The sequence below is a fragment of the Ruegeria sp. BHSA118 genome (genome assembly GCF_059613405.1).
Window position 1 is genome coordinate 57,672 of sequence record NZ_JBXWSM010000005.1, and the last position, 49,285, is coordinate 106,956.

Sequence of the window (49,285 nt, forward strand, 5' to 3'; positions counted from 1 at the left end):
AAGTCACGTCGAGAAATCATCTTTCGGCTTTCCTATTTCACATATAAATGTGTGAATGTTAAACTCATGGAAAAACCCGCGCCGGACACTTCCTACGCGGGCCTGTTGTTACTGGCGTACGGCCGGAGTTTCGACTGAAAGCCCGTTGCCACGCGAAGCAACATAAAGCTCCAGCGCACGGAATTCGTCCGAACCTTCGGCAAAGGTTTCCGCCCGCGTATCACGAATACAACCGCGGAAACGATTATGTCGCGAAATCAGCTTGGCCTGTTTCAAACGATAAGTCGGAAACCCGTTGATCATCCCCTGGCTCAGGTGATCTGCTCGGATCATGTTGCCCCAATTGTCTTCATGACAGTTGGCACAGCTCAGCTCCAACTGGCCATAGCGGGTATAGTACATTTCCTTGCCCTGCTCCCAATACGGGGCGGCGTCGCCATCAATCGCGACATTCATTGGCAACCCACGTGATTGCAGACCGATCAAAGCGACCATACCCTGCATATCGCCGCCGGACCATTTCCAAGCATCGGCTTCCATACGCTCTGTCCGGCACTCGTTGATCAGATCTTCCATGACCACCAGCTTGCCGGTTTCGGCATCAACCTTCGGCATGGAAGCTTGCAATCCCTCGAAGCTTTCCACCCCGTCGTGGCACGAGGCACAGCTTTTACCGGCAGCCCCATCTACCGTTTCAAAAAGGTCGGCGGCCTGATCGACGAAGATCATCGCCGGATTGTCGAAATCATCGATCTGAAGAGCCTGGGTTTCATCCGTACGGAAATGCCAACCGGAATAGATCGTGTCCAGGTTTTCCAGATGCGCCGGCGCTTCGGTGACCGAGGTCATGTCCAGCTCGTCATTGATCACAAGATTGTCTTCGTCAGGTCCGGCCATTGCTGCCACTGGGAAAACCAGAACTGCCGCGATCGCCGTTAATGCCTTGGTATTCATTACGTTCCTCCCTTGGTGGACCAGCGCCAAACGTCAGGTCCGGCGCTGATCTGCCTTATTGGTCGAGCCGTCAGGCGATCTCGATCGATTTCTTCTCGTCGTAGACAGAGCCGTCGTCATCGTACCAGGTGAACACGAACTCACCTGCCTCGGGCACGGTTGCCTCAAACTGGAAATACGGGTTGGTTGAAATTGCCGGCTCCATCGTCACATCGACCACCATTTCGCCGTTAAACTCACAGGTGAAACGGTTGATGATCGAACGTGGTATGACGTTGCCTTCTTTGTCCTTGCGCTGTCCGCTTTCCATCTTGTGGCTGATCAGTGTCTTGATCGTGACGGTTTCGCCGGCTGCGGCTTTCTTCGGAACCTTGACGCGGGGTTTCACACCGGATGCCATTGGTTAGTCTCCTGTTCTTCGAGGCGCGCGTGGCTATCAGCCGCCGCAGCCGCCGATTGTCACTTTTACGGTTGCGGATGCCTTGGCAAAGCTGCCATCTGCCATCTTCGCCACGGCAATGACATCCTGCGTTCCGGCAAGGCGGATACGAGTTGAAGCAGCCTGTTCAGCAGCCAGCGGGCCGAAGTTAAACGTTGCGACGCCCGGTTCGGGGTTGCCTGCTGCAACGATCAGGATCGACGCCGCACCCGGGGCGCTTACTTCGATCGGTACGGTGTTTCCGTTTTCGGCGATTTCAGGTGCCGTCAGTGTAACACCGCTGTCAGCCACATCCGCCCCACCGGTAAACGCGGCAATCGCATCCTCAGCGGCCGCATTTGCGCGAAGCGGCATCATTGTCAGGAACGCGGCGCCCAGCCCAAGGGCCAGAGTTTCGCGGCGAGAGAGTTCCATTTTCAATCTCCTTTGAATCTTTGAAAAATCACGCTGAACAAGCGCGACTATTCCTCTTTCAGGGTTCCAAGAAACGCGACCACGTCTTCGATTTCCTGCGCTGTCAGAATCGACGTCAGAGGCTCGGTCGGGGCTTTGCCGGTATAGGCATCGCCCGGACGGATATAGCCGTCATCCTTGTAGAATGCCGGCATGACCGTGCCTTCGAACGTCATTTTCGCGTTTGCAACCAATCCGCGAAGCTCGGCCTCGGACCAACGATCACCGGCACCATCCAGCGCCGGGCCAACCTCGCCATGGAACGGAATATCGGACAAAGTCGAGACCGCATGGCATGCCACGCAATTGCCTTTTGACTTGTCGCCAACGATCAGCGCGCCATTTGCCGCATCACCGGCCGCGCCGGTCAAAGACACCTCTACGGCACCATATTCACCATAGGTTACGTTTTTCGGGTCTGTATCCGCGGCAAACGCGGCACCCCCTGTCATTGCGCAGACCAATGTTAAGAGTCTCAGCTTCATGATCCCTCCCATTTGCTAACACGCCGACGGCGCTTTGCGACCCAAAGCATTTGTGTACCGTAGTCGACGAGGGCGGTCTGTCGCAACATTAAATTCATTACAATGAATTTTTTTATTTATATCCCTCGACCTCAGTCTTGTGAAACATTGTTTCGCTCTTGAATGCGCCGTGCGTGGTAACGCTGAAAATCTTCACCATTTTCAAGTTCGTATCGCTTTTCAAAGACCCAGGTGAACAGATCCAAAGTTGTTCCCTTCGAAAACGCCCCCGGCATGACCGCAACCGCTGCATCAATGGCGGTGGCGTCCTCGGGAACCTCTTCCGGCAGAAATACAAGGGTCGGCGTAAACAGAATCCCCCATTTGCGCATCAACGCTCTTTGCTCGCTCTCTTCCCCGTCAAAGTCGGTGGCCGTGGTGCTTCCGTGCAGATCCAATTGGACGACAAAGAAATTCTCTTCGATATACGCCGCCAGGTCAGGTTGGGGGAAAACCTCTTCGTGCATTTTCTTGCAATAGATGCAGCCCTGTTGCTCGATAAACAAAACCAGGCGCTTGCCTTCATCTGACGCTTCTTCAAGATCCTCGCGAAAGTCTTCGAACGTGTCGCGCATCCAAGGTGTTTTATGCAACCCGTCGTCGCCAAGCTCGGCGGCGGATACCGCCACGCCCACTATGCATGCCATCAAAACTGACAATGTTCGCTTCATGTATTCCTCCCGTATTATCCAATGGCCGCAAGCCAGGGCATATGGTCCAGCATCCATTGGGCCACGCGATTGATCGAGTTGGTTGCGATCAGAACGCCGAACAGAATCAACAGACACCCCATGGCCTTCTCGATCATGGGCAAATGCTTTCTGAACCGCGCCATCCACTGCATGAAGGGGCGCACCAAAAAGGCCGCCAGAACAAAGGGGGCAGTCATTCCCACCCCGTAAACGAATAAAAGCATCGCACCGCGCCAAGCCGTCTCGGTTCCGGCCGCTGTAAACAGGATTGCCGCAAGCACCGGCCCGACACAGGGCGTCCAGCCAAAAGCAAATGCCAGTCCCAGAACATATGCCCCAATCAGGCTCAGGTTTGATGTTTCACCGACGTCTGCACGAAACTGGCGATACAGAAACCCAATGCGAATCAGCCCCAGGAAATGCAAGCCCATCGCCATGATGATGGCCGCGGCAATCCATCGAAGGATATCGAAGTATTCGCGGATCATTTGACCGAATATCGAGGCCGTGGCGCCAAGCGCCATAAAAATCGTTATGATCCCTGCTGCAAAAGCGATTGCAGCAAGCGTTGCCCTGCGGCGAACGTTGCCGGAAATGACTGAACTCGCAGAAATCTGCTCCATCCCGACACCCGCCAGATAACTGAGGTAAAACGGTACAATCGGCAGGATGCACGGGGACAGAAATGACAACAGCCCTGCGACCAAAGCCCCTGCAAATGTGATGTCGAGCATGGTCAAACCCGTCCTAGCACGCTATCATTCATACATTCAAAGTAATAAAGATATGACGCTGCGGTCAATCGGAGCTTGAGATGCGCCACCTTTTCCTGCTTGTGCTTGCGGTCACGTTGCTTGTTTCGCCCCAGGCTTTACGGGCGGAAATGGCGCTTCTGATGGCCGAAGAAGATGGGTGCATGTGGTGTGCCCGATGGGATTCCGAAATCTCGGGGATCTACCCGAAAACACCGGAAGGAAATGCCGCCCCTCTTCAGCGCGTAGACATCCATGAAACCCTGCCGGATGGGATCTCTCTAAAACGACCTCTCTACTACACTCCGACCTTTGTTTTGTTGGACAACGGCCACGAAGTCGGCCGGATTGAAGGCTATCCCGGCGAAGACTTTTTCTGGGGTTTGTTGGGCGTGCTGCTTCGTGACGCAGGGGTGCAGGCTGAGACCTCTGGCTAATCGGCGGCAAATTACATAAACTGTTTTGAATGCGTGAAGCTGAGAAAGCGAGGCGATCCTTTTGGACAAACCATCGAAGCTGCCGGTGTTCACAAAGGACATGTGTGCAGAAGATCTGGACCGAATGATGGAGAATGCCCAAACGGCATCAAACTTCCTGAAGGCCATCAGCCACGAGGGGCGTCTGATGATCTTGTGCTATCTGTCATCGGGCGAAAAATCCGTCACCCAGATGGAAGAGATGCTGTCGGCGAGACAGGCCGCCGTATCCCAGCAATTATCCCGATTGCGTTTCGAAGGCTTGGTCAAAACACGGCGTGAGGGTAAGACTATCTATTACAGATTGGCTGATGATCGTTCGACGCAAATACTGGAAGTCGTTTACGATCTTTTCTGCCGAGACACGTAGAAGCCGGTCAAAACGCCGCCAGCTTTGGGAGGAGACTGGCAATGTTCGAAGCATTGGGAGACGCAAATGCCGTTGCTCTGATCGGTTTGATTGGGGGCATCGCATTGGGGCTGGCCGCACGCATCGGTCGCTTTTGCACGTTGGGTGCCATCGAAGACTTCCTTTACGCGGATGATGATCGACGGCTTCGCATGTGGGCGGTTGCGATTGGCGTCGCGATTGTTGGAAGCCATGCCGCCATGGCTTTCGGGTGGCTTGACCCTGTCGGAACACGCTACCTTGCCCAGACCTGGAACCCGATCGGTTCGATCGTGGGCGGCCTCATGTTCGGGTATGGAATGGCCATCAGCGGGAACTGCGGTTATGGCGCGCTGGCAAGGTTGGGAGGCGGCGACCTTCGATCCTTCGTCATCGTTCTGATTATGGGCCTTTCGGCGTATGTCGTAATGTCCGGCCCCCTGGCATATCTGCGGGTTTGGCTGTTTCCGGTGGAAATGGATCTCAGCGCGCCCCAAAGCGTCAGCTTTCTAGCTGAACGGTTGACCTCTGTTCCGGCGTGGCTCGTCGGTTCTGCCGTCGGTGTTGTTTTGGTGGTCTTCGCATTGGCGAACCAGCAGTTCCGGCGCACGCCAGCGCAGGTGTTCTGGGGATCTGTAGTTGGACTGGCGATCGTCTCGGGCTGGCTTGGCACGAACTGGGTAGCAACCCACGGTTTTGACGGTGAGCCGGTGCAAACCCATACCTTCGCTGCACCCTTGGGTGACACGATATTCTACTTGATGACCGCGTCCGGAAACACTTTGTCCTTTGCCGTCGGATCAGTCTCGGGCGTTCTGATCGGCGCGTTTTTGGGGTCCTGGTCAAAGGGTCATTTTCGCTGGGAAGCCTGCGAAGATCCACGTGAACTGAAACGGCAAATGCTGGGCGCGGCGATCATGGGCCCCGGAGCGATCATCGCAATCGGTTGCAGCGTCGGACAAGGCATATCCGCCTTTTCACTTCTGGCCTACAGCGCGCCTGTGACATTCGCCGCGATCTTTGCAGGCGCGGCGCTTGGACTGAGACAGCTCGTGTCCGGACTGTCTTTCATTACCGAGCGCTGAGTTCAAAACACGGCCATGCCCTATGCCAAAAAGGTGTCGGTCGCGCTGATCAGCCCCACTTGAGTGGTCTGGCTTTGCTGGTTGGTGCATGACCGGCCTTTGGTTGACCGATAGGGTGGTTTGCGGCGCTCTCACCCGCAATGCCGCAATGTCGATCGAGGATTCTGCACAGACCCGTCGCATGCGTCACACGGCAAAAGGCGGAACAGGAATCTTCAACGATCTTCAATGCCTAAAAATCCCGGCCTTTGAGCCGCATGCCTTCGGACATTCACGAGGCAGATCTTGCCTTGGACAAACTATTGAAAAAAGGCAACAAGGTCTTCGGCAACCGCAGCTTCGGCCCTCTGACGCATTGAAGATCAAGCTGTGAAAACGAGAATTCGTCGTCAGAAAAGACCCTGCAAACCCACAAGACCACTGACGCAAAAGTAATCACCGGACAGCCAGCCAGGTCTGCGATTTTTGAAATCTCCGCCCTGTCTGGCTGCACATCGTTGCATCCTTGGCAGGTGACACGCTTTTCTTCGTAAAGCTTTTGTCAACCTGCCTGAAATAGCGCTTTTGCCAAGCACCGGCCTTAGTTCATACCCAAGGCTTCTTTGTACATCTCGATGACAGCCTCTTGCTCGGCAATATCATCCTTATCTCTTTTTCTGAGAGAAATGATGCTGCGAAGAGCCTTCACATCGTAGCCGCGTGATTTACTCTCTGCGTACACTTCCTTTATTTGATCCGCGATGTCTTTCTTTTCCAACTCCAGGCGCTCGATACGCTCAACAAATTGGCGCAGCTCCCCAGAGGTGACCTTGTAACTTGCTTCTGCTTCTTCCGACATGCTCATCCAATTCTTCCCAATTCTGGATCATCACCGCTAAGAGAATACAGTTCATACTCCGAGTATTCGTCTCAAGCTGTGGTTGCTACACACAAAACAGTTTTCTAATGGCAGATGCAACGACGTGCCCGGGCCTCGGCCATGGCTTCTTTCCACTGTTCCACCAGGTTGTTTTCAACGCATCCGGACCCTCAAACCGTTCGATGAGCTGGCACGGCTCATCAGCAGTCACGCGACAATTAGGGGCAGTCTGATCTTTGATGATGCCTTCCATAAGCGTCCGTCCCACGGGCTGAAATCTGATGCAGGAAGCCGGATACAATGCCGCCGCCCGGGTCGCAAGCACCCAATCCCACCCAATCGCCAAGCGCACTTGTACGGCGTGATCCGATCCGGTAAGCGCGGGGGTAGTTCACGAAGAGATGTAGGGCACCATGTTCGAATTCATCACTTGGGGCGGCGCAGCCCTTTCTCTGGCCGGACTCGCCGGCCTGATCTGGTGTATTCTTCGCGTGATGAAAGCGCGCAAGGCCGGCCTGTCAGACGACGAACTGCGTGCGACCGTTCAGGGCGTTTTGCCTTGGAACCTGGCGTCTTTGTTCCTGTCTGTTCTTGGATTGATGCTGGTCATCCTCGGGATATCCTTTGGATGACCTTTTGTTTCAAACCGGCAGGTTATCGAACTGCGCTTCCATAGCGTCTTCGCACAGGGCTGCATCCAGACGCCGCAGGCGGGATGGCACCTGCATTCCCTGCTGTCGCATACGGTCGACAACCTTGCTCACACTCGGCTGAAGCGCCAAACGCGTATCAAGACTCGCATTTCTGAGCTCTTGCTCAAGCTGTTCTGCTTCGGAATAAAGACTTGTCGATGTCATAATACCCTCCCAAGTGTCGCCAGTATTCCAGATATAGGTAACGGGAATAAGACCTGCTGATATTAACCTTAAATTGTGCGGGATATTGCCTAACACATTCGCGGTTTCGGCAATCCGGCGCGGATGCGCTAAAGTTTAAGCTGATTTAATCGTGAATGCCTTGACCCGCATCAAACACAGGTTCGATGTTGCATCACATTCCATTTTACATATATGATGATGGCAACGATACGGAGGAAATCATGACACCCACAGTGAAAGCGTTTTTTGACGATCAAACCTTCACGGTGTCCTACGTTGTTCATGAACCGCAAGGGCGTGCCTGTGCCATCATCGACAGTGTCCTGGATTTCGATCATGCTTCGGGGCGCACAGAGACAAAATCGGCTGACGCAATCATCGACTTTGTGCGCGCGCACGATCTAAAGGTCGAATGGATTCTGGAAAGCCACGTTCACGCCGATCACCTGTCTGCGGCCCCCTACCTGCAACAGGAACTGGGTGGCAAAATCGGAATAGGCTCTCAGATCGTCACCGTGCAGGACACGTTCGGCAAAGTCTTCAATGAAGGAACCGAGTTCCAGCGCGATGGCAGCCAGTTCGACGCCTTGTTCTCGGAGGGGGACAGTTTCCACATTGGGCAGATGCGGGGCGATGTTCTCCATACCCCGGGCCATACCCCGGCCTGCCTGACCTATGTGATCGGCGACGCCGCCTTTGTGGGCGACACACTGTTCATGCCGGATTTCGGAACGGCCCGCTGCGATTTTCCCGGAGGCTCCTCAGCCACATTGTTTGAATCGATCCAGAAAATCCTGTCGCTGCCGGACGAAACGCGTATCTTTGTCGGACATGACTACAAAGCGCCGGGCCGTGATGAATACGCCTGGGAGACGACGGTAGGCGAACAGAAAGCGCTGAACGTCCATATCGGACAAGGACGCAGCATCGAAGAATTCGTGGAAATGCGTGACGCAAGGGACGCCACCCTTGCCATGCCGCGCCTGATCCTGCCCTCTTTGCAGGTCAACATGCGGGCGGGGCAAATGCCGCCTGCTGATGAGCAAGGCGATGTATTCCTGAAGCTGCCGGTGAACAAAATCTGACACAAGTCAAGTCAATCAAAAAAGGATAATCCCACATGAACATCGAGTGGATCTGGGGGCTGTGCGGTGGCCTGCTGATTGGCCTGGGCGGAGCCGTGTACCTGCTTGGAAATGGTTGGATCATGGGTGCAAGCGGCATTCTGGGTGGCCTTGTCGATGGTGAGGCCCGCGACACCAAAGCCGAACGCCTGGCCTTCATCGCCGGATTGATCGGAATGCCGCTTCTGCTGCGGCCACTGATCGCCCCCGAGGCCCAAACGCATCTGACCAGCAATCTGGGCCTTGTTGTTGTGGCCGGGCTTCTGGTCGGTGTTGGAACGCGTATCGCCAATGGCTGTACGTCGGGTCACGGGGTCTGTGGTATCTCGCGATTTTCACTGCGCGGCATCGTGGCCACCGTATTCTATATCCTTGCCGGCGGAATGACCCTCGTCCTGCTGCGCCATGTTTGGGGGTTGATCTGATGCGTATTTTGATAGCTTTGCTCGCAGGATCCCTGTTCGGTGCCGGATTGTTGATTTCGGGCATGACGGACACGACCAAGGTTCAGGGCTGGTTGGATGTTTTCGGAAACTGGGACCCGACCCTGGCCTTTGTGATGGGCGGCGCCATCCTGCCAATGCTTGTGGCCTGGAGGCTGACCACCGGGCGCAAGGCCTTGACCGGGGGCGATTTTCCACCTCCTGCAAAGTCCGAGGTTGATCGTAGGCTCATCATTGGTTCCGTCCTGTTCGGAATGGGCTGGGGCTTGGCCGGGCTTTGCCCGGGACCGGCGATGGCCTCGCTGACATATGGTGGTTTGGGTGGCCTGGTCTTTCTGATCGCGATGGTTGCAGGCATGTTCATGGCGCCTACGCTGGGGGCTCAACTGGACAGAGCGGCAAACGCGGCCTAAGGATTTGGCATGGAGATTCGACCGATCACGCCCCGCTATGCTGTCTCACCGCAGATCACGGTAGAAGACGTCCCGGCAATTGCCGAGGCAGGCTTCGTCAAGGTGATCTGCAACCGGCCCGATGTTGAGGTTCCCACGATCATGCAATCCGACGCGATCGGTGAAGCCGTCCGCTCGGCAGGCATGGAATACGAGGTGTTGGAGCTGACCCACCAGACCATGACGCCCGAGATTGCAAAGCGGCAGCGTGACCTGGCAGAAAGTTGCGATGGCCCGGTTCTGGCTTATTGCGCCTCGGGTACCCGGTGTTCGGTGGTCTGGGCCCTTGGTCAATGCGACCGCATGAGCACGGACGACATTCTGGCCGCCACGACAAATGCCGGATATCAACTGGAAAACCTGCGCCCTGCCCTGGAACAATTCCGCAGCAAGGCAGACTAGACCCTATTCCGCGCCGGGATTCGTATCGGCGGCGTCAAGGCCAGCCAGTTGCGAAATCTCTGCGACCATCCGTTCGGAATCGTTCAATGACAGATCGGTGTCCGTCAGGTCAAAACCCGCGTCCCCTATTGCCGGCGGCATGACATCCACCGCGCTGGAAACCGGTTCGACCAGGTCGTCGTGCGGCTGCATTCTCCCTCGGCTTTCGATGAACTCCTGCGCGTCGTCCCCCGACAAGGCGGCTAAGGCCGAATGTTCGTTCAACCGAACGGCGCGCAACCCACCACATTGACCAAGGCGGCCAATGCCCGTTGACTTTCGATCGATGGTCAGAATCTCAGTTCTGTCCAGACACGCCCCGCGCAATGGCAAAACACATCCAGGTTGAATTTCTGACAGATCGGACAGTGGCAGCGACATCCGGCACAAGACGGCGTTCAGTTCCGCGCGAACAACACCCGATGCCTGTTCAAGCCGGGGACCGGCCGGGTCCGTGGCCTCCTCTGCCTCTTCCGGTGTGGCAGGATTCTCTGGAAGAAAGATCGAGATCTGGCCCTGCTGCGCCCCGCCGGCCAGATCAACCGTCAGATCGAAGACGCGGTATTCATCTTCAGTCATGGCCAACGACAAGCCGCGCGAATCTTTCGTACGAGCCGCGAACTCGTATCCCGTCAGGTAGACCTGCTCGGCCGCGGCGTCTATTGAGCCGGCGGTCAAAGTCAAAGCGGTTTCGATAAATGGCACCACCATGGCGGCGTCCGTATCCGTGAAGGCCCTTGGGTCAGGATCACCGGGCAGCACTTCACCGATGGTCTGGGTTTGCACAATGGCGGACACCACTTGCGGACTCAGGCAAATCCCAGCGCGCGCCTCCGGCCCGTCAAACACCAACATAAGCCAATCCTGAGCGACTGATTCCATCATGTCATCCTGCGTGCGGCTGGCCTGTTTTGCCCCGATGACAGCCAGGGGAAGGTTCAATCGATCACTTGCTGCTCGTGCAAACCCCAAACGCAGCGCCCGCAGAACCGAACGCGGGCGATCGCCCAGATCTTTTCGTCCAACAGACAGTTTGCGCGCCAAAGCGGCGCTGACGGTTTGTGACATGGCGCCCGATCACCAGTTGCTTCTATAACTGGCTATTGGTTTACCCCGCCGAGCGTTACGAAGTTCTTTATGGCCGTGTCATTGCGCGGCCTGCTGGAAAGCCAAAGGCATGCTGACCCGGAACGCGGCACCGCCCTGCCCGGGCAAATATGTGATCTCACCGCCCAACCGTTGCATGATCTCGCGACAAATGGCCAAGCCCAGACCTGCGCCCCCTGCCTTGTCGACCCCGACCCGAGCAAATTTCTCGAACACCATCGAACGCGCGCCGGGTGGAATGCCGCTGCCGTTGTCGATGAAATCTATGATGACCCTGCCGCCGACGTCGTGGGCTGAAATGACCAATACCGGTTCTTCCGCGTCACAGTATTTCTGCGCGTTCGAGATCAGGTTGATGAACACCTGCCCCAACCGGTCCAGATCCGTGTGCAGGGACATTCGCTCGGCCGTAAGAGTTCGGCGAACCGTGATTTTTCGCTCTGCTCCGGCCAGCGCGCTGGATACCGCCCGGTCCAGAACCGAACGCAAACTGTCATCGCTGAGGTTCAGATTGACCTGCCCGTTTTCCAGCACGCTCAGGTCCAACAGATCGTCGAGAAGCCGGGTCAGGCGCAAGGCCTCATCGTGAATGATTGCGGCATAACGGGTCTGTTCGTCACGGCTCAGGCCCTCTGTATCCCGCATGATTTCGGAAAACGCCCGGATCGAGGTCATCGGCGTGCGCAACTCGTGACTAACCTGGCTCAGGAAGCTGTCTTTTTGTTCGGAAATCTGCGTAAGCTTGGTGTTTGCTTCGCGCAATTGGCGCGCCGTTCGGGACAATTCCGACGACTTCTCTTCCAACTTCCCCGAATACTCCAGAAGCTGCGCCGATTCATCCGCCACCGCCAGCAGATCTTCTACGGAAACTGAAGACCCACCGACGATTTGGGCAATCATCGCATGCGCCGTGGCGGTGCCAACCGACCCGCTCAACTCTCGCTCCAGCCGGTTCAGGAAACCCGGTGTCGGTTCCGGCATATGCGACCGGCCGCCCTGTTTTTCAGCCTCTGCCTGAAAGAACTCCTGCGCCGGGGCGGTGCCCAGAATACGCTGTGTCATGATCATCAGGTCTTCGCTTTGCGCCACCGACCCGGACCAGCCACCGGGAGAAACCGAGTGATCGAAAACATTGACGAATTGCGCACCCTGCAAACGCTCCAGAGGGCTGGGAAAGCTCAGAAGGGACGCTATGCAAAAGGCAATGGTGTTCAGGGAAAGGGACCACATCACGGTATGGACCATCGGATCGATCCCTTCGATCCCGAACAGGGCATGAGGACGCAACCAGGCAAGGCCGAACAGCCCATTCTGCATGACGGCCTCGGGCATCCACGGCGCACCCATACCTGGCAACAACAGCGTATATATCCAAAGTGCGAAACCGACGCTCAACCCGACCAGTGCCCCTGTCCGGGTTGCTCCGCGCCAGAACAATCCCCCGACCAAAGCAGGCAGAATCTGCGAGATTCCGGCAAAGGCAATCAACCCGATCGAGGCCAGCGCCGCACCCCCACCGGACAACCGATAATAGAAGTAGCCCAACGCCATGATCACGGCGATGGACACGCGGCGCGCAACCAGAACGATGCTGCGCACATCGCCCGAGACCGAGCCTGTCCCCTCATGCGTATTCAACCAAATGGGCATGACCACATGGTTCGAAACCATCGTCGACAAGGCCATTGCGCTGACGATGACCATCGACGTTGCCGACGAAAACCCGCCGATAAAGGACAGCATGGCCAACCAGTCATTGCCCTGCGACAGCGGCACCGTCAGCACGAACAAGTCGGGATTGGCCCCCTCTGGCAACAGATCCAGACCAACGACGGCAATCGGCACGACAAAAAGGCTCATCAAAAGCAGATACAGCGGAAACGCCCAGGCGGCGGTTCGCAGATGGCTTTCGTCATCGTTTTCAACCACCATCACCTGAAACATGCGCGGCAGGCAGATAAAGGCCGCAGCCGACAGGAATATGAAAGTCGTCCAGCGCCCGGCATCGACGTTCCACTGTCCGATTTCCGAGGCATCTATCCTCTCCATCATCGGGCCAACGCCACCGGCAATGCCCCACACCACGAAAACGCCCACGGCGATAAGAGCAAACAGTTTGACAACGGCCTCCACTGCAATGGCGGTGACCACACCGTGGTGGCGCTCGTTCACATCCAGATTGCGCGTGCCGAAAAGAATTGCAAACACCGCAAGCCCCGCTGCCATCCAGAATACACTGGACCCTTCGCGGTACAGACCCGATGAATCGGCTTCGGCAAAAATCGAAAAGGACAAGGTGATCGATTGCAACTGGAGCGCGATGTAGGGCGTCCCGCCAAGCACGGCAAGAATGGTCACACACACGGCAAGCGTGTTCGACTTACCATAGCGCGATGACAACAGGTCCGCGATAGAGGTCACCCGCTGACTGCGCCCGACCCTCACCAGTTTGCGCAGTCCCCACCACCAACTGACCATCACCAGGGTTGGGCCAAGGTAAATCGTTACAAACTCCAACCCGGACCGCGCGGCATTGCCCACCGCACCATAGAATGTCCATGCCGTGCAATAGATCGACAGCGACAAGGTATAGATCAGGGGCGAGCGCAGCCACTTGCCCCGCCCTGCCGCAGCCATCCGATCGGCGGCGAAAGCAACGGTGAACAAGAAAATGACATAGCTAAGGCAGACCAGGATCAACGTGTTAATGGTTGCCATCACTCAGCGTCCGCGTCTTGATCCTCGCGCACGCCCAAACGGCGGGCGGCAATTCCAAAAACCAACCCAACCACGATCAGCGCGCCCCAGCAGACAAAGATGTAATACATTGCCGAAGACAAGGGGACAGCCTCGCCCTTGCCGGGCTGATCGGGCCATAGCAACGGAAGCGCCAGCAAAGCCGCCCCCAAGAACGGCAAAAGCCGCGCCGCATCCGCCAGCCTACGTCGGCGATAGCTTTGACGTTCGAGAAAAAGCGAGGGTCGTGCGCCCTGTGGTGCGTCCTTTTTGCCCTCGCCAGACATCATATCCGCGTCGCCTGCGCGTGAAGATCGCGCACGGCCGTCAGAACTTCGGCATTGGAAAACGGTTTGGTCATGAAACGGCTGACACCTGCGTTTTCCGCCATTTCCCTGTCGCGCGATTGACCCCGCGCCGTCAGCATCAAAACCGGCAAACCTGCCAGTTCTTCCATCTCTCGGATGTCCCGCAGGATATCCATGCCGCTCTTGCCCGGCAGCATGACGTCCAGAATGACCAGATCGGGCTGTGCCCTCTGAATCACCTGAACCGCATCCGTGCCATCGCCATGCGTGTCCACCTGCCATCCCTCGCGGGTCAGCAGAAACCGGATTGCTTCGGCAATGTTCGGCTCGTCCTCGATTAACAGAACCTTACGGCTCATATTTTCAGTTCCTCCCCAAGACCGTTCCTCCATCCTCAGATCGGTCCCCGCCAGATTAAGCCTTCTGTCGGGAAAGTGTCAAAAGCCTTCGCTCAAAATCGACGGTTCGCGGCGGGCCTTGCAGGCATTGCTGGGACAGACGCGGCAATTCGGCCCGACTTGCGTGACCGGAGCGTCACCTGCGGCTTCGTTGCCCGAACGGACCAGCATAACCGAACGATAAACGGGATCCTGATCATACCCCAATACCGCATAAGGCCAAGCATAGGCGAAGCATTCGAATTCGGCCGGGGTCCGCCCCATCTGGACAACCTGCTTGCGTACCGGAACAAGTGGGCGGCTCAAAGCCGTGAACAACGGCCACAGCGGGCAAACCTCACCATGCCGCGCCAAAGCAAAGCCCGGAATTGGCTTGATGAACAATATGCTGCCGGATGCATCGCACAGCACCATGCCAACCGGCTGCGGCAACACGTCATCGGGTATGAATGCCAGGCGACGCAGAACGGTGGCGACGTCCACGGAAAAGCGATAAGCCAACGCGATGGGATCCGTGTCGCCTTCTTGCAGACTTGATCGAAGAGCATCCAGCGGCAAAGCGATTGCATCATCGCGATACATCTTCAGAACTTCACGTGCCACAGTGCGGGCAGCCGACGTGTTGAGGCTGCTCAGATCAACGGCATCCACATCCTCGCCTTGTTCCAATTCCGGAAAACTGTACCTGCGGGATTCGAAGAACGCTTCGACCTCTTCAAGCGGAACACCACGTGGATCAATTGACGAGTCGCTTTCGTCCAGAAAGGTTACAAGTGCCTTTGAACTGCCGGCCAGCCGCTCCGCATCCTGGTGCAGGTTTTTGTGAAACCGCTCCCGCCACTCTGCTTCGATATCCTCTGTATCTGCAAGAATTGCCGCTGTTGAACGAATCGCCGCCGCCGTTGACAGCACTTCGTGCATTGACGCCGCAAGATGCGGGTCATGAGTCAGCCGGTCTGACAAGATCTCGACATTCCGCTCAAGCGAAACAACCCGGCGGTGCATCTGCGCAAGAACCCCCGCCCATCCAGGAAAGCGTCCGGCAAATTCCTCCAGCCCGTCCACTTCGGCCTTCTGCCCGACGGCGTCATCCGCCGCCTCCCGCAGGGCCGACACAAGGGTTGCCTCGATCCCCTGTGTAAGGACTGAGGGTTCGACAGAAAGCGCTGACGCTATATCCACCAGCAATTTGCCACCGATCCGGCGACGGTTATGTTCGATCAGGTTCAAGTAGGACGCAGATATCCCGGCAAGGCGGGCAAGCTCTGCCTGCCGAAGCCCGGCAATCTGCCGTCTTTCCCGAATACGGCTTCCCGTCAACATATCACGCATGATCGTATTCTCCTGACCAGGCTTCAGCCTCGTTTTTCATAACATATCATGTGTTTGGCTGGTTTACCGAGAAATTTTCAAACCATATTTACAACCTTAACAAAAGCGACAGCCGCCAATGCGCACCAATGGCCACAAGAAACCGCATCTCCCCTTCAATTCCGCGTGGTTTCCCGGCACGATAAGCGGATGAGTGACCCCGCCTTTGAATATGCACCGATCGGGCTTGTTGAGCTGGAAAACCGGATCATCAGACGCTGCAATCTGCAATTCGCCCGCACCTTCGGCGGGGAAGAGGCCGATTACCGCAACATGCCGCTGTTGCACCTCTATCCCTCGGTCGCGGATTGGGAAAGGATCGGGGAACGCAGCCTGCAAGTGATGCGAGACACCGGGTACTATACGGATGAACGCGTCATGCGGCGCCGCAATGGCGATCTGTTCTGGTGCCGCGCCCGTGGCCGCTCTTTGACGCCCGATGACCCGTTCCGACATGGAATCTGGAGCTTTTCCGACATCTCGGAAGAACGCCCCCTTGTCGAATTGACCGTTCGAGAACGCGAAGTGGCGATCCTGTCCTGCCGCGGCCTGTCCGCCAAGGAAATCGGCGCTGAACTGGGCCTGAGTTACCGCACAATCGAAGCCTATCGCGCCCGCCTGCTTGAGAAGTTCGGCGCCCGCAAACTGTCCGAGCTTGTCGCCAAATTGTCAGGGATGCCTCTGTAACCTGTCCGCCCCTTTAAATTATACGGGATTCCCGCCTGTGATGGTGCGAGTCGGCGCTTTTCATGCACCGCCGCTTAGCCTATAACCCTGCGTAATTTGATCAGAGCCCGCAAGAAACAGACGGGCCAAAGGGGAACCGTCGAGGATACTCATGACAGACACCAAACACGAAGCGGATGTGGCATTCATCAAGGCTCTGGCCGAGTTGCTGCGCGAAAACGATCTGACCGAGTTGCAGGTCAAACGCGAATATGGCGAAGAAGACAGCCTGAACGTGCGCGTCAGCCGTATGACACAAACCGTGGCCGCTCCGGTTCAGGTGGCCGCCCCTGCGGCGGCACCAGCTCCTGCCGCGGCTGCGCCTGCCGTGGCCGAAGCCCCTGCCGCCCAGGAAGATCCGGCCAGCCACCCTGGCGCCGTGACCTCTCCCATGGTTGGAACCGTCTACATGCAGCCCGAGCCCGGCGCACCCGCATTTATCTCGGTCGGCGCTTCCGTTTCCGAAGGCGACACGCTGCTGATCGTCGAAGCGATGAAGACCATGAACCACATCCACGCCCCCAAATCGGGCATCATCAAGCGCGTGCTGGTGGGCGATGGCGACGCTGTTGAGTTCGGCACCCCTCTGGTCATCATCGAGTAAGGCGGGCCCATGTTCGACAAGATCCTGATTGCCAACCGAGGCGAGATCGCCCTGCGCGTCATCCGCGCCGCGCGCGAGATGGGGATAAAGACGGTTGCCGTCCACTCCACCGCCGACAGCGACGCAATGCATGTGCGCATGGCGGACGAATCGGTCTGCATCGGCCCCCCGCCCAGCCCGCAAAGCTATCTGTCGGTGCCCGCAATCATCTCGGCCTGTGAGATCACCGGCGCGCAGGCGATCCATCCCGGCTATGGCTTTTTGTCCGAAAACGCCGAGTTCGTGCAGATCGTCGAAGATCATGGCATCACGTTCATTGGCCCCACCGCGGAACACATCCGCGTCATGGGCGACAAGATCACTGCCAAAGACACGATGAAGGCTCTGGGCGTGCCTTGCGTGCCGGGATCAGACGGCGGCGTACCTGATCTTGCGACGGCCAAGAAGATCGGTGAGGAATTCGGCTATCCGGTCATCATCAAAGCCACGGCTGGTGGCGGCGGTCGCGGCATGAAAGTCGCGATGAACGCGAACGAGATGGAAAGCGCCTTCATGACCGCGCGCGCCGAAGGCAAGGCCGCCTTTGGCAATGACGAGGTCTATATCGAGAAATACCTGACCACGCCGCGCCATATCGAGATTCAGGTCTTTGGCGACGGCAAGGGAAATGCGGTTCATCTGGGCGAACGCGATTGTTCGTTGCAACGCCGTCACCAGAAGGTCTTTGAAGAGGCCCCCGGCCCCTGCATCACCGCCGAAGAGCGCGCCCGGATCGGCAAGATCTGCGCCGACGCGGTGGCCAAGATCAACTATATCGGCGCTGGCACCATCGAGTTCCTGTATGAAAAGGGCGAGTTCTATTTCATCGAGATGAACACCCGCCTTCAGGTGGAACACCCGGTCACCGAAGGGATCTTTGGCGTCGATCTGGTGCGCGAGCAAATCCTTGTCGCAGCGGGTGAACCGATGTCATTCGGTCAGGACGATCTGAAGATCAACGGTCACGCCATCGAGGTTCGGATCAACGCAGAAAAGCTGCCGAATTTTTCGCCCTGCCCCGGCAAGATCACGGCCTATCACGCGCCGGGCGGCCTGGGCGTGCGGATGGATTCGGCGCTTTATGACGGCTATTCGATCCCGCCCTATTACGACTCGCTGATTGGCAAGCTGATCGTGCAGGGCCGCGACCGGGCCGAAGCACTGGCACGTCTGGAACGCGCGTTGGGAGAGTTGATCGTCGACGGTATCGACACCACCGTGCCCCTGTTCCACGCCTTGTTGCAGGAACCCGATCTGCACAGCGGCGAGTACAACATCCACTGGCTGGAGCGCTGGCTTGCGGAGAACATGGAACAATAGTCACCAAGGACCGGAGGGCCCATGCCCTCCGGTTGCCTCATACCTGACATGAGCCTGTCCCCCGAACTTTTGTTGCATGGTTATTCCATCGGTATCTTTCCGATGGCCGAGCATCGCGATGACCCCGACCTGTTTTGGGTCGATCCCAAGTTCCGCGGCGTCTTTCCACTGGACGGATTCCACATTTCTCGAAGCCTGGCGCGCCGTATCCGAAACTGCGGGTTCGATATCTCGATCGACCAGGACTTTTCCAGCGTCGTCGACGGGTGCGCCGACAGGGCAGATACCTGGATCAACGCCGAACTTCATGACCTGTACCGCCAGTTGCACCAAACCGGGCATGCGCATTCACTGGAAGTCTGGGAAAACAACACGCTGGTGGGCGGCGTCTATGGCGTAACCCTGGGCGCGGCATTCTTTGGTGAAAGCATGTTTTCAAGGCGCAAGGACGCCTCGAAAATCGCCCTCGCCTATCTTGTGGACCGCCTGAGGCAAACCGGGTTCCGTCTGTTTGATACGCAGTTTCTGACAGCGCATCTGGCCTCTTTGGGCGCAATCGAAATTCCGCGCGGCGCCTACAAGAAAGAGCTGGAAGAGGCCCTGAACCACAGCGCCGATTTCTCGGCACCGCTGAATCAGTCGGCGGCGGATGTGATACACCGTATGACCCAAACGTCATAACGCGCGTGATCCAGCGCATTTAACGCGGGGGAGGTTGCGATCATCCAACCATCAAACAGCTGATCGGCCTTTCCGCTCTCCCAGATGGTCAGATAGGCGAACGCGTCACCCGTTGGATTGTCAACGGGATAACGGCAATCTCCCAAGGCAACATCCAGCCCAAAAATCGCTGCCGTCGCGCCGATCTGCAATTCAACATCGACAGTCTGGCCGTTCACCTTGTCCAGGCCCCGCAACATTGCCCCGGGTCCAGATTGAACTTTCTGCTGCGCAGCCGCACCAGTGCCGGCCAGCAACAAGGCAAGAAACGCGGCGCGTATCATTCGCTGCCGTCTCCAGCTACGAACTTGACCAGCAGCGAAATCAGGCTGACCGCGCCCTGCGTATCCTCGATCTCATCGCCGGGATCAAAGTAGAATGGCGACCCACCTGGCATCACCTCGACAAAATTGCCCCCCAGCAATCCTTCTGAGGAAATGACAATGGCACTGTCGTCCGGCACCAGAATGCCGTCCGCAATCGTGAAAGTCGTGTCAGCGCGGTAGGTATCCGGGTTCAGGGTGACGCCTGTCACGGTTCCGATCTTGACGCCCGCAAGGCGCACGTCCGTGCCAACACCCACACCCTCCAGTGATCTGAAAGACGCACCCAGTTCATATCCAGCGGTCCCTTGCGACAAGCCCGTCGATTGGCTGGCATAGACACCAAATGCCACGGCACCGGCCAATACGACGCCGCCGACAAGAACTTCGGTCCAGTTATGGGTCGACATTATCGCCTCGTCTATTCCGGGCTCCAGGCCTCATAGTCCTTACGTTCAACCGGTTCCGCGCGACGCAGAGATCCGGCAGGAGCATAGGCCAGCGCAGTGCCGGTCAGGTTTTCCTGATGTGGTTTTTCCCAGGATTTATGCGGCAGCGGTCTATCTGTCGGAGGCTCGTCCCAAGTGCGATGCAACCAACCATGCCATTCAGGATCAACCCGGCTGGCTTCGGCCTCGCCATTGAAGATAACCCAACGCTTGCTGTCATCGGCATTGCGGTAAAAGACGTTGCCTTCATTGTCTTCGCCCACTTTCACGCCCTTGCGTGCAGTGTAGATCTGAGTGTTCAAAGTCGACCCATTCCACCAGGTCACGGCTCGCAAAAGACTGTTCAGGATTCCCATCGGGTGCCTCCGGCATTTCGTCGAAGAAAGGTATGGACCAAAGGCCCGCCAAGGTCCAGTGCCCCTGATACCACCTGCGTCACTCCGGCAGAAAGGCGGTCACTTCGATCTCGATCCTGTATTTCGGATCAATCAAACCGCATTCGATCATCGTCGCAGCCGGTGGATTGGCGCCAAACGTCTCGGCCAGAACCGGCCAGCACGGCGCAAACTCATTGCGGTCCGGCAACATGTAGGTGACCCGAACCACATCTTCAAAACCAGCGCCTGCCTCAGCCAGCGCCTTGCCGATGATGTCCAGCGCAGACCGGCATTGCGCCACCACGCCCTCGCCCTGCCCGACGGTCCCGGCGACATGAACCCAGCCGCCCGCAACCACTGCGCGGCAATAGCCGACTTTCGCCTCAAACTCACCGCCCGAAGAAATGCGCTTCACTGCCAAAATCCGTCACCTTTGTTGTTCGAAAACTTGCTTAAGCTTCCACCGCCTAACTACACCGACACTCATATGTGCGAGCGACGGATCCACAGCTTCATCTGGCTACAAATATCCCGGGGGAGATGCCCAAAGGGCAGCGGGGGCAGAGCCCCCTGAACCGGTTCAACTGAAGCCCCACCGTCGCGGCAAAAGCCCGTCCTCAACCCGCCGAGGCCGATTCCTTGGCCGCATCGGCATAGATGAACAGCGGCTGCGCGTCGGACATTACCGCCTCTTCGTTCACCACAACCTCGCTGACATTTTTCATGCCCGGCAGTTCGAACATGGTGTCCAGCAGGATATCCTCGAGAATAGACCGCAGGCCGCGCGCACCGGTCTTGCGCTCAATGGCTTTCTTGGCAATTGCCTTCAGCGCGTCATCGGTGAATCCCAGCTCAACATCTTCCAGTTCGAACAGACGCTGGTATTGCTTGACCAATGCGTTCTTGGGCTTGGTCAGGATGGTCACCAGTGCGTCTTCATCCAAGTCCTCAAGCGTCGCCAGAACGGGCAGACGACCGACGAATTCCGGGATCAGTCCGAATTTCAGCAGATCCTCGGGTTCCAGATCCTTGAATATCTCACCCACACCGCGGTCATCATTGTCACGCACATCGGCACCAAAGCCCATGGCCGAGCCTTTGCCACGTTGCGCGATGATCTTGTCCAGACCCGCGAATGCACCGCCACAGATGAACAGAATGTTCGTCGTGTCCACTTGCAGAAATTCCTGCTGAGGATGCTTGCGGCCGCCCTGCGGCGGAACGCTGGCCACGGTGCCTTCCATCAGTTTCAGCAGCGCCTGCTGCACACCCTCACCGGATACGTCACGCGTGATCGACGGGTTTTCGGATTTGCGGGTGATCTTGTCGACCTCATCGATATAGACGATGCCGCGCTGCGCACGTTCGACGTTGTATTCACTCGCCTGCAACAGCTTGAGAATGATGTTTTCGACATCCTCACCCACATAGCCGGCTTCGGTCAGAGTGGTCGCGTCAGCCATGGTAAACGGCACGTCCAGAATACGCGCCAGCGTTTGCGCCAGCAGCGTTTTACCGCAACCGGTCGGACCGATCAGCAGGATATTCGACTTTGCCAGTTCGATATCGCTGCCCGCTTTCTGTGCATGGTTCAAACGCTTGTAATGGTTGTGAACGGCAACCGACAGAACCCGCTTTGCCGTGGCCTGACCGATTACATAATCGTCCAGAACTTCGCAGATATCCTTGGGCGTCGGAACACCGTCAGATGACTTCAGCCCGCTGGCCTTGGTCTCTTCGCGGATGATGTCCATGCACAGTTCAACACATTCATCACAGATGAAAACCGTGGGGCCTGCGATCAGCTTACGGACTTCATGCTGGCTTTTGCCACAGAAGCTGCAGTAGAGCGTGTTTTTCCCATCGCCGCCTGAATTCGTCGCCATGATCTACCTTTCGGGCTTCGTCCCTGCGCCCCTTTTCGGGGGCGCTTACACCTGTGTGTGCAGCTTAGGCCAGCACTCTGGCGGCTACAATCTCAAAATGACCCCCGCGCCGGTGACGCGGGGTATCGGCCTCAGGCCTCTTCCGTGTCCATTTTCGCTCGGTTTTCGACGATCTCGTCGATGTGACCCCATTCCTTGGCCTGTTCCGGGCTCATGAAATTGTCACGATCCAGCGCTTTTTCGACCGCCTTTTTCGTCTGTCCCGTATGACGTACGTAGATGTCATACAAGCGATCCTTCAGTTTTTGGGTCTCGGCCGCGTGAATCATGATGTCACTGGCCTGGCCCTGGTACCCGCCACTGGGCTGGTGCACCATGATGCGGCTGTTGGGCAGTGAAAAGCGCATTCCCTTCTCGCCCCCGGCCAGCAGGACCGATCCCATCGAGGCCGCCTGACCGATCACCAATGTGGAACATTTCGGCTTGATGTATTGCATTGTGTCGTAAATCGACAAACCGCTGGTTACCACTCCGCCGGGCGAGTTGATGTAGATCGAGATTTCCTTGTTGGGGTTTTCCGCTTCGAGGTGCAGCAATTGCGCCACAACAAGATGGCTCATCCCATCATGGATCGGTCCGTTGATGAATATGATCCGCTCTTTCAGCAGGCGAGAGAAAATATCATAGGCGCGCTCGCCCCGGCTGGTCTGCTCAACGACCATGGGGACTAGTGTATTCATGTAGGTTTCTACGGGATCGAACATTCGTAACCTGCCTGTTTAGCTATGGATCGGGACAATATCCCAACAAGTGTTACCTGAGTCTTAGTGTCGGCTAAGGGGGGCTGCAAGGGGGGCAAGTGAGAACGCTGACCGAATGTCGATCATCATCAATCGTCAAGACAAACCATCTGTTGTTTCCGGCACCGATCCGCCAATCATCTACAGGTGGATCATCGCTCACCCCGAGTTTCGGCAAGGTTCAATTCGAACTTCCCTTTCATACATCACGCTATTTTGATTCATACATATGGAAATGAATGTACGAAACATGTACTGAAGGGTCTCACACTCACGTCTCTTTACGTAACGGAAACAACGCCCGGCCAACGGGTTTGCAAGGAACTCAATCGATGGCACTTCCTCAGCTGTCCCAAGACATGTCAAAAGAAGATTTTGACCGCATGGTCACAAACGCGACACGCGCATCCAATTTTCTCAAAGCGATAAGCCACGAAGGCAGATTGATGATCCTCTGCCATCTGGTGTCCGGTGAAAAATCCGTCACCGAACTGGAAGAATTGCTGTCCGCCAGGCAAGCCGCTGTTTCACAACAGCTTTCCCGTTTGCGACTTGAAGGGCTGGTGATACCTCGCAGGGAAGGCAAAGCCATCTATTATCGTCTGGCGGATGATCGTCCACGCCGCATGCTCGAAGTCGTTTACGAGCTCTTCTGCGGCGACGGCCCGACCTAGGAACTGGCTCCGGCTGAAAAAAGGTGCTACCGAAAAATGATCGAGCACCAAGGGAGACGAACATGATCCGCGTAATTCTGATGGGCCTGAGCCTGTTTGCACTGACTGCCTGCGAAACCGCCAAGGGTGCCGGCAGGGATATCGAAAAAGCCGGAGATGCCATCCAGGGCGCAGCAACCGACGTGCAGGAAAGCCTGTAACACACTTTATTTTGCGCCGCGCGTGGACCTTTCACCGATATATAGTTGAAAGACATGGCATGCCGCGGTAACTTGCCCTTACAGGTGCATAGACGCGGCATTGCATCATCTGACGCTAAATCGGGGCTCTTTCGCACACGCAGAAGAGCCCCGGTCCCTTTCGGCAGGGGTGAGTGGTAGCCTGTATGAAACCGAAATCCGGCAAAGGAAAAGGCGCCAGGTGCGCAGACGCGGTCTTTGCATGCATCCTTTCGGACACTCCTGACGCCTTACCGGTTCGATGCGCTCCGAAGAGCACCCGATCCAGTTGCTACAGCCCCCTGAGAGACTGCAACGGCCGCCTTGTCCCCGAAGGAACATCGCAGCGTGCATCGGCCTTCTGAGAAGGTGGCCATCCGACCTGGGCACGAAACCCTCGTTCGGCTGATCACCCACCGGTAAGCCATTGCAGTTCAACGCAAATCCTAAGATCCGGTCTCTCTGCCAAGACCCCCGGGCCTTTGCGTCCCACCTTCGGTTCCTAAGAACCTGTGTGGTGCTCAGACTGTTGCAGCACGCCTTGTATCTGACAAGAAAATAGCACCGCAGCATGAAAATTAGACGGGGATAAACTGTTGGTATCTGCCGGGAAATCTTTGTGGATAATCCGAGAAGTTTCGACTCCACGCATGTTTGTCACGGGAAATTTTCAGGCCTGAACCTGACTCCGATTTTGGGCCCAATGCTGCGGGCGCAAAGGCCACCGCACGCGCCATTAGTTGAGAATTGCAGGATTTGTACAACTCTCGGACCACCAATCTTTCGAATCGTATATACGGAGATTCGCCGATGCGTTGCACCATTTCCCATGCGCGCGCCAATTTGGGCGCTCTGGTCACCCGCGCACAGGACCAGCGCGAAGTGATCATTCTGACCCGGCACGGCAAACCGCTGGCCGCTCTGGTCTCGGTCGCCGAGGCGAAGCGGATCTGGCATTTGCAGGATGATGACGAAATCGGGTGGAAACACCCGCTGTCGGGCATTCGCGGGATGTGGTCGCGGGGGCGCAACATCCCCGGAATGGAACCGGGACCGGACGGCAGCTATGTCACCGCGCGCGAAGCCGCGCTGAAGGTTCGCGAGATCCAGATGACCCGTGCCGAGGAACGCCGCATTCTTGCGCGGGGCGGTCTGGATCCTGTCGCAGGCGGTGAAGTTGCCGCCCGGCCCGTCTCCTCGCTGTGGAGACGATTGTTCCGTTTTTGAGAAGCGGTCCGACCCGCGCGTGGCAACCTACTAACCTCCGCCGCAGTCAAAATCGCAGCAGCGGTACTTACCCCCTACAATCGCCCGGGCCGGACACGCTTCAGTTCACCTGACGTTCCAGAACGGTGCTGTAGGTCGTTCCGTTCCGCAGGCTACGGAAATCGGCAAAGATCTTGCCATCTTCGTACCGCGCATCGATCAACGCATTCGCGCCGATCAGCAGAGGTGAGGTTTCGACGATGCCGATACTGCCCGTCCCATCGAGGCTGATGGTGCCGGTGGCCTCGTATTCATTCCACTCGGTATCGCCATCGCGGCGCCACTTGCTGGGCCCCCAAAAGACGTTGTCTTCCTGCATCTGGACATCCAGCATCCATTCGGCCTGGTTGAAGCGGGGCTGATCGCCTTTGTAGTGATGGCTGGGCTGGACGGTCGTGTAGGACCCCAGCCAGGTGCCGCGCAGGTCGGGCGTGGTATCGGCCAGCGCGGCCGTTCCAAGGGTGAGGGTCGTGGCCAAAGCGGCTGCTCCGGCAGTCATAAATCTGGTCATGGGCTCTCTCCTTTTCGTCTGGTCAACAGATTGGGAGGGCGCGTGGCCGTTACAACTTACCTTAGGGAAACTTCATGATTGGTTCAGCAGGGGCTTAGAATGGAGTTTCAGGCCCAGGCCAGAGCTGTCCCGACAATGACCAGCGCGATGCCAATCCCCTCGCGATAGGAAAAGTTCTCGCCAAACAGGAAATACGAGGCGATGGCGATCAGCACGACCTCGGCCCCTAGAATGCCGGTATAGATGATGCCCAATCGTTCGTTGCGCAGCGCAGCAAGTTCCAGCGTTGCGGCGGCCAGCAGCGTGGCAACAATCAGAAGGGTCAGGCCAACACCGGGAATTTTCCACCAAAACTTCATCGAGATCATGGCCACGGAATAGAGACCCGCCGATCCGAGGGCGATGATGGGGATCATGGATGTGGACATCTGGGCCTCCTGCCAAGGTTGCCGTTAGGTCAACACTAGCAGGCGGGCGAAGTTGGGGCTGTGAGGTTGGTTACAGACCCGGTCAGAACACAATCGCGATGAGTTCGGCCAGCCCGATCAGGCCGAGCAACACATTTGACGTCAGGATCAAGCCTTTCATGTTGTGCGACTTGACACCCTTGCCAAAATTCGACGCCGCCATGTCCTCATCCATGTCGTCCCGCAGGTTCGCGACATCGGCCAAAGCTGTGCTGCCTGCCAGAATGCCAAAAGCCGCAGTGGCAATGACCAGAACAATCAGAACAAGCGAAATCCCTTGAGCGCCAAACCCGATAATGGCAGCGAGCGCCACATAGGCAAAAATTGTCGTCCGCATGATGTAATAGTAATGATCCAGTCGGCCCATCGATGTTCTTGAACGCAGAGTCTGATCCATGACAATTCCCCCTGTTTATCAATTAATTGGAATGGGGGGAGTGTAGCATCGATTGTGGTATCTCCGAAATTCGAACATTCGTTCCACAACTGTAGGGCGGGAGGACGCCCGCCCTGCAAATTCAATGGCAGTGATAGGGCTTTGAGCCAGCGTGGCAGCATTGCCCCGGAGGTGAATCTTTCCGGCATCCGCCCCCATGCGCGAAAGCCGTCGTTGCGGCAAGTGTAGTTATGACTGCCAGCAGAAAGAAATGACGCATTTGAAACTCCAGTTTTACCAATAAATCAAAACGTTAACAAAGGTTAACAGGCTGGAGCCTTGCTGCAAGTGTCATTTTGATATTTTTTTAGTTTTCTGGACCTGCACCACCGGCCACGAACGGTCGGAGCCCCGGGAACGCAAACGCGATTGCAACGGTTGATCAAGGGCGACGAGGGCAGCGCCGACCCGAGGGGAGGCGCAAACGCGCCGCCCGTTTTGCCGGAGGCAAACCTTTGGTTTGACGGGGGCGGGTCGGCGCGGCCCGGCGGTGCCGCCGGGCGGATGGCTTTAACAAATAAGCAAGTAAGCTAGCTACTTCTTCTTTATCTCAGGCAAAGGAGGTAGAATCGGGAACATCTCTCTCAGTTTTTCGTACTTTGAACGAACCGTTCCCGGAGAAGCTATCTCAATAACACCGATAATCGAAGCAATGCTCCCAACGTAGCCAACGGTTACTGGGTTCGCGACCGCAGCAACCAGCGCCGTGCAGAACACAAAGCGTCCGACATAAATAGATCCAGTTTTAAACGCCTCAGAAAGCCGCCGTCTAAGAACTTTTTTACGCTCTTCACTTTGAGTGAAGACAATTCCGTCAGACAATTCGCGCATTTCGTTGGCAATATCCCTAAGGATTGTTGGAACAGAATTGTCTACAAGCGGTTCTCCATCAGCAGCAACTGCGTTCTCCATCATGCTCGCAATCTCAGAGAATTGTGTCCCATCATCAATCTCCGCATCAGCAATAAGTTGTGCCGCGTCGATCTCTTGAGCACGAGCAAGCGCTTCGCGGAAGTATAGCCGCATCAGCTCCAGATGATCTCGCTCAAACCCTTGGAACGCTTCATCGTCCCAGTGATTTACGGCGGCTTTGAAATCTTCGGAGTTCGCTCCTCTCGAGATGATCTGCCCCCAACGGTTCAATAGCCTCGGGTTCGGTTCATCTTGAGCACATTCCGATTTATAGCGCTCCAGTTGTCTGATGAATTTATCGGATTCGACATTTGAGCCGACAGCCAACTCTTCAATTAAGGCGTCAGCTTGCTTGTTTAGCGATTCTAGGAGGTTCGAACGATCAGACACAAACTCATCGGCTTCATAGTCCAGTGAGTCTGATCGGAACGGAATTGGAACAATTTGGCGACCATCAGCATCCAAGTCAAAATCAGTTAGCGCAGCTCGAAGGATGGACCGTTTGAGTTCCTGTTTTGTCTGGATTGGATCGATTAAGAGACCTTGGTCAACATCATCAAACAAGATCATCGACCGATATTCTTCGCGGAGTTCCTCCGCTGCCAAAATCAATGCTCTCCGATAAGCTCTATCGGGCACGGTAACTCCGCGCTCCCAATTACTGATAGTTCCTGCCGATACACTAGCAGCTTCAGCCCAAATATGTTGCGCAAAAGTTCGTCTTCGCAGCGACGCGAAAGCCTGCCTATCAAAACGAGACATGCCGCGCTCAATGAACGCATCGAAGTCATCAAGAACCGCAGAATAGTAGTCGTACACTCCTAACGATGGGCCGTCATCCATACTCTGTCCTCAAAAATATTTTTTAAAAATATATAGTTGTCAGAATATGATTTCAACTACACGAACTAAGAATTATCCATCCATCTTCAGCGCTGAAATAAACGCCTCCTGAGGTATATCCACCTTCCCGAACTGGCGCATCTTCTTCTTACCCGCCTTCTGCTTGTCCAGCAGTTTGCGTTTCCGCGTGGCGTCGCCTCCGTAGCACTTCGCCGTCACGTCCTTGCGCAGGGCCGAGAGGGTTTCGCGCGCGATGACCTTGCCTCCGATGGCCGCCTGAATCGGGATTTTGAACATGTGGCGCGGGATCAGGTCCTTGAGCTTTTCGCACATCGCCCGGCCCCGCATCTCGGCCCGGTCGCGGTGAACCATGGTCGACAGAGCATCGACCGGTTCGTCATTCACAAGGATCGACATCTTGACCAGCGCGTCCTGACGGTAGCCGGTCATCTGGTAGTCGAAGCTGGCATAGCCCTTGGTCACCGATTTCAGGCGGTCGTAGAAGTCAAAGACAACCTCGTTCAGCGGCAGGTCATAGACGACCATGGCGCGCTGACCCGCATAGGTCAGGTCCATCTGGATGCCGCGGCGGTCCTGGCAGAGTTTCAGCACATCGCCGAGGTATTCATCCGGCACAAGGATGGTCGCCTTGATGCGCGGCTCCTCGATATGGTCGACCTTCGAGGGGTCGGGCATGTCGGCGGGGTTGTGCAGCTCGATCATCGCGCCGTCTTTCATGTAGACGTGATAGATCACGCTGGGCGCGGTGGTGATGAGCTCGATATCGTATTCGCGTTCGATGCGGTCGCGGATGACCTCGAGGTGCAACAGGCCAAGGAAGCCGCAGCGGAAGCCAAAGCCCAGCGCGGCCGAGGTTTCCATTTCAAAACTGAAGCTGGCGTCGTTCAGCGCCAGTTTGTCGATTGCGTCGCGCAGGTCTTCGAATTCGGCTGAATCCACCGGGAACAAGCCACAGAACACCACCGGTTGCGCGGGTTTGAAGCCCGGCAGGGCGACTTCGGTCCCGTTGCGGTCATTGGTGATGGTGTCACCGACGCGGGTGTCGCGGACCTGCTTGATCGAGGCGGTCAGGAAGCCGATCTCGCCTGGGCCAAGGCTGTCGACCATCTGCATCTCGGGGCGGAAGACGCCAACGCGGTCGACATGGTGCAGGGTGTTGTTCGACATGAACTTGACCCGCATCCCCTTTTTCAGCGTGCCGTCCATGATGCGGACCAGAACGATCACGCCCAGATAGGCATCGTACCACGAATCCACCAGCATCGCCTTGAGCGGCGCGTCCAGAGTGCCCTTCGGTGCGGGCAGATGTTTCACGATCGCTTCAAGCGTCTCGTGGATGCCCTGCCCCGTCTTGGCGCTGACCTGAATGGCATCGGTCGCGTCGATGCCGATCACATCCTCGATCTGTTCGGCCACGCGGTCGCAGTCCGACGCAGGCAGGTCGATCTTGTTGAGCACCGGCACGATCTCATGATCCGCGTCGATGGCTTGATACACGTTGGCCAGCGTCTGCGCCTCGACCCCCTGGGTCGAGTCCACGACCAGCAGCGAGCCTTCGACTGCGCGCATCGACCGGCTGACCTCATAGGCGAAGTCCACATGGCCGGGGGTGTCGATCAGGTTCAGCACGTATTGCTCGCCATTGTCGGCGGTATAGTCGATGCGAACCGTGTTGGCCTTGATGGTGATGCCACGTTCGCGCTCGATATCCATGCTGTCGAGCAGCTGTTCCTTCATGTCGCGATCCTTGACCGTTCCGGTCTCTTGAATGAGCCGGTCAGCAAGGGTGGATTTGCCATGGTCGATATGCGCGACGATGGAGAAATTGCGGATATGAGCGAGGTCTGTCATGGGTTGGGGATATGTAGAGGAATCGTGGGTTGGTCAAGGTGGATGATGAACGCGATACAAACTGCAAATCTTCTTTCTAACGCAGTGCCAAACCTGACGCTTTCGAGTCGACGGAACATCTTAAGAACATTAAGCTGTTGGTCTACTTGTAGTCATCATATTCCATCTCCTTTGATGCCTGCTTACGTAAAATGCTGGTCTCTGATTGTGCTATAGGCCTTTGTGCTGTGATTTGCTTGCTTGGAATTGACTTAACGTGCTCCAAGGACAAACGTGCAACACATTCAATCAGGACAATACACGTTATGAAATTTGATTATGTTTCTATTTTTATCGGTCTCACTATTCTTCCAGCTTCCTTGTTTGCGAAGGATGTGAACGCAATAGTCGACTCTTGGGGCGAAGAGGTTGCCCTGGCCGACGAGAAGGCGACTCCATCACTAGATAACCCCACCGACTACGAGATTAGCATAGGAACTCGTGTTGAATGTGTGGGGGTCCAGTCCAAAGGCTTCAACTACAAAGACTCAGAATGGATTTCTGAGAACTTTAGCACCAGTCGATACCAGTTCTGGAAAGTTGATCCAGATGATCACAACTTTTGTAAAGTCTCTCTTTCAGACGAGTTGGATTACGAAACGCAATCAGAGAAATTCCTGCAACGTTGCTGGCAAACTTTTGAAACAGCCAAAAATTCCGTCACAAACCCCATCACAAGAAAATGCACTGAAATCTACGTTGAAAATGGATTTTTGGCATCTGTGCACTGCGGGGGCGTACACTTCCACCCGGGTGGAGCATTTTCGGTCGGAAATGACTACATGTTCGATTTAAGAAGAAACGCTCCCTACAACGATTCACTATACGTGGAGGTCGGTTATTGCTCTCATCAATGAAGTCACAGACCGTACTTTCTCAATAGCATTCGGTCTGAACCTGAGGCACTGCGACTCTTTTCGGCCTGTCACAACCGGTGCCGGGCTGAAGCCCGGCCTACGGGGGTGGTGGGATTGTATCGTTTCCGGCTCGTGCAATCACTTTTTCGCAACGTATGATTGATCCGCGCGCCCGTTTGATTCATACTCCGCCGCAGACCGAGAGGGGCGTCAGACCCGTCCGGGCAGGCAAAAACGAGGCTCGAGTATGAAACAGTTCCTCATTATCGCATTTTGTGCGGCATCGCTGACGGCGGTGGTTCAGGTCGCGGATGCGGCGCAGATCAGACAGGCGTGCATGGCGTCGGACCGCTCGGCCGCGACGCGGGACCGGTGCAGCTGCATTCAGCGCGTGGCGGATCAGGCGTTGACGCGAAGTGATCAGAAGACCGTGGCGAAATGGTTCAAGGACCCGCATCAGGCGCAGGTACTGAAGATGTCGAAATCCGCGCGCGATGATGCGCTGTGGGATCGGTACCAGAACTTTGGCCAGATGGCGCAGGCGATCTGCAGCTAACCCATTCAGAATGCTTGACCTGATCCACGCTGCGTCCCAGAAAGGCGCAGCGAAAGGTAAATTGCATGGTAATGAAAGGGCTGACCCTGCGGGGCCTTGAGGTGTTCGAGGCGTTGGCGCGGACGGGATCGGTGGCGCAGGCCGCCGAGATCACGGGGCTCAGCCAGCCATCTGTCTCCCAACAGTTGCGCAATCTGGAAAAGGCTCTGGGCACCGAACTGGTCGATCACGGGCGCCGACCGATGCGCCTGACGCAGGCCGGGCGCAGCTTTCTGGTGCGTGCCGAGGCGGTTCTGGCCGAGCTGCAAATGGCACAAAGCGAATTGTCGGTCATGGATCTGGGGCATCTGACCACGCTGTCCATCGGGCTGATCGACGATTTCGACAATGATCTGACCCCGCGGCTGGCCACGTTGCTGGCAGACAGTCTGACCCGATCGAATTTCAAACTGATCACCCTGTCGAGCCTCGATCTGTTCGGGGCCCTGGCCGAACAACGCCTGCATATGGCGGTCACCGCCCATAGCGGAGAAGTGCTGGAGGGGGTGGTCGAGTACCCTTTGGTCCGGGATCCGTTCATTCTGGTTGCACCTCAAGGGTCGGGCGGGGTGGAGGCGGTGCAGAACAGCCTGCCGTATCTGCGATATGCCCGCGAGCAGCTGATCAGCCGGCAGATCGAGGCGCATATGGCGCGCGGCGCGCAGGAGTTCGAGGAACGGTTCGAGATCGGCTCGCACATGGCGCTGATGGCCATGGTTGCGCGGGGTCTGGGTTGGGCGATCACGACGCCGCTGGGCTTCATGCGCGCGGCGCGGTTTCATGACGGGCTGGAGGCCCACCCTGCCCCGTTCGGGGATTTCTCGCGCAGCATATCATTGCTGGCGCGAACGGGCTGGTCCGATCAGGTGCCGCAGGAGGTGGCGGGCATGACCCGGCGTCTGATGCAGAACCAGATCGTCGACCCGGCTTTGGCCAAACTGCCCTGGCTGAGCGGATCGCTGCGGGTGATCGGCGGTTAACTGTCCAGATAGGCAGCAAGGCCGTCAACCGCTGTCTCGATCAGGTCCAGCGCGCCGTCGAAATCCCGTGTGTAGTATGGGTCAGGCACATGATCCGCGCCGGTTTCAGGGGCGAAATCGGTCAGCAGGCGCACCGGGGTGTCACTGCCGGCAGGGCGCAGATCCTCGATATCCGCGATGTTGTTGGCGTCCATGCCCAGGATCAGGTCGAAGCGGTCGAAATCGGCAGTAGTGAACTGACGGGCACGCAGGTCGCCCAGATCGATTCCTCTGACCTTCGCGGCTGCCTGCATCGGGCCATAGGGCGGGTTCCCCGCGTGCCAGCCCATGGTTCCGGCACTATCGGTTACGTGATGCGGCGCGCGGGCGCGAAAAACGCCCTCTGCCGCGGGGGAACGGCAAATATTGCCCAGGCAGACAAAGAGGATACGGTGTGACATGCACCAAGCTGTACCGCGCGGAGGAGAAATGGAAAAGATCGTGATTCTGACCGGGGCCGGAATATCCGCCGAAAGCGGGTTGAGCACCTTTCGCGATGAGGGTGGATTATGGGCCCAGCACCGCATCGAGGATGTCGCCACACCGGAAGGATTCGCCCGCGACCCCGCACTGGTTCAAGGGTTTTACAATGCGCGGCGGGTTCAGGCCTCAGAAGTTCAACCCAATGCCGCTCATGAAGCACTGGCCCGGCTGCAACGGGACTGGCCCGGGGACGTCGTGATCGTAACCCAGAACGTGGACAGCCTGCACGAGGCGGGCGGCGCAAAGGATGTCATCCACATGCACGGAACGTTGGCGGGTGCGTTGTGTTCAGCCTGCGGCCATCGCTGGACCGCCCCGCCCGAGATGGCGGTTGGGGAATCCTGCCCCGCCTGTACGCGGCCCACGGCCCGGCCCGATGTGGTCTGGTTTGGTGAAATGCCCTATTTCATGGACGAAATTTATGACCATCTGGCCAGCGCGTCGCTTTTTGCCGCCATTGGCACCTCGGGTCAGGTTTATCCGGCGGCGGCGTTCGTGCACGAGGCACAAGCGGCGGGCGCTCGGACGATCGAGATCAATCTGGAACCGTCGCCGGGCGCATCCGGGTTTGATGAAAGACTTGTCGGCAAAGCGACCCAGACAGTTCCGCGATGGGTCGGGCACCTGCTTGCGCCCTTTACTTAAGGTACAGACAACACACGCTTAATACGGTTAGACTGCCCCCGAAACGACTGGAGGACAAGACATGACGGATCAGGACCCCCGGACTGGTGAAATTCTGGATGAAGGCAGCATGGCCGGGCGCGACATGCTGGGCGAGCAGCTTTCCAGCCTGTGGTGGACCTTTCTGCTGCGCGGAGTATTGGCCGGGCTTGTCGGCATTGCAGCGCTGTTCTGGCCGTCTGGCAGCATCGCGTTGCTGCTGCGGCTGGTTGGTGTGCTGCTGATCCTCGATGGCGGCCTGACGCTTTTGGGCGTGGGGCGGCGCGGGGTGATGGGTGGCGCTGCAATCGGTGCGCTTCTGATCGGGCTTGTCCTGTTGATCTGGCCGGAAGGCACGGTCAAACTCGCCTTTTTCCTGATGGGCGCATGGGTGCTGATCATCGGGATCGGCTCGCTGGCGGCATCCGGGCAAATGCACGAGAGAGACCCCCAACGCGGCTCCATGCGCGTTTCGGGTTTCGTTGCGCTTGTGGTCGGGCTTGTTTTGATGATCTGGCCAGCGGTCGCGCTTGTTGCACTGGGATGGGGCATTGCCTTTTCGGCGCTGGCCATTGCCGCGGTCATGTTCTGGCTGGCGTCCCGATTCCGCCAGGCCGGTGACCGTGTCGGTATGAAAACCGTCAACAAATAGCACCGGCGGCGGCCGCAGGAACAACAGGCCGGGAAATGCCCGGCCTGTCGCATGGATGACGGCCGCAGCGCGGCCCGAAGACAGGCGTTGCCCTAGTTCGAATGGGATCCGTGTCCGCCCATGTCCTGACGCTCCAGATCGACCGGGATTTCGACCTCAACCTCGCCAGCCTTTTCAAAGATCAGCGTCACCGGAACCATGGCGTCCTGTTCGAACGGTTCGGTCAGCCCCATGAACATCACGTGGTCGCCGCCGCGTTTCAGCATGTGGGTTTCGCCTGCCGGAATGGCAAAGCCTTCCTCGACATGCACCATCTTGGCCACGCCATTTTCGTCGACTTTGTGCGTATGCAGTTCAACCCGGGCAGCGGCATCCGACGTCACGCCGACCAGACGGTCGTCCGCATCGCCCAGATTCTGGATCATCATGAACGCGGCACCTGCCTTGGCGGTCTTTCCCGACGACCGGGCATAGGCGTCATCAACTTTGATAGTGCCTTCGGCAAAAGCGGGCATGGCCAGGGTCACGGCGGCCAGGGTTGCAAACAGAGTAGTTTTGAGGGACATCGTGCCTCTCCTGTATTGTAGGTTTGAAAAAAGTTTTGTTTTCAAACGCGTACAGGCGGCGCGCGCGCCGGGGTGCCGGGAACCGGCAAGGCGATTTGATTGACCAGATGCCGCAGCGGCGCTATCTGCGCCCGCTCGGGCGCCATAGGCATGGGCGGCTGGGCAATAGCGACCGCGCCCATCAGGGACAGCGCATAGTCCGGACAGTAATGCGGTGGCGCGGTGGGTTGTCCGTCTTCGTCTATATAGACAACGACCGGACCGGTGCCTGTGCACAACACCATCTGACCCACAGCCTTGTCCATGCCGCGGGACACAGCAAGGCCCTGCCCGGTCAGAACCAAAAGCAGGGACAGAACATAAGGCAGGAATCGTTTTATGGCTGGTCTCATCCTGACCGGGGTATAGGTCAGTCGGCAGAGTAGCTTCAAGCGCCAAAGGGTCGCGCTTGAAGCCGGTTTCAGTAATCAATTCCCGGTCGTTTCACCTTGCTTGTATTGAAGCTGGTGTGGGAACGATTCACCCTGCGCTGCATCCGCGTGCAAGCCGAAATTGCTTTGCGAAAAACCGCGGCCAGAAACAGGAAAAGGTAGAAACTTTTTAACGTCATAGTGAGGCCCCCGCCTGATGAATGGCAGAGACGATAGGTCAGATTCGGCATTCCGTATGTGAAGCAATTCACCAATGGCGAGAAATAATTTCGAATTTGAAAACAATGCAAGGCGGCAGCGGGTGTCTCAAAACGAAAAAGCCCCGCACCTCAGAGGTGCAGGGCCTGAAATACCGTAAGCGAAAAGGCTTAGGCCGTGGCTTGCGCCTTGGCGATTTCCTTCTTCACTTTCAGCGCGTTCGCCGACAGTTCTTCATCCTTGGCTTTGGCCAGGAATGCGTCCAGACCACCGCGGTGGTCAACCGAACGCAGAGCGGCTGCCGAGATGCGCAGTTTGACGCCGCGGCCCAGGGTCTCGGACTGCAGGGTAACGTCATTCAGGTTCGGCAGGAAACGACGACGAGTTCTGTTTTTGGCATGGCTGACATTGTTGCCAGTCATCGGGCCTTTTCCGGTCAGTTCGCAACGACGCGACATGGTTTCTTCCTTTGTTTCTGGAGGCCGGGCACAAAGCCCTCGGCCAAATCACAAGGGGCACAACCCGAAGTCGCGCCCGAAAACTGGTTGGATGCGTGTAGTGGGAATCGCAGGAAGGGTCAAGACGGACCGGACGAATTCTTTCATTTTGCGTCCGCCTTTCAAACCTTGCCCCCTTTCACCCCGTCAGCTCAGCGTGCCAAGCAGTTCCTCGGCCGCGCGGGCCGGGTTCAGACGCCCGGCCGAGACTTCGGCGTTCAGGCGCTCCATCTGGGCCTTGGCCTGCGGCGTGTCGAGCCGGGCCAGAAGGGCATGGCGGACCTCCTGATCGAACCAGTATCGCGCCTGGGCGGCACGGTTGGCTTCCCAGATACCGTTGTCGCGGCGCCATCGGGTCAGGGATTGCATCTCGTCCCAGGCTTGCTCCAGCCCCTGTTCTTCGATCGCTGAAACGGTCATTGCCTTGGGGAAACCTTCGGGATCCTGCGGGCGCTTACGCAGCAATCGCAGCGCGCCGGCATAGTCTGCGCATGTCCGGGTCGCCGTGGCCTTCAGGTCGCCATCCGCCTTGTTGATCAGGATGATATCGGCCATCTCCATGATGCCACGTTTGACACCCTGCAATTCGTCCCCTCCCGCCGGAGCCAACAGCAACAGGAACAGGTCCGACAATTCGGACACCACCGTTTCGGACTGCCCGACGCCCACAGTTTCAATCAGCACCACGTCATAGCCTGCGGCCTCGCACAGGGCGATGGCCTCGCGGGTCCGTCGGGCGACGCCACCGAGATGGCTCTGGCTGGGGGAGGGGCGGATGAAGGCGTTCTTCTCGCGGCTCAGGCGTTCCATCCGGGTTTTGTCCCCCAGAATCGAGCCCCCCGAACGGGCCGAGCTGGGATCGACGGCCAGAACCGCGACACGCAGCCCCTGCCCTGTCAGCATCATGCCAAAGCTTTCGATGAAGGTGGACTTGCCCACCCCGGGCGTACCCGACAAACCGATCCGAAGCGCCTGGCGCCCGGATCCTGCGAGCTGGGCCAACATCTCGCTGGCCTGTGCACGATGATCGGCGCGATTGCTTTCCACCAGTGTGATCGCGCGGGCCAGCGCCCGGCGCTCGCCCTTCAAAATCCTGTCGCTGAGGCTGTCTGTCTGCATTCTTGTCCCGATCCTAGAGGCAGGAATAGTTGCCGTGCTCTGGGGGCGTTTGTCCAGACCGCAGCTTCCCCGAAATGCGATCAAAGCGAAAGCTGCGTCAATTCGTGCGTGGCGTGGCCCATCAGGGTTGGACCAGCCGCCCCGGTGTCACCAGAACGCGCGCGGCGCGAGAACTGGACGCCACCTGCATGATCGCGGATAAGAGCCGGATGACGATACGCCTGCCCATCGACCACGCCATTCCCGAACTGCTGGACAGATTGCGCGCGCAGGGTCGCGCGGTATTGCAGTCCCCGCCGGGGGCGGGCAAGACCACACGGGTTCCCCTGGCAATGCTCGAGGCGGGTTTGTGCGAAGGCAGGATCGTGATGCTGGAACCCCGGCGACTGGCGGCCCGGGCCGCGGCCGAACGGATGGCCGAAACCTTGGGAGAACGCGCAGGCCAGACCGTGGGTTACCGTGTGCGCGGCGAGGCGAAAGTGTCGAAAGACACAAGGATTGAGGTGGTGACCGAGGGCATCCTGACCCGGATGTTGCAATCCAACCCGGATCTGCCGGGAATTGGCGCAGTGATTTTCGATGAGTTCCACGAACGGTCTCTGAACGCCGATCTGGGGCTGGCCTTGTGCCTCGAGGTGTCCGACGCATTGCGGGACGATCTGATCCTGCTGGCCATGTCAGCCACGCTGGATGCGGATCCCGTCGGTGCGTTGATGGCGGCCCCTCTGGTCACATCGGACGGGCGCAGCTTTCCGGTTGAGACGCGCTGGCTGGATCGGCCATTGGGGCCGCAAGCGCGACGGCTGGATGCGTTGATCGATCTGGTGGTGCAGGCCGAGCGTGAGACCCGGAAGTCCGGCGGCGGAATTCTGGTTTTCCTGCCGGGAGAGGGCGAAATCCGACGCGCTGAAGGCCTTTTGAACGGTCGGTTGCCCGACAGTTGCGTGGTGCGCCCGTTATTCGGAGCCATGCCTTTTGCGGCCCAGCGTGCCGCGATCACCCCGGTGGAACAAGGGCGCAAAGTTGTGCTGGCGACGTCGATCGCCGAAACCTCGCTGACGATCCCGGACATCAAGGTTGTGGTGGATATGGGACAGGCCCGGCGGGCTCGGTTCGATCCAGGATCGGGCATGTCCCGGCTGGTGACCGAAAGGGTGACCCGGGCCGAGGCCACACAGCGCGCGGGCCGGGCCGGACGGGTGGCCGAAGGGGTGTGTTACCGGCTTTGGTCGAAGGGGGAAGACGGTGCGCTGGCCGCCTACCCGCCTGCCGAGATCGAAGCGGCGGACCTGACCGGGCTGGCGTTGGAGCTGTCCCTGTGGGGCGCTGACCCGGCCGATCTTGCCTTTCTGACTCCGCCTCCCGAGGGGACGATGGCCGAGGCGCGGGCTTTGCTGACAATGCTGGGCGCGCTCGATACCAATGGGCGGATCACCGATCATGGGCGCGCCCTGGCTGCACTGCCCTTGCATCCCCGATTGGGGCACATGTTTGTGCGGGCCGGTCCGAGCGCCGCCCCCTTGGCGGCGTTGATGGCAGAGCGTGATCCCCTTCGCGGTGCGCCGGTGGATATCACCCTGCGGCAAGAGGCGCTGCGCGACCCCCGGACCTTTCAGCGCAACAGGGTCTGGCAGGTCAACATGGGCGCAGTGGATCGGATCAATGCCGAGACCAGACGGCTGCGGAAACAGGCCAAGGGCGACTCGGCCGATCTGAGCCCCGCCGCCATGGCTGCGCTGGCCTATCCTGACCGCATCGGGCAGCGGCGCAAGGGTGACGCGCCGCGCTATGTGCTGTCAGGGGGGAAAGGCGTTGTTCTGGATAGTGCGGATTCGCTGGCCAGCGCTCCGTTTCTGGTCGTCATCGACACGGATGGCAACCCGCGCGAGGCGAAGGTCCGGATGGCCACCCAGATTTCGGAACGCGACATCCGCGATCTGTTCGCGGATCAGATCGGCTGGATCGAGACGTGCGCCTGGTCCAAACGCGAGCGGCGGGTCGTGTCGCGGCGGCAAGAGCGGTTCGGCGCAATCACGTTGGATGACCGCATCTGGAAGGACGTCCCGGACGACGCCGTGGCGCGCGCTATGCTGGATGGGATACGCGATCTGGGCCTGCGGCTGGAGGGTGCCGCCGCGCGCCTGGCTGCCCGTGTCGAGCTGGTGCGCGCCGATGGCGTCGATCTGCCCGATTTTTCGGTCGCAGGCCTGATGGCCGACATGGAGGACTGGTTGTTGCCCATGCTGTCGGGCGTCAAAAGCGCTGAAGACTGGAAGAAATTCGACCTTTTGCCCGCCCTGCGCGCGCGGCTGGACTGGGCGCAGACGCAGGAACTGGACCGGCGCGCTCCGGGGTCATTTGAAACGCCGCTGGGGCGCAAGGTGCCAATTGACTACAGCGCGGCCGTGCCGGAAATCTCGGTCCGTTTGCAGGAAGTGTTCGGCGTGACCCTACACCCGGCAATCGGCGGCCAGCCTTTGAAGATCACTCTGCTGTCACCGGCGCAGCGCCCGATCCAGATAACGCGCGACCTGCCCGGTTTCTGGGCGGGCTCTTATGCGGATGTACGCAAGGACATGAGGGCGCAATACCCCAAACACCCCTGGCCCGAAGACCCGACCCAGGCTGATCCCACGCTGAGGGCAAAACGCAGACGTGACTAGAGCCGTCAGAAAAGCCCGAGCTTTGTCCAAAAATCCACAAATTCACCCGGAAAACCTTCAAGAACGTGCCAAAACTGGAAGGTTTAATTGAAACTCACCTTTTCCGTTGTTAAGTCATATCAACTTTGAAGGCATAGAGTAGACTGACAAAAAAATTGATGAATGCATGGCTGCAAAATATCTGGGAAGAGGTCGGGCGACCGCTGTTCCTGCGCCCCCGACGGGTGCAGTTTGCGGCGTTATGCACCCGCGTTCATGACGGGCACAATCAGGTCCTGCTGATCACCAGCCGCGACTCCAAACGCTGGATCATCCCGAAAGGTTGGCCCATCGATGGTTTGAGTGGCACGGAAACAGCCCTTCAGGAGGCCTGGGAAGAGGCCGGAGTGCACGCGGATGCAGTTCACGATGAACCCGTCGGCCAATTCACCTACGACAAGATCCTCAAAAACGGATCAGCGCAACCGGTATTGACCAATGTCTACAAGATTTCGGTGCGCGCGCTGGCGGACGACTTTCCCGAGGCCGACCAGCGCGAGCGCAGCTGGTTCTGGCCGGCTGAAGCGGCCACCCTGGTGCAAGAGCCCGAACTTCAGGCCTTGTTGCGCAAACTGTAAGGAAATCGCAACATTTCGATGGCACCCAGCTTGCCTGAGCAGCCGGATACCGTTAGTGGCGCACGATCCTTCACTATCTGACCAAGTTCATGTCTGACACGAATCCAAAACCACGCTGGCAAACGTTGGACAGCGACCTGCACCGAATTTCACGGGTCGAAACCGCCAACATCCATGTCGCGCGCCACTTGCTGGCACCGGGGGTCGCGCTGGCCTTCATGGCGCTGGCGGGGCTGACGGCGGCGGTCCTGTTTGGTCGGGTGGATGGCAGCCATGTCGTGATCGCGGCGGCCGCGTTCGGGGCCTATATGGCGATTAATGTCGGTGCCAATGACGTTGCCAACAACATGGGCCCTGCGGTCGGTGCAAATGTGCTGACCATGGGCGGCGCCATCGTGATTGCCGCCATCGCCGAAAGCGCTGGTGCGTTGCTTGCGGGGGGTGACGTGGTCTCGACCATCTCCAAGGGGATTGTCGATCCCGCCTCGGTGCAAAACAGCGAAGTGTTCATCTGGGCCATGATGGCGGCGCTGATATCTTCGGCCATGTGGGTCAATCTGGCGACCTGGATCGGCGCCCCTGTGTCCACAACGCATTCCGTCGTAGGCGGGGTCATGGGTGCGGGCATTGCAGCAGCGGGCCTGAGTGCGGTGAGCTGGGGCACGATGAGTGCAATTGCTGCCAGCTGGGTGATTTCGCCGATACTTGGAGGGGCGGTTGCCGCGGCTTTTCTGGCTTTGATCAAGTCGAAAATCCAGAATCAGGACGACAAGATCGCCGCGGCGCGCAAATGGGTACCCATCCTTTTGGCGGTGATGGCGGGGGCCTTTGCTACCTATCTGTCCGTCAAAGGCCTGCAACGGATCGTGCATATCGATCCCAAGATGGCCCTGTTGATCGGGTTGGGCGTGGGGCTGCTGACCTGGTCCGTGACCGTCCCGTGGGTCAAGCGCAGATCCGAAGGGATGGAGAACCGGACCCGGTCGCTGAAAACGCTGTTTGGCCTGCCGCTTGTGATCTCGGCCACGTTCCTGAGCTTTGCCCACGGCGCAAATGACGTGGCCAATGCGGTCGGCCCGCTGGCCGCGATTGTCCACGCGGTCGAGTTCGGAGAGTTTGCCGCGAAAGTTCCAATCCCGCTTTGGGTGATGATCATCGGGGCGTTCGGGATTTCCTTCGGTCTGTTCCTGTTCGGCCCCAGGCTGATCCGGATGGTGGGCCGCCAGATCACCAAACTGAACCCGATGCGCGCCTTTTGCGTCGCCCTGTCGGCGGCGATTACTGTGATTCTGGCCAGCTGGCTTGGCCTGCCGGTCAGTTCGACCCATATCGCCGTTGGAGCAGTCTTTGGCGTCGGCTTCTACCGCGAGTGGGATTCCGAGCGCCGGCGCAAACAGGGAAAGCTTCAACGCACAGCACAACGCCTTGCCCCGGAAGAATACCGCCGTCGCAAGCTGGTACGGCGGTCGCATTTCATGACCATCGTGGCCGCGTGGGTAGTCACCGTGCCCGCCGCCGCAACCATGTCGGCCGTCATTTACTGGGTACTGACCGCATTCGCCTGAGGGAGAACGTCAGAGCCTGATCTGTTCCGGCGACAACGGGTGATCGGGTGCGTGTTTGATCAGGTCGGACACCTGCGTGCAGATGGGTGTTGGCACGCCGGTTTCGTGACCCATGCGAATGATATGGCCTTGCAGGCTGTCAATTTCGGTTTGGCGCTCGGCCATGAGGTCATAGGCCATGGACGTTCGCGCATGCGGGTCGATTGTCAGCATCCGGGCCGCGATCCGGGTGAACAGCGGTGTCGGCAGTCGCAGAATATGCGGGGTCATCCATGCCGGAAGCGGTGTGGTCGAGGCCACGGGATGCCCCGCCGCCTTCAGCACAGTCAGCGCTTCGGACATCTGATCCGCCATGAGATTGCGCCAGTCGCGGTTCATCAGCTGATCCACCAGCGTGAGGCCCGACAAGGCATTGAGCGCATTGTTCAGGTTGATCACCAGCTTGCCCCATTGCACGGCCTCGATCTGGTCGCTGGATATAACGGAAAGGTCCGCGCTGCTCAGCTGCGCGGCCAGTTCACCGGCGCCGCTTTGGATGACGATCTCTCCGGACGTGGCCCGATGATAGGTGGCGGGGCCGTTTGGCACCACGTTGAACGGAACCATACCCGCACGCACATCGCGCCCCGGCAAGGCCTCACGCAATGTTGCGGCAGCTTCGATACCGTTTTGCCAGGACAGGATCGGGGCATCCTGCCGCGCAAAGCGCTCAATTTGCTCGGCCATGTCTGCGGTTGCACCCGATTTGACGGTGACGATGACAAGTTCGGCCCGGCCCAGGCAGGCCGGATCTTCGCTGAGCACCAGAGAGTCCGGCGTGACCGTGTAATCAAGGCCGTCAAAATCCGTGACCGTCAGCCGGTGCTCACGGATCGGGTCCAGCACATGTGCGCGTCCCAGCAGGGTCACGGAGTGCCCCGACCGGGCCAGCAAGGCTCCGCAGAAGCAGCCAATGCTGCCCGCGCCAGCAAGGACAAGTTTCATGATACCCCCTCCGGTACACCCCAAAAGGATCACCGCAAACGGCCCGTGACACAAGCCCGCTTGCCGCTGACGTCACGCGCTGGCGGCCAGCCGGGGTTTGGTGCGCTCAAGCTCTTTGGAAATAGGGATAAATTCCTGATCGTCACCCGGAGGCAGTTGAAATGCACCCTTGGCCCAATCGGCGCTTTTCCACTCACGAGTTGCAGTTTCGATCTTTTCCTTCGAAGACGAAACGAAATTCCACCAGATGTAGCGGTCTTCATTCAGGGTCGCTCCGCCCAGCAGCATCAGCCGCGCGCCCAGCGCACCGGCCTTGACAGACAGCTTGTCCCCGGGCCGGAACACCATCATGCGGCCCTCGTCAAACCTGTCGCCCGCGATTTCGACCGAACCTTGCGTGACATAGACACCGCGATCTTCATGATCGTCAGGCAGGGGGAAGGACGCGCCGGGTTCCAATTGCACGTCGAGATAGAAGGTTTCGGACAGCATCGTGACCGGGCTGGTCTCACCATAGGCCGAACCCAGGATCAACCGGGCCCTGACGCCGGTATCCTGAAGATGCGGCAGCGCGGCCTGTTTGTGATGTTCGAAATCCGGGGCCATATCCTCATGCGCTTCGGGCAAGGCAATCCAGGTCTGAATGCCGAACAGGCTGTGTTTCCTGCCTCGGGTCTCATCACTGGTGCGTTCGGAATGGGTGACACCGCGGCCTGCGACCATCCAGTTGACCTCGCCGGGATAGATCATCTGATGTGTGCCAAGGCTGTCGCGGTGCTCGAATTCGCCCTGGTACAGATAAGTGACCGTGCCCAGTCCGATATGGGGGTGGGGCCGCACGTCGATGCCGCCTTCGGTGATGAATTCAGCCGGCCCCATTTGATCGAAAAAGATGAACGGGCCCACCAACTGTCGTTTTACCGAAGGCAACGCACGGCGCACTTCGAACCCTCCCAGGTCACGGGCACGCGGGATGATCAACGTGTCCAGCGCCGGATTCTCCGAGATGCAGTCCGGATTGTGTGTCGGGTTCCAACTCATTTCAGCACTCCCTTCGTTGCAGATGGTCAGGCCACCCGCGTTCACTCAGGTAAGAAATAGCCACGCGAAGCAGCCCATAAAGTGCACAATCGCACAGATTAAGTGCGGCGCCGTTCCGATCAACGCGGCCAGAGTTGCGGGAAAAACGGTCCGTCAATCCGATCCCCCTCGCCATAGCCTGCCGCCTCGAACTGCGCGCGCTCGTCCTTGGCCCAGTCGCCGCGATACCGGATGACGCCATCAGGTGCCGTCATGCGAAGGGTGAAGCGGCGCACCGTTTCCGACGGCGTGGTCGAGGACAGCCCGCCATGCAGCGTTCGCATGTCGAAAAAGATGCAATCCCCAAGTTCCAGATCCCATTGCAACAAGTCATACGCGCCGGGGTCGGCATTGACGTCGGGTGGCGGGTGATAGGTCAGCCCGGCGACTTCGGTGGGCTCATAGCTGGGATGACCATCGGCAAACCGCACCCGCATGAACAGCTTGTCCCACAGGTGTGAGCCCTTCACGAATGCGATGCCATTTTCCTTGGTCACGGGTTCCAGCGGCAACCAAAGGACACACATCGTTCCTTCGAAGTCGAAGTAAGACAGGTCCTGATGGAAGGGCGGGCGCGAGGTCGAGCCGGCCTCGCGCAGGAACCAGTTGTCCATGACAAGGTTGATGGACGGCGCCCCCAGCAACCCGGCAGCAAGCGGTGCGCAGGGCGACTTGTGAACGAATTCGTCGAATTGCGGGATCTTGTTCCAGGCCCAGTAGTCTTCGAAATAACCCGGGGCGTTCGGATCCTTGGTGTGACGGGTAAAATTATCGGTCGGCGTGTCAAGGTCGGCGTCGATACCTGCGCGCAGCAATGACAACCACTCGGATGAGAATGTCGACCGCAGAACAACAGCCCCATCGCGTTGGAAGGCGGCAATGTCTTCCTGTGTGACCAGGTCTGCCGTCGTCATGGAAGGGTCATCCCGATGTGGTTCGATGGCCCCGAGCATCGCATCAGGCACCGCCAGAGGTCAAAGAGATTCGTTTCGACGACCCGGAATCACTCACAGAACCGTGAGGGTGCGGGGATCCAACCGCGCACGGCCTCGGATTTTGAACGAAACATGCTATGTTTCAGATGGAAGCCGCAGACTGACAAGGTTGGATCGCGTATTGGAGGTTTCTAGATGACAGATGCGTTGCTGTCCCGTCGTTCCCTGATCACCCAAGGTGTTGCCGTTTTGACAACCGGCGCCACAGGGCTTTTGGTGCCTGCCCGCGCAGCCGGGATTGCGCCGACGCCTTCGATGCGGGGCGGATCGAACAACTATCGCCCCGGCGCGCCGATCGTGGACCGGATCGGTGGCGGCGGGTTCTGGATGACCGGCACCGTACGAAGGGCAGGCGATGGCGCCCCCCTGCCCGGCCAGCGCATTCAGATCTGGGCCCATACCACAGAAGGCCACGAGCGTGACCCGCAAAGCCATGGGGCGACCTTGACGGATGAAAAGGGTGAATTCCGACTGGAAATGCCGCAGATCGTTCCTGCATTCGGTCAACCGCACGGGCATCTGGCCTATGACAGCGGTGAATTTGAGACTGTGTTCCTGCGCCCTGTGATGCCGAGCGCGAAGGACAAAACCCTTGCTGCACATTTTGTGCTGCAACCTGTCTGACAGGTGTTAAAGTGCGTTGCGATCTGGGTGGCATTGATCGCCGCGCTTCTGGTACCGGTCGCAGCAGCGGCTTTCAGTCCCTATCTGGCGTGGCGAGAGCCGGTTTACATCGTCGCTGGGTTTGCCGGAATTCTGAGCTTGGGGCTGCTGTTGCTGCAGCCGCTTCTGGCCGGAAGATACCTTCCGGGCTTGTCCGCAGTGATGAGCCGCCACATTCACCGCTGGATCGGCCTGACCCTGGTGCTGGCGATTGTGGTCCATGTCGCGGGGTTGTGGCTTACGAGCCCGCCGGATGTGGTGGATGCGTTGTTGTTCGTATCTCCAACGCCGTTCTCGGCCTGGGGCGTGATTGCCATGTGGACCGCTTTCGGGGCGGCCCTGTTAGGGGTCTTCCGCAAACGTCTGCGCCTGCGCTTTCGCCTTTGGCGGCTGAGCCACACCGCGCTGGCCGGGGTGACGATTGTCGGCAGTATTGTTCACGCCATGCTGATCGAAGGCACGATGGAAGTCATTTCCAAAACAGCGCTTTGCACACTGGTCCTGCTGGCGAGCGCAACCACGCTCGCCAAGCTGAAAGTGTGGGAAATCCGCCGGCGCCCTTAGACGCCCAGGCACCAGCGCATGACCGCCTTTTGTGCATGCAGACGGTTTTCGGCCTCATCAAAAATGACCGAGTTCGGTCCATCCATGACCTCAGAGGTCGCTTCTTCCTCGCGGTGGGCCGGCAGGCAATGCATGAACAGCGCATCCGGTTTGGCATACGACATGAGTTCAGCATTGACCTGATATGGTCGCAGCATGTTGTGGCGGCGTTCTTTGGCCGACTGGGAATCATGCATCGAAACCCAGGTGTCCGCGACGACGAGGTCCGCGCCTTCCACCGCCTTGTGCGGATCCCTTTCGATCACGATTTTCGAACCTTTCTGGCGGGCAAACCCCATGAACTCTTCTTCCGGATCAAGCTGGGCCGGGCCGGTAAAGGTCAGATCGAACCCGAATTGACCAGCGGCGTGCAGGAAGGAGGCGCAGACGTTGTTGCCGTCGCCGGTCCAGACCACCTTTTTGCCGGCGATGGGGCCGCGGTGTTCTTCGAACGTCAGCACGTCGGCCATGATCTGGCAGGGATGGGTGCGGTCGGTCAGGCCGTTGATGACGGGCACGTCGGAATATTCGGCCATCTCGGTCAGGATGGTCTCATCAAAGGTCCGGATCATGATCATGTCGACATAGCGCGACAGCACACGGGCGGTATCGGCAATGGTTTCGCCGTGACCCAGTTGCATGTCCTTGCCGGACAGCACCATGGTCTGGCCGCCCATCTGGCGCACGCCCACATCGAAAGACACGCGCGTCCGGGTCGAGGGTTTTTCGAAGATCAGCGCGACCATGCGGTCTTTCAGCGGTTGTTCGTCATCAGGGGCGGCCTTGGGACGGCCCAGACGCGCTTGTTTCATCGCGCCCGCCTGATCGATCATGGACCGCAGCGCGGTGGCATCGGTTTTGTGGATGTCGAGAAAATGGTTCATATCGCTTCGCTTTTGGCTGGTCGGGCGGTGGGGGCCAACCCCCACACCCCCGGAGTATTTGGGTAAAGATGAAGCTCAGGCAGTTTGGAGTTGGGTTTCGATCTGATTGGCGGCCTTGTCGAGGCGGATCATGGCCTGAGCGATATCGTCCTCGGTCAGAGTGAGAGGCGGTAGCAAGCGGATCACGTTGTCGGCGGCAGGAACGGTGATGACCAGATTGTCATAGCCCGCATTGACCACGTCGATATTGAGCGCCTTGCATTTCAGGCCGAGCATCAGGCCCGATCCGCGCACCTCTTCGAACACCTCAGGGTGATCTGCGATCAGGGCTTCGAGCTTTTGCCGCAGCAGGCCCGCCTTGCGGTTGACGCTTTCCAGGAAGGCGGGTGTTGCCACATGATCGATCACCGCGCAGCCCACGGCACAGCCCAGTGGGTTGCCGCCATAGGTCGAACCGTGGGTGCCCGCGGTCATGCCGCTGGCGGCCTCTTCGGTGGCCAGCACGGCCCCCAGCGGGAAGCCGCCGCCGATGCCCTTGGCGACCATCATGATATCAGGGGTGATCCCAGCCCATTCATGGGCAAAGAGCTTGCCTGTCCGGCCAACGCCGCATTGGACTTCATCAAGGATCAGCAGCAGCCCGTTGTTGTCGCAGATCTGACGCAGCGCCTTGAGTTCGGCGTCGGGGACGGGGCGAATACCGCCCTCGCCTTGGATGGGCTCGATCAGGATCGCGGCGGTATTCTCGGTGATCGCGTTGGTGACACCGTCGAGATCGCCAAAGGTGACGTGGACAAACCCCGGCAAAAGCGGGCCAAAGCCTTTGGTCATCTTCTCGGACCCGGCCGCTGCGATGCCCGCCGACGACCGGCCATGGAAGGAACCGTCGAAAGTGATGATCTCGACCTTTTCGGGCTGGCCTTTGTCATAGAAATACTTGCGGGCCATTTTCACGGCCAGTTCACAGGCTTCGGTACCGGAGTTCGTGAAGAAAACCGTATCGGCAAAACTGTGTTCCACCAGCTTGTCAGCCAACGCCTGTTGCTGAGGAATGTTGTACAGGTTCGAGACATGCCACAGCGCATGGGCCTGTTCCGTCAGGGCGGCCACCAGCGCCGGATGGGCATGGCCCAGCGCGTTCACGGCGATGCCTGCGCCGAGGTCCAGAAAACGTCGGCCATCCGCCTCGGTCAGCCAGGCGCCTTCGCCCTTCACGAATGTCAGGGGCGCGCGGTTATAGGTCGGCAGAACGGACGGGATCATGGGATCATCCTTTTCAGGTAGTATGAGCCTCGTGAGTGATACACGAAGGCCCTGTTCGTCAACAATTTTGGTGAGGTCTGTGCCGATTTGCAGGGCACATGAGATCAAACAGGCCGGTTACGCAAAGATGCGTCGGCGTCGGAGCAGTTGGATATGCACATGTTTGATCATGGTCGACCGTATAGCGATGCTTGAGCAGGTTGGAAAGCCAGTATTTTGCAGGTATCGAATTTTGCCCTTGCCAAAGCCTGTGCAACGGCGCACCGCTTGGCCATGTTCGAACCCAAGCACCACAATCCACCGCTTGCCGCTGCGCTGATTTTTGCCGCCACGGCGTTTATCGCGGCGACGACGCTGCTGGCCAAGGCGCTGGGGACGGATGCGTTGGGGCCGCCCTTGCACGCCATGCAGATCAGTCACGGGCGGTTTCTGTTTGCCCTGCTGGCGATCCTGCTGGCGGTTGCAACATTGCGGCCGCGGTTGGTGCGGCCCCATTGGAGGCTACACGTCGGGCGGACCAGTTTTG

General features: G+C 58.3%; 60 protein-coding genes and 1 pseudogene (1 of these 61 running past the window's edge). 26 read left to right on the forward strand and 35 right to left on the reverse strand.

Going from position 1 to position 49,285, the window contains the following annotated elements; genetic code table 11:
* The 7 genes from soxB to AC2FNN_RS02825 form a co-directional block, all read right to left on the reverse strand.
* Nucleotides 1–20, reverse strand: partial view of a thiosulfohydrolase SoxB gene (gene soxB, locus AC2FNN_RS02795; RefSeq protein ID WP_496756460.1) — the beginning only. Its footprint begins 1,678 nt before the window's first position; the window shows 20 of its 1,698 coding nt (coding positions 1–20); it begins with the start codon at nt 18–20; its stop codon lies beyond the left edge, outside the window.
* Nucleotides 21–108: 88 nt separating this feature from the next.
* On the reverse strand, nt 109–954 hold the full coding sequence (soxA, locus tag AC2FNN_RS02800) for a sulfur oxidation c-type cytochrome SoxA (protein ID WP_496756461.1): 846 nt from the start codon (nt 952–954) through the stop codon (nt 109–111).
* Nucleotides 955–1,024: 70 nt separating this feature from the next.
* Complete coding sequence (gene soxZ / locus AC2FNN_RS02805) at nt 1,025–1,354, reverse strand: thiosulfate oxidation carrier complex protein SoxZ (protein WP_117869618.1); 330 nt, start codon at nt 1,352–1,354, stop codon at nt 1,025–1,027.
* A 36-nt stretch (nt 1,355–1,390) separates the two neighbouring features.
* Entirely contained in the window at nt 1,391–1,807 is a 417-nt protein-coding gene (gene soxY / locus AC2FNN_RS02810) for a thiosulfate oxidation carrier protein SoxY (protein ID WP_496756462.1), read from the reverse strand.
* Between the two features lie 47 nt (nt 1,808–1,854).
* A complete protein-coding gene (soxX, locus tag AC2FNN_RS02815; RefSeq protein WP_496756463.1) occupies nt 1,855–2,331 on the reverse strand; it encodes a sulfur oxidation c-type cytochrome SoxX in 477 nt (158 codons plus the stop codon).
* A gap of 131 nt (nt 2,332–2,462) precedes the next feature.
* Nucleotides 2,463–3,041 carry a thioredoxin family protein gene (locus AC2FNN_RS02820; protein WP_496756464.1) on the reverse strand — a complete coding sequence of 193 codons (579 nt, stop codon included), beginning with the start codon at nt 3,039–3,041 and terminating at the stop codon, nt 2,463–2,465.
* 14 nt (nt 3,042–3,055) lie between these two features.
* Nucleotides 3,056–3,796: a cytochrome c biogenesis CcdA family protein gene (locus AC2FNN_RS02825; RefSeq protein ID WP_496756466.1), complete on the reverse strand. Its 741-nt coding sequence runs from the start codon at nt 3,794–3,796 to the stop codon at nt 3,056–3,058.
* An 80-nt stretch (nt 3,797–3,876) separates the two neighbouring features.
* Between AC2FNN_RS02825 and AC2FNN_RS02830 the strand changes: the two genes are divergently transcribed.
* From AC2FNN_RS02830 to AC2FNN_RS02840, 3 genes are all read left to right on the forward strand, one after another.
* Complete coding sequence (locus AC2FNN_RS02830; RefSeq protein WP_496756467.1) at nt 3,877–4,251, forward strand: hypothetical protein; 375 nt, start codon at nt 3,877–3,879, stop codon at nt 4,249–4,251.
* A gap of 100 nt (nt 4,252–4,351) precedes the next feature.
* Entirely contained in the window at nt 4,352–4,660 is a 309-nt protein-coding gene (locus AC2FNN_RS02835; RefSeq protein WP_170345129.1) for an ArsR/SmtB family transcription factor, read from the forward strand.
* A gap of 41 nt (nt 4,661–4,701) precedes the next feature.
* The gene (locus AC2FNN_RS02840; protein ID WP_496756468.1) at nt 4,702–5,763 is read left to right on the forward strand and encodes a YeeE/YedE family protein; all 1,062 of its coding nucleotides are present in this window, start codon (nt 4,702–4,704) and stop codon (nt 5,761–5,763) included.
* Nucleotides 5,764–6,343: 580 nt separating this feature from the next.
* Here the strand turns inward: AC2FNN_RS02840 and AC2FNN_RS02845 are convergent.
* Complete coding sequence (locus tag AC2FNN_RS02845; protein WP_152457363.1) at nt 6,344–6,607, reverse strand: DUF2312 domain-containing protein; 264 nt, start codon at nt 6,605–6,607, stop codon at nt 6,344–6,346.
* A gap of 428 nt (nt 6,608–7,035) precedes the next feature.
* Between AC2FNN_RS02845 and AC2FNN_RS02850 the strand changes: the two genes are divergently transcribed.
* Entirely contained in the window at nt 7,036–7,254 is a 219-nt protein-coding gene (locus tag AC2FNN_RS02850; protein ID WP_170345082.1) for a hypothetical protein, read from the forward strand.
* A gap of 9 nt (nt 7,255–7,263) precedes the next feature.
* Here the strand turns inward: AC2FNN_RS02850 and AC2FNN_RS02855 are convergent, their stop codons facing one another.
* Nucleotides 7,264–7,479 carry a hypothetical protein gene (locus tag AC2FNN_RS02855; RefSeq protein WP_496756469.1) on the reverse strand — a complete coding sequence of 72 codons (216 nt, stop codon included), beginning with the start codon at nt 7,477–7,479 and terminating at the stop codon, nt 7,264–7,266.
* Between the two features lie 242 nt (nt 7,480–7,721).
* On the opposite strand from AC2FNN_RS02855, the gene AC2FNN_RS02860 reads away from it, so the two are divergent.
* Genes AC2FNN_RS02860 through AC2FNN_RS02875 form a run of 4 tightly spaced genes read left to right on the forward strand, consistent with a single transcriptional unit; the run spans nt 7,722 to nt 9,921 of the window.
* Entirely contained in the window at nt 7,722–8,585 is an 864-nt protein-coding gene (locus tag AC2FNN_RS02860; RefSeq protein ID WP_496756470.1) for an MBL fold metallo-hydrolase, read from the forward strand.
* A gap of 35 nt (nt 8,586–8,620) precedes the next feature.
* Entirely contained in the window at nt 8,621–9,049 is a 429-nt protein-coding gene (locus AC2FNN_RS02865) for a YeeE/YedE family protein (RefSeq protein WP_496756471.1), read from the forward strand.
* Nucleotides 9,049–9,480 (forward strand): DUF6691 family protein, encoded by a 432-nt coding sequence (locus tag AC2FNN_RS02870; protein ID WP_496756473.1) that lies wholly within the window; start codon nt 9,049–9,051, stop codon nt 9,478–9,480. The genes AC2FNN_RS02865 and AC2FNN_RS02870 overlap by 1 nt, the downstream gene beginning before the upstream one ends.
* A 9-nt stretch (nt 9,481–9,489) precedes the next feature.
* A complete protein-coding gene (locus AC2FNN_RS02875) occupies nt 9,490–9,921 on the forward strand; it encodes a protein tyrosine phosphatase family protein (protein ID WP_496756474.1) in 432 nt (143 codons plus the stop codon).
* Nucleotides 9,922–9,924: 3 nt separating this feature from the next.
* On the opposite strand, the gene AC2FNN_RS02880 is transcribed toward AC2FNN_RS02875, so the two are convergent.
* The 5 genes from AC2FNN_RS02880 to AC2FNN_RS02900 all read right to left on the reverse strand — a co-directional run bounded on the left by AC2FNN_RS02880 (nt 9,925) and on the right by AC2FNN_RS02900 (nt 15,841).
* Complete coding sequence (locus AC2FNN_RS02880) at nt 9,925–11,028, reverse strand: FliM/FliN family flagellar motor C-terminal domain-containing protein (RefSeq protein ID WP_496756476.1); 1,104 nt, start codon at nt 11,026–11,028, stop codon at nt 9,925–9,927.
* A gap of 78 nt (nt 11,029–11,106) precedes the next feature.
* On the reverse strand, nt 11,107–13,785 hold the full coding sequence (locus tag AC2FNN_RS02885) for an ATP-binding protein (RefSeq protein ID WP_496756478.1): 2,679 nt from the start codon (nt 13,783–13,785) through the stop codon (nt 11,107–11,109).
* The gene (locus tag AC2FNN_RS02890) at nt 13,785–14,093 is read right to left on the reverse strand and encodes a hypothetical protein (protein ID WP_496756479.1); all 309 of its coding nucleotides are present in this window, start codon (nt 14,091–14,093) and stop codon (nt 13,785–13,787) included. Before AC2FNN_RS02890 ends, AC2FNN_RS02885 begins: the two co-directional genes overlap by 1 nt.
* Nucleotides 14,090–14,470 carry a response regulator transcription factor gene (locus tag AC2FNN_RS02895; RefSeq protein ID WP_152457354.1) on the reverse strand — a complete coding sequence of 127 codons (381 nt, stop codon included), beginning with the start codon at nt 14,468–14,470 and terminating at the stop codon, nt 14,090–14,092. The genes AC2FNN_RS02890 and AC2FNN_RS02895 overlap by 4 nt, the downstream gene beginning before the upstream one ends.
* Nucleotides 14,471–14,548: 78 nt before the next feature.
* Nucleotides 14,549–15,841, reverse strand: coding sequence for a helix-turn-helix domain-containing protein (locus AC2FNN_RS02900; protein ID WP_496756481.1), 1,293 nt, complete (start codon nt 15,839–15,841; stop codon nt 14,549–14,551).
* A gap of 189 nt (nt 15,842–16,030) precedes the next feature.
* On the opposite strand from AC2FNN_RS02900, the gene AC2FNN_RS02905 reads away from it, so the two are divergent.
* From AC2FNN_RS02905 to aat, 4 genes are all read left to right on the forward strand, one after another.
* Nucleotides 16,031–16,567: a LuxR C-terminal-related transcriptional regulator gene (locus AC2FNN_RS02905; protein WP_152457352.1), complete on the forward strand. Its 537-nt coding sequence runs from the start codon at nt 16,031–16,033 to the stop codon at nt 16,565–16,567.
* 151 nt (nt 16,568–16,718) lie between these two features.
* The gene (accB, locus tag AC2FNN_RS02910; RefSeq protein WP_496756482.1) at nt 16,719–17,210 is read left to right on the forward strand and encodes an acetyl-CoA carboxylase biotin carboxyl carrier protein; all 492 of its coding nucleotides are present in this window, start codon (nt 16,719–16,721) and stop codon (nt 17,208–17,210) included.
* Nucleotides 17,211–17,219: 9 nt separating this feature from the next.
* On the forward strand, nt 17,220–18,569 hold the full coding sequence (gene accC, locus AC2FNN_RS02915; protein ID WP_496756484.1) for an acetyl-CoA carboxylase biotin carboxylase subunit: 1,350 nt from the start codon (nt 17,220–17,222) through the stop codon (nt 18,567–18,569).
* Nucleotides 18,570–18,617: 48 nt separating this feature from the next.
* The gene (gene aat, locus AC2FNN_RS02920; protein WP_496756523.1) at nt 18,618–19,250 is read left to right on the forward strand and encodes a leucyl/phenylalanyl-tRNA--protein transferase; all 633 of its coding nucleotides are present in this window, start codon (nt 18,618–18,620) and stop codon (nt 19,248–19,250) included.
* On the opposite strand, the gene AC2FNN_RS02925 is transcribed toward aat, so the two are convergent.
* The 6 genes from AC2FNN_RS02925 to AC2FNN_RS02950 form a co-directional block, all read right to left on the reverse strand.
* Nucleotides 19,205–19,573, reverse strand: a complete 369-nt coding sequence (locus AC2FNN_RS02925) for a DUF2155 domain-containing protein (protein WP_496756485.1) — start codon at nt 19,571–19,573, stop codon at nt 19,205–19,207. The two genes, aat and AC2FNN_RS02925, sit on opposite strands and share 46 nt — an antisense overlap.
* Nucleotides 19,570–20,022 carry an outer membrane lipid asymmetry maintenance protein MlaD gene (gene mlaD, locus AC2FNN_RS02930; protein ID WP_496756486.1) on the reverse strand — a complete coding sequence of 151 codons (453 nt, stop codon included), beginning with the start codon at nt 20,020–20,022 and terminating at the stop codon, nt 19,570–19,572. Before mlaD ends, AC2FNN_RS02925 begins: the two co-directional genes overlap by 4 nt.
* Nucleotides 20,023–20,033: 11 nt before the next feature.
* On the reverse strand, nt 20,034–20,417 hold the full coding sequence (locus AC2FNN_RS02935; RefSeq protein WP_496756487.1) for an NADH:ubiquinone oxidoreductase subunit NDUFA12: 384 nt from the start codon (nt 20,415–20,417) through the stop codon (nt 20,034–20,036).
* A 79-nt stretch (nt 20,418–20,496) separates the two neighbouring features.
* A complete protein-coding gene (locus AC2FNN_RS02940; protein ID WP_496756488.1) occupies nt 20,497–20,859 on the reverse strand; it encodes a RidA family protein in 363 nt (120 codons plus the stop codon).
* Between the two features lie 196 nt (nt 20,860–21,055).
* Nucleotides 21,056–22,324 (reverse strand): ATP-dependent Clp protease ATP-binding subunit ClpX, encoded by a 1,269-nt coding sequence (clpX, locus tag AC2FNN_RS02945; RefSeq protein WP_171117645.1) that lies wholly within the window; start codon nt 22,322–22,324, stop codon nt 21,056–21,058.
* Between the two features lie 131 nt (nt 22,325–22,455).
* Nucleotides 22,456–23,088, reverse strand: a complete 633-nt coding sequence (locus AC2FNN_RS02950; protein WP_496756490.1) for an ATP-dependent Clp protease proteolytic subunit — start codon at nt 23,086–23,088, stop codon at nt 22,456–22,458.
* Nucleotides 23,089–23,456: 368 nt separating this feature from the next.
* Here AC2FNN_RS02950 and AC2FNN_RS02955 point away from each other — a divergent pair, with 368 nt between their 5' ends.
* From AC2FNN_RS02955 to AC2FNN_RS02965, 3 genes are all read left to right on the forward strand, one after another.
* Nucleotides 23,457–23,798: an ArsR/SmtB family transcription factor gene (locus AC2FNN_RS02955; protein ID WP_496756492.1), complete on the forward strand. Its 342-nt coding sequence runs from the start codon at nt 23,457–23,459 to the stop codon at nt 23,796–23,798.
* Nucleotides 23,799–23,860: 62 nt separating this feature from the next.
* Complete coding sequence (locus AC2FNN_RS02960) at nt 23,861–23,998, forward strand: entericidin A/B family lipoprotein (protein ID WP_224857344.1); 138 nt, start codon at nt 23,861–23,863, stop codon at nt 23,996–23,998.
* A gap of 828 nt (nt 23,999–24,826) precedes the next feature.
* Nucleotides 24,827–25,243 (forward strand): type II toxin-antitoxin system Phd/YefM family antitoxin, encoded by a 417-nt coding sequence (locus tag AC2FNN_RS02965; protein WP_496756494.1) that lies wholly within the window; start codon nt 24,827–24,829, stop codon nt 25,241–25,243.
* 100 nt (nt 25,244–25,343) lie between these two features.
* On the opposite strand, the gene AC2FNN_RS02970 is transcribed toward AC2FNN_RS02965, so the two are convergent.
* The 5 genes from AC2FNN_RS02970 to lepA all read right to left on the reverse strand — a co-directional run bounded on the left by AC2FNN_RS02970 (nt 25,344) and on the right by lepA (nt 30,323).
* Nucleotides 25,344–25,793, reverse strand: a complete 450-nt coding sequence (locus AC2FNN_RS02970; protein ID WP_496756496.1) for a hypothetical protein — start codon at nt 25,791–25,793, stop codon at nt 25,344–25,346.
* Nucleotides 25,794–25,900: 107 nt separating this feature from the next.
* On the reverse strand, nt 25,901–26,221 hold the full coding sequence (locus AC2FNN_RS02975) for a hypothetical protein (protein ID WP_209547005.1): 321 nt from the start codon (nt 26,219–26,221) through the stop codon (nt 25,901–25,903).
* Between the two features lie 82 nt (nt 26,222–26,303).
* Nucleotides 26,304–26,657 carry a hypothetical protein gene (locus AC2FNN_RS02980; protein WP_496756498.1) on the reverse strand — a complete coding sequence of 118 codons (354 nt, stop codon included), beginning with the start codon at nt 26,655–26,657 and terminating at the stop codon, nt 26,304–26,306.
* A gap of 573 nt (nt 26,658–27,230) precedes the next feature.
* On the reverse strand, nt 27,231–28,451 hold the full coding sequence (locus AC2FNN_RS02985; RefSeq protein ID WP_480900246.1) for a helix-turn-helix domain-containing protein: 1,221 nt from the start codon (nt 28,449–28,451) through the stop codon (nt 27,231–27,233).
* A gap of 72 nt (nt 28,452–28,523) precedes the next feature.
* The gene (gene lepA, locus AC2FNN_RS02990) at nt 28,524–30,323 is read right to left on the reverse strand and encodes a translation elongation factor 4 (protein ID WP_496756500.1); all 1,800 of its coding nucleotides are present in this window, start codon (nt 30,321–30,323) and stop codon (nt 28,524–28,526) included.
* 305 nt (nt 30,324–30,628) lie between these two features.
* Between lepA and AC2FNN_RS02995 the strand changes: the two genes are divergently transcribed.
* The 3 genes from AC2FNN_RS02995 to AC2FNN_RS03005 all read left to right on the forward strand — a co-directional run bounded on the left by AC2FNN_RS02995 (nt 30,629) and on the right by AC2FNN_RS03005 (nt 32,794).
* Nucleotides 30,629–31,219 carry a hypothetical protein gene (locus tag AC2FNN_RS02995; protein WP_496756502.1) on the forward strand — a complete coding sequence of 197 codons (591 nt, stop codon included), beginning with the start codon at nt 30,629–30,631 and terminating at the stop codon, nt 31,217–31,219.
* Between the two features lie 247 nt (nt 31,220–31,466).
* Entirely contained in the window at nt 31,467–31,775 is a 309-nt protein-coding gene (locus AC2FNN_RS03000; RefSeq protein WP_496756503.1) for a hypothetical protein, read from the forward strand.
* 65 nt (nt 31,776–31,840) lie between these two features.
* Complete coding sequence (locus AC2FNN_RS03005) at nt 31,841–32,794, forward strand: LysR family transcriptional regulator (protein ID WP_496756504.1); 954 nt, start codon at nt 31,841–31,843, stop codon at nt 32,792–32,794.
* On the opposite strand, the gene AC2FNN_RS03010 is transcribed toward AC2FNN_RS03005, so the two are convergent.
* The gene (locus AC2FNN_RS03010; RefSeq protein ID WP_496756506.1) at nt 32,791–33,234 is read right to left on the reverse strand and encodes a low molecular weight protein-tyrosine-phosphatase; all 444 of its coding nucleotides are present in this window, start codon (nt 33,232–33,234) and stop codon (nt 32,791–32,793) included. The two genes, AC2FNN_RS03005 and AC2FNN_RS03010, sit on opposite strands and share 4 nt — an antisense overlap.
* A 28-nt stretch (nt 33,235–33,262) precedes the next feature.
* Here AC2FNN_RS03010 and AC2FNN_RS03015 point away from each other — a divergent pair, with 28 nt between their 5' ends.
* Complete coding sequence (locus AC2FNN_RS03015) at nt 33,263–33,961, forward strand: NAD-dependent deacylase (RefSeq protein WP_496756525.1); 699 nt, start codon at nt 33,263–33,265, stop codon at nt 33,959–33,961.
* 61 nt (nt 33,962–34,022) lie between these two features.
* Nucleotides 34,023–34,631: an HdeD family acid-resistance protein gene (locus AC2FNN_RS03020; protein ID WP_496756507.1), complete on the forward strand. Its 609-nt coding sequence runs from the start codon at nt 34,023–34,025 to the stop codon at nt 34,629–34,631.
* 92 nt (nt 34,632–34,723) lie between these two features.
* Here AC2FNN_RS03020 and AC2FNN_RS03025 read toward each other — a convergent pair whose 3' ends face one another.
* From AC2FNN_RS03025 to meaB, 4 genes are all read right to left on the reverse strand, one after another.
* On the reverse strand, nt 34,724–35,197 hold the full coding sequence (locus AC2FNN_RS03025; protein WP_496756508.1) for a copper chaperone PCu(A)C: 474 nt from the start codon (nt 35,195–35,197) through the stop codon (nt 34,724–34,726).
* Between the two features lie 41 nt (nt 35,198–35,238).
* On the reverse strand, nt 35,239–35,589 hold the full coding sequence (locus AC2FNN_RS03030; protein WP_496756510.1) for a hypothetical protein: 351 nt from the start codon (nt 35,587–35,589) through the stop codon (nt 35,239–35,241).
* A gap of 407 nt (nt 35,590–35,996) precedes the next feature.
* Nucleotides 35,997–36,284: a 50S ribosomal protein L28 gene (gene rpmB / locus AC2FNN_RS03035; protein WP_050603240.1), complete on the reverse strand. Its 288-nt coding sequence runs from the start codon at nt 36,282–36,284 to the stop codon at nt 35,997–35,999.
* Nucleotides 36,285–36,470: 186 nt separating this feature from the next.
* The gene (gene meaB, locus AC2FNN_RS03040) at nt 36,471–37,442 is read right to left on the reverse strand and encodes a methylmalonyl Co-A mutase-associated GTPase MeaB (protein ID WP_496756511.1); all 972 of its coding nucleotides are present in this window, start codon (nt 37,440–37,442) and stop codon (nt 36,471–36,473) included.
* A gap of 209 nt (nt 37,443–37,651) precedes the next feature.
* Here meaB and hrpB point away from each other — a divergent pair, with 209 nt between their 5' ends.
* The 3 genes from hrpB (at nt 37,652) to AC2FNN_RS03055 (ending at nt 42,287) form a co-directional block, all read left to right on the forward strand.
* Complete coding sequence (hrpB, locus tag AC2FNN_RS03045; protein WP_496756526.1) at nt 37,652–40,105, forward strand: ATP-dependent helicase HrpB; 2,454 nt, start codon at nt 37,652–37,654, stop codon at nt 40,103–40,105.
* Between the two features lie 158 nt (nt 40,106–40,263).
* Nucleotides 40,264–40,722 (forward strand): NUDIX hydrolase, encoded by a 459-nt coding sequence (locus AC2FNN_RS03050; protein WP_496756513.1) that lies wholly within the window; start codon nt 40,264–40,266, stop codon nt 40,720–40,722.
* Between the two features lie 89 nt (nt 40,723–40,811).
* Complete coding sequence (locus tag AC2FNN_RS03055) at nt 40,812–42,287, forward strand: inorganic phosphate transporter (RefSeq protein ID WP_496756514.1); 1,476 nt, start codon at nt 40,812–40,814, stop codon at nt 42,285–42,287.
* A 9-nt stretch (nt 42,288–42,296) separates the two neighbouring features.
* On the opposite strand, the gene AC2FNN_RS03060 is transcribed toward AC2FNN_RS03055, so the two are convergent.
* From AC2FNN_RS03060 to AC2FNN_RS03070, 3 genes are all read right to left on the reverse strand, one after another.
* Nucleotides 42,297–43,271 (reverse strand): 2-dehydropantoate 2-reductase, encoded by a 975-nt coding sequence (locus tag AC2FNN_RS03060; RefSeq protein WP_496756515.1) that lies wholly within the window; start codon nt 43,269–43,271, stop codon nt 42,297–42,299.
* Nucleotides 43,272–43,343: 72 nt separating this feature from the next.
* Complete coding sequence (locus AC2FNN_RS03065; RefSeq protein WP_496756516.1) at nt 43,344–44,312, reverse strand: pirin family protein; 969 nt, start codon at nt 44,310–44,312, stop codon at nt 43,344–43,346.
* 119 nt (nt 44,313–44,431) lie between these two features.
* Nucleotides 44,432–45,265 carry a phytanoyl-CoA dioxygenase family protein gene (locus tag AC2FNN_RS03070; protein WP_496756517.1) on the reverse strand — a complete coding sequence of 278 codons (834 nt, stop codon included), beginning with the start codon at nt 45,263–45,265 and terminating at the stop codon, nt 44,432–44,434.
* Between the two features lie 216 nt (nt 45,266–45,481).
* On the opposite strand from AC2FNN_RS03070, the gene AC2FNN_RS03075 reads away from it, so the two are divergent.
* Both AC2FNN_RS03075 and AC2FNN_RS03080 read left to right on the forward strand, forming a co-directional pair.
* Complete coding sequence (locus AC2FNN_RS03075) at nt 45,482–45,970, forward strand: twin-arginine translocation pathway signal (protein ID WP_496756518.1); 489 nt, start codon at nt 45,482–45,484, stop codon at nt 45,968–45,970.
* A 27-nt stretch (nt 45,971–45,997) separates the two neighbouring features.
* Nucleotides 45,998–46,573, forward strand: a complete 576-nt coding sequence (locus AC2FNN_RS03080; protein WP_496756519.1) for a ferric reductase-like transmembrane domain-containing protein — start codon at nt 45,998–46,000, stop codon at nt 46,571–46,573.
* Here the strand turns inward: AC2FNN_RS03080 and argF are convergent.
* Complete coding sequence (argF, locus tag AC2FNN_RS03085) at nt 46,570–47,496, reverse strand: ornithine carbamoyltransferase (protein ID WP_496756520.1); 927 nt, start codon at nt 47,494–47,496, stop codon at nt 46,570–46,572. The genes AC2FNN_RS03080 and argF overlap by 4 nt on opposite strands.
* A gap of 75 nt (nt 47,497–47,571) precedes the next feature.
* The gene (locus tag AC2FNN_RS03090; RefSeq protein ID WP_496756521.1) at nt 47,572–48,759 is read right to left on the reverse strand and encodes an aspartate aminotransferase family protein; all 1,188 of its coding nucleotides are present in this window, start codon (nt 48,757–48,759) and stop codon (nt 47,572–47,574) included.
* A gap of 273 nt (nt 48,760–49,032) precedes the next feature.
* Between AC2FNN_RS03090 and AC2FNN_RS03095 the strand changes: the two are divergent.
* Nucleotides 49,033–49,285, forward strand: a pseudogene (locus tag AC2FNN_RS03095) (EamA/RhaT family transporter); the annotation flags it as partial.

What these genes read in the sequence shown, in the direction of transcription:
- soxA (WP_496756461.1), bottom strand. Translation starts at nt 954, where the DNA reads ATGAATACCAAGGCATTAACGGCGATCGCGGCAGTTCTGGTTTTCCCA.
- soxZ (WP_117869618.1), bottom strand. Translation starts at nt 1,354, where the DNA reads ATGGCATCCGGTGTGAAACCCCGCGTCAAGGTTCCGAAGAAAGCCGCA.
- soxY (WP_496756462.1), bottom strand. Translation starts at nt 1,807, where the DNA reads ATGGAACTCTCTCGCCGCGAAACTCTGGCCCTTGGGCTGGGCGCCGCG.
- soxX (WP_496756463.1), bottom strand. Translation starts at nt 2,331, where the DNA reads ATGAAGCTGAGACTCTTAACATTGGTCTGCGCAATGACAGGGGGTGCC.
- AC2FNN_RS02820 (WP_496756464.1), bottom strand. Translation starts at nt 3,041, where the DNA reads ATGAAGCGAACATTGTCAGTTTTGATGGCATGCATAGTGGGCGTGGCG.
- AC2FNN_RS02825 (WP_496756466.1), bottom strand. Translation starts at nt 3,796, where the DNA reads ATGCTCGACATCACATTTGCAGGGGCTTTGGTCGCAGGGCTGTTGTCA.
- AC2FNN_RS02830 (WP_496756467.1), top strand. Translation starts at nt 3,877, where the DNA reads ATGCGCCACCTTTTCCTGCTTGTGCTTGCGGTCACGTTGCTTGTTTCG.
- AC2FNN_RS02835 (WP_170345129.1), top strand. Translation starts at nt 4,352, where the DNA reads ATGTGTGCAGAAGATCTGGACCGAATGATGGAGAATGCCCAAACGGCA.
- AC2FNN_RS02840 (WP_496756468.1), top strand. Translation starts at nt 4,702, where the DNA reads ATGTTCGAAGCATTGGGAGACGCAAATGCCGTTGCTCTGATCGGTTTG.
- AC2FNN_RS02845 (WP_152457363.1), bottom strand. Translation starts at nt 6,607, where the DNA reads ATGAGCATGTCGGAAGAAGCAGAAGCAAGTTACAAGGTCACCTCTGGG.
- AC2FNN_RS02850 (WP_170345082.1), top strand. Translation starts at nt 7,036, where the DNA reads ATGTTCGAATTCATCACTTGGGGCGGCGCAGCCCTTTCTCTGGCCGGA.
- AC2FNN_RS02855 (WP_496756469.1), bottom strand. Translation starts at nt 7,479, where the DNA reads ATGACATCGACAAGTCTTTATTCCGAAGCAGAACAGCTTGAGCAAGAG.
- AC2FNN_RS02860 (WP_496756470.1), top strand. Translation starts at nt 7,722, where the DNA reads ATGACACCCACAGTGAAAGCGTTTTTTGACGATCAAACCTTCACGGTG.
- AC2FNN_RS02865 (WP_496756471.1), top strand. Translation starts at nt 8,621, where the DNA reads ATGAACATCGAGTGGATCTGGGGGCTGTGCGGTGGCCTGCTGATTGGC.
- AC2FNN_RS02870 (WP_496756473.1), top strand. Translation starts at nt 9,049, where the DNA reads ATGCGTATTTTGATAGCTTTGCTCGCAGGATCCCTGTTCGGTGCCGGA.
- AC2FNN_RS02875 (WP_496756474.1), top strand. Translation starts at nt 9,490, where the DNA reads ATGGAGATTCGACCGATCACGCCCCGCTATGCTGTCTCACCGCAGATC.
- AC2FNN_RS02880 (WP_496756476.1), bottom strand. Translation starts at nt 11,028, where the DNA reads ATGTCACAAACCGTCAGCGCCGCTTTGGCGCGCAAACTGTCTGTTGGA.
- AC2FNN_RS02885 (WP_496756478.1), bottom strand. Translation starts at nt 13,785, where the DNA reads ATGGCAACCATTAACACGTTGATCCTGGTCTGCCTTAGCTATGTCATT.
- AC2FNN_RS02890 (WP_496756479.1), bottom strand. Translation starts at nt 14,093, where the DNA reads ATGATGTCTGGCGAGGGCAAAAAGGACGCACCACAGGGCGCACGACCC.
- AC2FNN_RS02895 (WP_152457354.1), bottom strand. Translation starts at nt 14,470, where the DNA reads ATGAGCCGTAAGGTTCTGTTAATCGAGGACGAGCCGAACATTGCCGAA.
- AC2FNN_RS02900 (WP_496756481.1), bottom strand. Translation starts at nt 15,841, where the DNA reads ATGCGTGATATGTTGACGGGAAGCCGTATTCGGGAAAGACGGCAGATT.
- AC2FNN_RS02905 (WP_152457352.1), top strand. Translation starts at nt 16,031, where the DNA reads ATGAGTGACCCCGCCTTTGAATATGCACCGATCGGGCTTGTTGAGCTG.
- accB (WP_496756482.1), top strand. Translation starts at nt 16,719, where the DNA reads ATGACAGACACCAAACACGAAGCGGATGTGGCATTCATCAAGGCTCTG.
- accC (WP_496756484.1), top strand. Translation starts at nt 17,220, where the DNA reads ATGTTCGACAAGATCCTGATTGCCAACCGAGGCGAGATCGCCCTGCGC.
- aat (WP_496756523.1), top strand. Translation starts at nt 18,618, where the DNA reads ATGAGCCTGTCCCCCGAACTTTTGTTGCATGGTTATTCCATCGGTATC.
- AC2FNN_RS02925 (WP_496756485.1), bottom strand. Translation starts at nt 19,573, where the DNA reads ATGATACGCGCCGCGTTTCTTGCCTTGTTGCTGGCCGGCACTGGTGCG.
- mlaD (WP_496756486.1), bottom strand. Translation starts at nt 20,022, where the DNA reads ATGTCGACCCATAACTGGACCGAAGTTCTTGTCGGCGGCGTCGTATTG.
- AC2FNN_RS02935 (WP_496756487.1), bottom strand. Translation starts at nt 20,417, where the DNA reads ATGGGAATCCTGAACAGTCTTTTGCGAGCCGTGACCTGGTGGAATGGG.
- clpX (WP_171117645.1), bottom strand. Translation starts at nt 22,324, where the DNA reads ATGGCGACGAATTCAGGCGGCGATGGGAAAAACACGCTCTACTGCAGC.
- AC2FNN_RS02950 (WP_496756490.1), bottom strand. Translation starts at nt 23,088, where the DNA reads ATGTTCGATCCCGTAGAAACCTACATGAATACACTAGTCCCCATGGTC.
- AC2FNN_RS02955 (WP_496756492.1), top strand. Translation starts at nt 23,457, where the DNA reads ATGGCACTTCCTCAGCTGTCCCAAGACATGTCAAAAGAAGATTTTGAC.
- AC2FNN_RS02960 (WP_224857344.1), top strand. Translation starts at nt 23,861, where the DNA reads ATGATCCGCGTAATTCTGATGGGCCTGAGCCTGTTTGCACTGACTGCC.
- AC2FNN_RS02965 (WP_496756494.1), top strand. Translation starts at nt 24,827, where the DNA reads ATGCGTTGCACCATTTCCCATGCGCGCGCCAATTTGGGCGCTCTGGTC.
- AC2FNN_RS02970 (WP_496756496.1), bottom strand. Translation starts at nt 25,793, where the DNA reads ATGACCAGATTTATGACTGCCGGAGCAGCCGCTTTGGCCACGACCCTC.
- AC2FNN_RS02975 (WP_209547005.1), bottom strand. Translation starts at nt 26,221, where the DNA reads ATGTCCACATCCATGATCCCCATCATCGCCCTCGGATCGGCGGGTCTC.
- AC2FNN_RS02980 (WP_496756498.1), bottom strand. Translation starts at nt 26,657, where the DNA reads ATGGATCAGACTCTGCGTTCAAGAACATCGATGGGCCGACTGGATCAT.
- AC2FNN_RS02985 (WP_480900246.1), bottom strand. Translation starts at nt 28,451, where the DNA reads ATGGATGACGGCCCATCGTTAGGAGTGTACGACTACTATTCTGCGGTT.
- lepA (WP_496756500.1), bottom strand. Translation starts at nt 30,323, where the DNA reads ATGACAGACCTCGCTCATATCCGCAATTTCTCCATCGTCGCGCATATC.
- AC2FNN_RS02995 (WP_496756502.1), top strand. Translation starts at nt 30,629, where the DNA reads ATGAAATTTGATTATGTTTCTATTTTTATCGGTCTCACTATTCTTCCA.
- AC2FNN_RS03000 (WP_496756503.1), top strand. Translation starts at nt 31,467, where the DNA reads ATGAAACAGTTCCTCATTATCGCATTTTGTGCGGCATCGCTGACGGCG.
- AC2FNN_RS03005 (WP_496756504.1), top strand. Translation starts at nt 31,841, where the DNA reads ATGGTAATGAAAGGGCTGACCCTGCGGGGCCTTGAGGTGTTCGAGGCG.
- AC2FNN_RS03010 (WP_496756506.1), bottom strand. Translation starts at nt 33,234, where the DNA reads ATGTCACACCGTATCCTCTTTGTCTGCCTGGGCAATATTTGCCGTTCC.
- AC2FNN_RS03015 (WP_496756525.1), top strand. Translation starts at nt 33,263, where the DNA reads ATGGAAAAGATCGTGATTCTGACCGGGGCCGGAATATCCGCCGAAAGC.
- AC2FNN_RS03020 (WP_496756507.1), top strand. Translation starts at nt 34,023, where the DNA reads ATGACGGATCAGGACCCCCGGACTGGTGAAATTCTGGATGAAGGCAGC.
- AC2FNN_RS03025 (WP_496756508.1), bottom strand. Translation starts at nt 35,197, where the DNA reads ATGTCCCTCAAAACTACTCTGTTTGCAACCCTGGCCGCCGTGACCCTG.
- AC2FNN_RS03030 (WP_496756510.1), bottom strand. Translation starts at nt 35,589, where the DNA reads ATGAGACCAGCCATAAAACGATTCCTGCCTTATGTTCTGTCCCTGCTT.
- rpmB (WP_050603240.1), bottom strand. Translation starts at nt 36,284, where the DNA reads ATGTCGCGTCGTTGCGAACTGACCGGAAAAGGCCCGATGACTGGCAAC.
- meaB (WP_496756511.1), bottom strand. Translation starts at nt 37,442, where the DNA reads ATGCAGACAGACAGCCTCAGCGACAGGATTTTGAAGGGCGAGCGCCGG.
- hrpB (WP_496756526.1), top strand. Translation starts at nt 37,652, where the DNA reads ATGACGATACGCCTGCCCATCGACCACGCCATTCCCGAACTGCTGGAC.
- AC2FNN_RS03050 (WP_496756513.1), top strand. Translation starts at nt 40,264, where the DNA reads ATGAATGCATGGCTGCAAAATATCTGGGAAGAGGTCGGGCGACCGCTG.
- AC2FNN_RS03055 (WP_496756514.1), top strand. Translation starts at nt 40,812, where the DNA reads ATGTCTGACACGAATCCAAAACCACGCTGGCAAACGTTGGACAGCGAC.
- AC2FNN_RS03060 (WP_496756515.1), bottom strand. Translation starts at nt 43,271, where the DNA reads ATGAAACTTGTCCTTGCTGGCGCGGGCAGCATTGGCTGCTTCTGCGGA.
- AC2FNN_RS03065 (WP_496756516.1), bottom strand. Translation starts at nt 44,312, where the DNA reads ATGAGTTGGAACCCGACACACAATCCGGACTGCATCTCGGAGAATCCG.
- AC2FNN_RS03070 (WP_496756517.1), bottom strand. Translation starts at nt 45,265, where the DNA reads ATGACGACGGCAGACCTGGTCACACAGGAAGACATTGCCGCCTTCCAA.
- AC2FNN_RS03075 (WP_496756518.1), top strand. Translation starts at nt 45,482, where the DNA reads ATGACAGATGCGTTGCTGTCCCGTCGTTCCCTGATCACCCAAGGTGTT.
- argF (WP_496756520.1), bottom strand. Translation starts at nt 47,496, where the DNA reads ATGAACCATTTTCTCGACATCCACAAAACCGATGCCACCGCGCTGCGG.
- AC2FNN_RS03090 (WP_496756521.1), bottom strand. Translation starts at nt 48,759, where the DNA reads ATGATCCCGTCCGTTCTGCCGACCTATAACCGCGCGCCCCTGACATTC.